Below are 56,642 nucleotides of genomic sequence, written 5' to 3'. Positions count from 1 at the left end.
GTGCCCGTCGGCCCAATGATGGGTCGACAGCTCATAGAGGCGGAGTTTCATCTCAGCTTGCTCCTGCGATCCGGACGGGGAGGTCCTGCAGCTCGGCCTGAATGCGGTCGAGGGTGCGGACGGTGTCGGTGCCGATGGCGTCCGCCTGCTGGGCGCCGGCCCGGGCGAAAGTTTCGATCTGGCCGGACAGGCGGTCGATCCGCCCGCCCACGGCCTCCACCGCCTTGACCAGCGTGGCCATGCCGTTCCCGCCGCCCAGCGCCGCCGGCAGGAAGCCGACGACGGTGGGACCGAACTCGCCACGCGCGGCGGCCATTGCGGTTGCGATCTGATCGGCGGTCCAGATGCGGGCCGGGCCGGTGGCCTCGAGTTCGGGACCATGTTCACCGACGATGCGCAACCCGCCGGCATGCCCGCCACCGGTGGCGAAGCCGGGGATCTTGCGGGTGCCGGCCAACACCTCGCCGATGCCGAAGTTCTTGAATCACCATGCCAAATTGAAGGTTGGGTCTTCGGCGCGGGCGGCGATGATGTCGGCGAAGCCGCCGAAGTTCTGCTCGATCTCGGCATTGCTGAAGGCTTCCAGCCGGGCCCGCTTGCCGGCCAAGCTGCTGTCGATGTAGGTCGGTGCCGTGCCGGCCGTGCCGCCGGTGCCGGCCGTGCCGCCGGTGCTGGCCTGGAGCGCCGACAGCTGCGCCTGCCAGAGCACGTAGGACTGCTGCATGATGCTGTTGAGGTCGGTCAGGGCACCGTATTGCTTCTGCCCCACCGCGGCGGCGTCCTTGCGCCCCTGCTGCAACTCCTTCAGCGTGTCCTGCGCCGCCTCAAGCTGCTGGTCGGCGGTGTCGACGCCCAAAGCCGTCTTGTCGCCCAACTCGCCGAACACCTGCATCACGGTGTCGTACCAAGTGCGGGAGGTGCCGGCGGAGTTGGCCTTTTCGATGCTGACCAGGGTCGGGCCGATCTGGGTCAGCACCGCCCGGGCATCGGTCTTTTCACTCTCGGTCGCGCTGTCCGACCGGACGATGGCCAGGGCATCTTTCCACTGCCGCGCCGCTTCCGCCTGCTTCTCGCCCGGGCTGATCGGCGCGTCGTCGGAGATGGCGAGGCTGTTGCGCGCCTTGATGAACTGGTCCGCCACCTTGGCCGCAGCGACCGCACCATCCTGCAGCTTGGTGATCAGGTCCTGGGTCGCGCTGACCTGCTGATCGTAGGCGGCCAGAACGTCTGCCTGCGCCAGATCGAAGGCCTTCTGGCCGCGCTCGGTCGCCTGCACTTGGATCAGCTGGCTGACATCGTACCCGGCATCCCGGGCGTCCTTCAGCTGCTTGGCCTGCTGGGCGTCCAGGGTCAGCAGCCCGGCACCGCGGCTGTTGCCCAGCGCCGTCTGCGTCCGGCTCGCCAGATCGGACTGGAAGGAGGCGAGCGCCTGCGCCACCTGCCCGCTGTCCTGCCATGCCTGCGTCAGATACCCCACCATGGTGGTGTACTGATCGGCGGTCAGGTAGCCGGCATCGAGCTGCCGATCCAGGAGCGCGAAAGCCTGCCGCTCGTCCGACAGGGTCAGCGTCCCGCGCTTGGCCGCCGCTTCGACACCGTCGATGGCGTTGGCCAGCCCGGCGATGACGGAGTTCTTGCGGTCGAGCCCCAGCCCGTCGAGCCTGTCCAGGGCGCTGGTTTTGGCGAGCGGGTCGGTCAGCCCGGCGAGGGCGGCAGCCCCCTGGCGCTGGGTCAGCGCGACGGCATCGTCCCGCGCCTTCACCAGCTTGGCGGTGTACTGGGTGGCGAGGTCGGTCACCTCCGCCGCGGTGTAGCCCAGCGACATCAGGGCCGGCCGGAAGGCCTCGAACTCAATCTCCGCCTGCTTGGTCACGGCAGCGACGCCGCGCAGCGGTTCCACCGCCGGGCCGAGCCCCATCATGGCGGTGATGCCCTTGCGGGCGGCGGCGGTCAGTTCGGTCTCGGTGGCCAGCCCCAATTCGCTGGCCTTGTCGCGCCAGTCGGTGATCGAGGTCTTGACCTGCTCGCCCAGCTCCTTGGCATTGGCCGTGTAGGTCTTGATCTGGTTAGTTACCGGATCGAGCGCCGCATTCATGGCGTCGATCTGCTGGCGGAAGTCGGCAGCGAAGCTCAGATCGGTGGCGAGATCCTCAGCCTTGGTCGCCTTGGACGTGGTCAGCGCCTTCTGCACATCCGCGTTGGCACCGGTCAGCTGCCCGGTTCCGATCAGCCCTTTCAGGCTCTCGCGCATGTAGAAGACGATGGCCTCGTCCTGCGAAGTGAACTCGCTCTTCTGCCCCGCCTTGTCCCCCACGGCCGGGGTGACATACCACTTGCCGTCCTTGGCGAACTGTTGGATCAGGCCGGTGTTCAGCCCGTCGCCGCCGGTGACCTTGGCGCCGATACCGGTCAGCACCGTGTTCATGGCACCGGCGACGGCGTTGGTCACCTGCTGCATCTGGCCGGCATCGGCGCCGTTGTCCGCCAGGGCCGTATCGGTCTTCAGGCCGCCCTTGCCGTTCAGGACGATGTTGCCGGAGCTGTTGGGGCCGACGGTCGCCTTCTGCGTCCCGATCATGCCCATGATCAGCCCGACCGCAGCACCAATGGCGGCGCCGACCGGCCCGGCCACTGATGACAGGCCGATGAGGGTCGAGAGATAGCCGGCACCGGCACCGGCGACGGCGCCGCTGATGCCGCCGACGGCCTTCGAGTTGGTTGCGGTCCCCAGGGCGCCGCCGACGATCCCGCCGCCCAGCGCACCGGCGCCGCCCGCGGCAAGGACGCCGCCAAGCGTCGCACCGCCACCGGTCGCCGCCGCCGAATTGGCGATGGCCTCCGAACCGACGACGTCGACATAGCCGGGCGCGATACCGGAGGTGCCGGCCCACAGCTGGGTGTCCATCAGGCCGCTCATGCCGCCGCTGATGCCCAGCTTGTCCATCGCCCAGCTGCCGGCCTGGGAAAGCCCCGCGTTGGTCAGCTGGCCGGTCAGACCGTTGCCGCCCTGGCCCGCCTGACCGCTGCCGCCGGCAATCTGCAGATCCCACAAAGACGGCGAATAGGAGCCCAGCCCGAGAGCATTCTTCACCGGGTTGACCAGCGCCATCTTGCCGGCGTCGACGGCCAGCGAGGTCAGGGCGGCGCGGATCAGGTTGCCCCATTTGACCGTCTCGCTCTGCCCCTTGACGATGGCGTCGACCGCGCTTTCCAGGGGCCGCACCACCGACTCGTCGATGGCGTCGCCCACGCCCTGCCACGCGGCTTCGGCGTGCTGGGTGGCGATCTGCCAGTCCGCCGTCTCCACCGCCAGCTGGCGGGTGCGCTCCACCTCCTGCAGCTGCTCGGCCGACAGCTCCTTGGTGACGTCGATGCCCTTCTGCCGGATCTGAACTTCGGCCTGATAAGCCGCCCGAGCCCGGGTGCGGTCATCGACCGACTTGCCGACCAGCGACGCTTCCTTGCGCGCCAGTTCCAACCCGTCGCGCTGCTGCTGATTGTACTGCTTCAGCGCGTCCAGCTTGGACAGTTCGGACGCCGCCTTGGAGGCCTCGTCGTAGCCGTCGGCGATGTCGCGCAGCGTCTTGGCCAGTTCGACATTGCCGGTGGCCTCCGCCGCCTGCGCCGCCGCCAGGGCCTCCGATGTCGTCTTGGTGACCTGCGCCTTGCGCTCCGCCTCCATGCGGGCGGCAACGCCCTCGTCGGTGGCGGCGACCACCTGACGCTGGGCTTCGGTCTCGAGGTCCAGCTGCTTGGTGGTCTGGGCCAGCGACACCGCCTGGTCGGCCGCCTTCTCCGCGACGATCTGCCGGGTGCGCGCCTCCACATCGATGGCCGAGGTGACGGCCTCGCTTTGCGCCTGCCGGCGGGCGTCCGCCTCGATCCCGGCAGCGAGAGAATCACGGTAGGCATCGGCGGCGGCGACCTGCCCCCTGATCGCCGCCGTGGTCTGGGCGTTCTGCTGGGCGACGGCCGCCGCCTGATTGTTGGTGACGGCGGCGCCGGCTTGGTCGACCTGGGTTTTCCGCTCGGTCGCTGAGGTGGCGGTGCCGATCAGGTCGATTTCCCGCTGGCGTTCGGCCAGGAACTTCTCGCGCGCCGGGCCGACCATGCCCGTCGACTGCTTGCTAGCCTCGTCCTGCAGACGCCGCTTGTAGGCGTCGAGACCGCCGTCCTTGCTCGCCTTGTTCAGGTCGGCCAGCTGGTTTTCCAGACCGGCCAGGGCGCGCTTGGTCTCGTCCGTCGCCCCGGCCATGTCCGGACCGAAGGCGCGCCGGAGCTTCGTCACCTTTTCCGTGACGTCAAGAATTTCGGTACCCAGCGGCCGGGCGGCGCGGGTGATCTCCGCCGCCTCCACCCCGAACCGGTCGCGGTCCTGGTTGTTCTTGCGGATCGCCGCCTGCTCGCGGGCGCGGGCCTCCGTCGCGCGGCGCTGTGGCAGTTCGGCGTCGATCTCGACCAATCGCTTGTCGCCAGCGCTGCCCATCCCAGGCGCAGCCAGTCGGCTGTCAATCGGCACGGTCTCGCTGCCCGCGGCACCGCCGGTCTCGGCCTCGATGCGGGCGCGGTCCAGCTTGCGAGCGTCAATCAGCCGCTGCCGTTCGGCCTCAAGCCGGCGGATCGCCTGGGCGTTGGTCTCCGGCGCCACGGCTTCGCCGACGGCGTTGAAGGCATTCGAGACCGCCCGGCCCACCCGCTCCCAGGCCTGGGCGAAAGTGGTGGTGTTGTCGGCCAGCCCGCGCACCCGCACGCCCAGCTTGTCGGCAACCAGCACCCGGGCCTCTTCCTCCCGACCGGTCGCCTTCAGCTGACGGACATGCTCCATCTCCTTGGCGGTCAGGATGCCGTAGGACGCCTGCAGCTTCTCCGCCGCTGCCACCGGGTCCTTGAACATGCCGGCAAGGTCGGCCGACGCATCCTCGGCGCTCTGCTTGGTGCCGGCGGCGTAATCGCGCGACAGCGCGATCAGCTTCTCCATCGACTCCGTGCCGATCTTGCCGGCGCGGATGTAGGCGATTTCCTGATCGCGGGCGGCAGACACCGAAATGCGGCCGGCATCGGCGGCGCGGGTGGCCAGCTGCTCAAGCTGGTCGGCCGTCGCCCCCACCTGCCCACCCATCATTCGATTGGCGGTGGAGACCTCCGCCAGCTTGCGCTGGTAGGACTCGCCCGCTGCCACCACCAGGGCGAAAGCGCCGGCGACGGCACCGATCCCAAGCGTCGCCAGCCCGGCCGGCGACGCCAGCAGCGACAGGGCACGGCCGACACCACCGACGGCGCCGGTCGCCTGCGGACCCTGCTGCATCATGATCAGCAGCGGGTTCTGCCCGCCGGCCAGCTGCACCGCCGCGTCCTGCAACTGGTAGGTCAGATTGGTCAGTTCATGGGCGGCGAGCTTGGTCCCCTTGGCCGCCGTCTCCCCCGCCGTCCCGGTGTCGCGCAGAGCGCGCGACAGGGTGGTGTAGCGGTCGTTGGAGATGCGGCCTTCCGCCAAGGCCTTGTCCAGCTTGGCCTGATCGTCGGCCAGCCGCCGGGTTGCTGCCCCATGGGAGTCCAGCCGATCTTCCAGAGCCTGGAAGGCAGCCGCCTCCTTTTCCGCCGCTTCCTTCAGCTTGCGGGCGGCAACCGTCACCGGATCGTAGCTGTCGGTGATCCGCTGCAACTGCTGCTCGTAGGCGGCTCCGGTGACGATGCCCGCGCGCTGGGCGGTCTGCAGATCGGCGAGTTCGGCCTCGTACCGCTTGGTCGCGGTGGTGACCGGGTCGAACTTGGCTTCCAGCCGGTCGAGTTCCTGCCCCCACGCCTCGATGTCTGCCGCGCGCGAGCGGGTGTTGGTGCCCTGCCCAATGATGCCCAGCGAGCGGTTGATCCGCTCGGCCGCGGTGCCGACACCGGCCGCGGCGGTGTCCATGTCCTTCTGGACGGTGCCGACGGCCCGCTTGACCGCCCGCGACGCCTGATCCAGGCGGTCGAAGGCCTTGTCGACCTTCGACAGCGACCGGTCGATGCGGTCGGTGGTGCCGCCGACGACCTGCGCCGCCGCCTCCATCTGCTCGCGCAGCAGGGCGGTGGACGCCTCGATGGGGATCGAAAGGCCGGCCAGATCTTCAGCCATGGGGTGCCCCTGGAAATACGAAAGGCCGCCCGGTTACGGAGGCGGCCTTCCCGCGGAACGCTGCGACAGGAACGAGACGAACTCTTCGGCGGCTTCGGCCGGATCGGCCGGCTCTTCGTCCTCATCCTCTTCGGCCGGCTTGCCGAAGGGCGAGGTTGCGACGATGAAGGCCGTCGTTCCCTTCAAAGCGATCTCGAGCAGCGGAATCGGCGTGTCGAGCACGACGTCCGGCGGCCAGTCCTTGGCCCCCAGCACGCGCTCGACCAGATCGTCGAGATAATCCTCGAAGGTCAGGAAGCGGCGGGCTCGCCGGCGTCGGCCGTCGGCGCCGCGTCGCCGTTTCCCGGCTTGGCCGCCGCTGCCGCGTCGTCGGCCGCGCGCTCTTCCGCGGTCCGGCCGCCATTCAGCAGCATCATCACATACTGGTAGAGCACCCGAGCCATCGGGGTGATGCCGAAGTCGAACAGCTCCTGTTCGGCCTCCGCCGGGGCCTTGCCGCTGCCGGCGCAGTAGATGCCGAGCACGGTCTCGTACTCGACGGCGATCAGGCTGTTCAGCGCGTTCTGCAGGCCGCCGGTGACCTTGGAGATGATGCCGGCGGCGCGCGGGGTGCAGACCAGGGGGACGTCGGCGCCGTTGACGGTGACGATGGCGACGCCGCGGGCATACTTCGGGGTGGTGCTCATGACGGGTGTCCTCGAATGTCAGGGGAAACGGGGTGTCAGGGCAGGCAGAAAAAAGGCCGGCGGCGCCCTGACACGCCGCCGGCCTCGCACGCGCGGGCCTTGGGCTTAGCTGCTGCCCTTCGGCACCGGGGTGTAGCTCTCGACCAGTTCCAGCTTCAGCGTGCGCTTCCAGGTGTCGCTGGAGCCGCCGGGCACGCGGCGGGTGGAGGTCACCAGGGCACGGAAATAGAAGCGGGTGCCGTGATGGCCGGCCAGCGGCAGGCCGGTGGTGGCGTCACGGTCGACGTCGTTCTTTTCCAGGTAGAAGTTGTAGGCGTTGGGGTCGATCATCGCCGCTTCCAGGCGCTCGCGGGCGGGATCGTCCTCGATGTCGGCGATGGTCAGCTGCATCGCGCCGGGATCGACGATGCCCTTTGCCTTGTAGACCTTGCCCTCGTCGGTGGCGTTGAACTTGATGACCTCGGCCTCGTCGCCGAACTCGCCGAAGTTCTCCACCTTGCCGACGCGCAGGTAGGTGTCGGCGGTCAGGCTGCTCGCCTTGGTGCCGACATACAGCTTCGTGCCAATCGTGGATTGGACGCTCATGGTAACCCTCATTGTGGGTGGATGACGGCAGGCGCCGCCGGGATCACGGGCGAACGGTCAGCGCCCGGAACTGGATGACCCCGTGGCGGATGACGCCGTCGGGTTGGGTGAAGGCGGTGGAACTGCGGTAGACCGGGCGCACCGGCTCGAAGCCGGCGACGGTCAGCGGGCGGTCGTGCAGGGCCGCCTTGATGGCGGCCAGCAGCGTGTTGGTCTCGGCATAGCCGCCCTGGTTGGACCAGACATGGACGGTGACCAGATGCTGTTCGGCCTCCACGTCAACCAGCGGGCCGTCGGAAGCGCTGACGTCGCCGATAGTGGCGTAGGGATAGGGCTGGCCGGCCGGGGCACCGTCGAAGACCGGCACCGGAGCCAGGGCGGCGGACAGGCGGGCATAGAGCGCCGCCTGCAAGGTGTCGGCGGCGGCGCTCATTCCGCCCCCTTCCCGGCGGCGACCACCCGCCCCAGAGCCCGATTGACCGCCACCCGCACCCGCTTGATCGCCCCGTTGCGGTTGGCCTCGTAGGCCGGGAACAGGAAGGGCTGGGCCGGGGCGCCGGGATGGTGGATCACGCCGCCGTCGGGCATCGGGATGTCGTGCGGCGCGGCGCCGAACTCGACGAGATGGATGTGGGCGGCGCGGCCCTTGCCCCACGATCCGATGCGCGCGGCCAAGCCGCCCTTGGTGAACTTCACCTGGAACTTCCGCATCAGCGTGCCGTCGGCATAGGGATGGCCGGCGCCCGGCTTGGGCATCGCGCGGTAGGCGTCGGCGAAGAGGGCGAAGGCGCTCTCGGCAACCGCCTCCTTCACCTCGCCGGTCACTTCGTCCGGCAGCTGGCGCAGGACGCGCTGAAGCTTCGCCGCGCCTTTGACGCGGCTGCGTTGACGGGCCATGGGTGGTCTCCGGTCAGGTCGGAACGCCGGCATCGCAGTCGATGACGGTCCACATGGCGCGCGATCCGCTGGCCGGCACGAAGCGGATGTTCATCGTCCTGCCCTGCCAGAGGATCCGGCAGTCGGTCGTGACGTCGGTCCGGCGGCGGATGACGACGCGATAGGTCGCCGCCGCCTCGATCTGGCCGGCGGCGGCACGCTCCCGGCCAGCGATAGGCCGGACCTTTGCCCACACGGTCGCCAGTTCGGCCCAGCCCTTCGTGACGCCGCCGCGCCCATCGGGGGTGTCGGCCGGCTGTTCGATCCGTACGCGCTGGTCCAGTTCGCCGGCGCCGATCATGCCGCCCACCATGCGGGCGACGGAGCGCCCAGCAAGGAGCGGGTCCAGCCCGACAGCGAGCGCACCCGGCCATCCATCTCCGCAACGGCATGGTGCCAAGCGATGCGGTGTCCGCCCAGGCGCCGCGGGATCGGCGAGCCGTCGGCATAGGGCTGGGCATCGTCCAGCGGCACGCCGGCCAGGATCGCCCGCCGGTAGCCCAGCTTGTGCAGGGCGATCCGGATGGCATAGAGGCTGGAGGTGCCGAAACGCTCGACGTCCGTCGTCACCCGGTCGATGCCGGGGCCCGGATCGGGCGCCCAGGTGGTGAAGCCGCCGACGAGGCCAGCGGCAGCCCGCGCGGCGGCGAAGCCGGCCAGCTGGTCGGGGTGGAGCGACACCCAATGGTCCAGCGCGCCGACCACCAGCCCGGCGCGGTTGACGGCCAGCAGATCGGCATCGATGGGCCCCAGCGCCGCCAGATCGTCGAACAGGCAGGCGGCATAGCCCAGGATCAGCAGCGGCTTCATGCGAAGGAGATCCTGCGATAGGGGGCGAGCAGCCGCTCGACCGTCGGGTTGACGGCGTGGGTGGCGCCGATGACGGCACCTTCGCGGACGGCGTAGAGGTCGCCGAGGATCAGCAGGATGGCGACCTTCACCGACGGCGGGACCGGCACCGCGGCGCCGTCGGCATCCGTCCAGGGCACCGATCGGTTGAGGTGCTGCACGGCGGCATCCTCGGCCGCCGCCAGCTTCAGCGCGATGTCGGCGTCCTCATCGGCGCCGTCGACGCGCAGATGGGCCTTCGCTTCGTCCAGGGTCACAACGGACATGCTGGGCACTCCGAAGCGAGGGGGCGATGCCGCCCCCTCTTCCCGATCAGATTTCGGTCGGGCTGGTCAGCAGATAGACCGTCTCGACCTTGGCCGTGTCGGTGTTGGCGGCGGACAGGTCCGGCTTGAACTTGAACCGGACGAAGCGCTCGGCCTCGGCGAGGTTGCAGCCCAGCACGGCCGAACCGGTCAGCGTACCGCCGACTCCGCCGTTGAGGGTCAGCATCGTCTCATCGGTGCCGATCTCGGTATAGGTCACGCCATCGGCCGAGTGTTCGAAGATGCCGGTGACGATCAGGGTCGCAGCGGCGGACAGGGCAGCGGTGGCGGCAAGCACCGCCGTCAGGCTGCCGAACCGCTTGGTGCCGAACTGGTCGCGCAGATCAAGCGCGGCGCAGGTCTGCTCCACATTGTCGGTGCCGGCACCGGCGGTCAGGTCGTATTCGGCCTTGGCATAGACCGGGGTCATCAGGGCCGCGTCGTCGCGACCGAAAGCGGGGGTGAACATCGGGGCGTCTCCCGTCAGGTTGTCCGAAAAGGTGAAAGGGCGCCCCCAGGCGCCCCTTCAATCGATGGTCAGGCGGCGCCCCACTTCACCGCGGTCAGCATGGCGAAGGCCTGCTCGTAGCGCAGGGCGAAGTCGTGGCTCATGTCCAGCTTGATGCCGAGCATGCCCTGGGCCCACAGGTTGACCTGCGCACCGCCGGCATCCACGAAGGACGCCTGATCGGAGGTCGACAGCGTCATCGTCACGCTGTCGCCGATCATCGCGTGACCGTGCGAGCCGAAGAAGATTTCCGACTCGTTGTTCCCGCCTCCCAGGTTCACGGGGATTTGGGTGGTGGTGTCCACCGGATAACCCATCAGCGTCGGGTTCTCGCCCTGCAACGTCGGGAACGCCAAGTTCTCACCGCCGGGGGTGTAGAGGTTCTGCAGGAACATCAGCGTGCGCGGCGCCATCAGCCACGCCGGGTTGATCATGGTGACGTTGGCTTCAGCCAGCTTCAGCAGAACCTTGGTCAGGTCCTTGCGCACCTCGGCCGCCGTCGGCTCCGCCTTGTTGATGGCGGCGATCTTGTTGGGTCCGGGGATGGCGTAGAGATAACCCTTCACCTTCTTGCCGGTACCGTCGGCGCGGAGGTACTGCAGGTCCTCGAACTCGCCGGCCGCGCGGCTCAGTTCATCACGGCAGTAGGCCTCCACCCCGAACGCCGTGTTGCGCAGCAGCTTCTTGCTGATCGGCAGGATGGCGGAGATGTCCTTCTCCTTCATGTCGATCAGGCCCCAGGTGACGCCGGTCGTCTGGCCCTGTTCGTTCTCGCCGACATAGCCGACCGAGGCGCCGGTCTTGCCCTTCAGATAGCTGGCGTTGCCGGGCACGACCTGGGCACGCTTGCGCACCACCGTATTCGGTCCGAAGAGGCGGATCACACCAGCCGCATAGTTCTGCGGCACGGTGAAGCCGCCCGCCGCGTTGTCGTTGAGGGTCTGGGCGCGGGTCGCGGCCTCGGTGACCGGATGGCGCTCGCCATAGAGGTCCTTGGCGATGCTGGCCGGCGGGACGAAGGTGCCGGAGTTGCGGAGCGTGAACTGCGACATGGCGAAGGAACGGACGAATCCGCCGAACTCCTCGCCGATGTCCCGCTGCGGCACCACCTGCGGCGCCACCGGGTGCTGTGCGGCCCTTTCCTCGATGAGGCCGCCGGCTTGGTTGTCCGCCGGTGCCTGGGATGCAGCGGCGGAGCGGCGGACATTCTCCATCCGCTCCGCCCGCTTGATGTCTTCGTCCAGCTTGGCCAGCTCGGTCTCCTTGGCGTCGAAGGCCGAGCGGGTTTCGTCGGTCAGCTCGCCCTTGGCCAGGGCTTCCATCTCCTCGATCAGCTTGGATCGCTTCTGCTTCAGCTCGTTCAGGGTGAAGCCGCCCAGGGCGACGATGGACAGCAGCCCGCCGGCATCGCCGAAATGGGGAAAGCTGGTGTGGGCGATGCCGCTGGCGGCAAACGCGGCGGCAGGGAGCAGGTCGATGGCGGCGACGCCGGCCAGCAGCAGGCACAGCGCAGCGAACGCCGTCGTCAGACGATGACGCTTCATGGTGATCCTCGTGGTGATATGGCGCGCGGCGCCGGTGTGGTCCGGGTCAGCCCCGCAGCTTCGCGAGGCGAAGACGGAGCGCCAGGGGATCGGCCGGAGCTTCCGACCGGGTGAACAGCGAGCGCATGGCCACGCTGGTTTTGGGATAGGCGGGCATGCTGGTGATGGTGATCTCGCGCAGCTCCACGGTCTGGAGCGCGACCGAGCGCAGCTTGCCCTTGTCGTCGTACTGAGTGCGGGTTTTCATCGGCCGGAAGCCGAAGGACATGCCTTTGTAGTTGCCGACCCGCACCTGCTCGTAGGTGTCCCGCCCGAGCTGTGTATCTGGCAAGGTCACTTCGTAGCGCAGCCCCTTGGCATCCTCGCCCAGGGTCAGGTTGCCGGCCGAGGTCCGGGCCAGCAGCGAGCGGGGATCGTGCTCGACCAGCAGGCGGACGTCGGCGCCGCTGCGCAGGGTCTCGCCGAAGGCGCCAACGTCGATCACCTCGTCGAACTCGCCGGACCAAGAGCGGATCTTCGTCGGCGTGTTGAAGGTCGCGGCATAGCCGGTCAGGCGGCGGGTCTGATCGTCCACTGCGCGAAGCTCGGCGTCGGTCGCCCAGCGCAATTCGAACTCGGCCGGCGTCTCGCCGTCCTGGTCAAGCAGTAGCGGCATCGGCGTTTTCCTTCTTGGCCGGCTGGTCGGTGGGAGGCTCCGGCTTCCCCGCCGCCGCGAGACGCAGGGGGACGGAGGCGGAGTTGATGTACAGCTCGTCGCCACCCGGCAGCGGCGGCAGATTGGTGACGGCGCGGGCCTCGTTCGGCGTCATCCGGCCGTTCTGGACGGCCTTTTCCAACACCTCGCCCAACGTTTTCTGGTCGCCCATCAGCAGGAGCGTGGGATCGTGCTCGGCATAGATCGTTCGCCGCTCTTCCGGGGTCAGAAGGTCTTTCGCCACCGTCTGGCACAGGTCGGTGAGATGCGGCGTCAGGCAGTGCTTGTAATGGGCGAGGTCCAGGTGCTCGACGTTGGAGAAGGTGCCGCGCTCCAGATCGTTGATCAGGTGCGCCGTCACGCGCAGGATGCCGGCGATCACCGAACGGTCGAACTTCCGCGACTCCAGAAGCTGCGACTTCTGGGCATCCATGCTCATGGGGAAGAACTTGGCGTCGTTGCCGAACACCCCGATCTTTCCGGCCTTCGAGGCGCCGGCATAGGTTTCCTGCACTAGCTTGCGCGCCTCGCGGCCCTGTTCGGAGTTCAGGGGGGCGTTGACGCTGATCATCCCCGACAGGCTGGCGCCGTTGGCAAAGGAGGCGTTGGCGAACTCATTGGTGGCCAGCGCCCCGCCCATCGTCTCGGCCTGATAGTGCTGCCAGACCGAGACGCCCTTCAGGCCATAGTCCGGCCCGCGCAGGATGGGCAGGTTCTGGACGTGGAACACTTCGTCTTCGAGAAACACCGCCTGCGCACCGTCCGGAGTGCCGATGCGGTAGGCCCGACGCCGTTTCTTGTCGATTGGGTCGCGGTACCAGAAAGGCTGAACGCAGCCGTTTTCGACCGGATGCAGCTCGGTCAGCACGCCATTGTCGTTCGGCACCTTCAGGCTGTAGTGGTTGCCGTAGTGCAGCTTCTCGAACAGGACCAGCTTCCAGAACGCAAAGGCGGTCATGTGGGGGCATGGGCTGGTCAGCAGCAGCTCATACAGCGGGTGATCGGTCGCCGGTTTCCGGTTTGGCCCGCGCTCGCGGTAGAGGTTGAGCGGCAGCATCGCCACGCCCTCGGCGATGACGTTGATGCAGGAGAACACCGTGTGGTGGGTGATCGGGTTCTCCGCCGTCACCGTCACGCCGGCCGAGGTCGGGCCGTAACCGAAGAACGGGATGTTCTGCCACTGGTCGAACGTCGGCTCGGAGCGGCTTTCCTTCCGGCTGAAAGGCCACATCACACCACTCCTCCGAAGATGCTGGCTGCCGTCACCGGGCCCTTGGCAGACGGGTTGGTCGCCATCAGCGCCACGGCGTTGAAGCTGCTCATCAGCGGGTCGATCTTCGCCGAGCCGCTGACCTGCTTGGTGATCGAGATGGCGTTGCCCTGCTGGACGATGCGGGCATTGCCGACGCACCACGCCATCATCGGCCGGCCGCCATGCGCCGCGGTCTTCGATGCCAGCCGGCGCTCGGCCGTCTTGATCGCGCCGTTCAGCTTCCAGCCCTGGCTGATGCCGATGATCCGCTCCAATGCAATGCCGCGTCCGGTCAGTTCGTCGACGATCTCGCCGATGCCGGCGGCGTCGACACCGATGCCCTGTTCGGCCAGCAGCTCGGCCTGCTCGACCTGCATGACGATGTCGGCCAGCTCCACCACCGCCTGGGCGGGATCGTCGACGATGGTCAGGTCGCCGTCCTTCTCGAAGTCGAGCAGGCGCGGCGCGATCTCCTTCCGGCGCTCCAGCACGATCCGGTGCGCCCACGCGCGGTGCCACATCAGCCAGCGCCGGGTTTCCCGGCAGCGCCCCAGCACGGCCAAGCCCAGCAGGTCGTCCAGCCCGCCGCCGTCGATCCCGACCACCACCACTTCGCAGCGGGCGAGGATCGCCTCGAGCGTCAGGCCCTCTTCGCCGCAGACCTCCCAGAAGTCGGCACCCGCCCAACGGTCGGAGCCCATGTTCAAGCCGACTTCGACGTTCAAGTGCTTCGACAGAAAGCCGCGGACGGAACCCTCGCCGCCCAGCTGGGCCTTGGCATACTCGTCGAGCAGGAACTCCTCGTCGACCGACGCCCCCATGTTGGGGTTGGTGACGTAGAAGTTTTCCGGCCGGAGATGCGCCTTGGCTTCCAACATCGCCTTGGGGAACTCGTAGAGCACTCCCAGCGACTTCGGCGCCCGGAGCTTGCCGTCGCGGATGTCGCGGAAGCGGGCCAGCCACTGCTTGAAGACGCCGGCCGGCGGCTCCTCCCCCTGGGTGGACAGGGCGATGACGAAGCCCTCTTTCCTGGAGGTCAATCCGCCGCGGGCCTCGCGCAGCATCGCCTCGGCGTTCGCCCGCGTGCCGAAGACGTGCAACTCGTCGATCAGCACCCCGGTGGCCTTGTTGCCGGTGACGACGTCGCTGTCGGCCGCGAGGATCCTGAGCGTCGCCCCGGTCGTCCGGTGCTCGATGGTCTTGAGATGCGGGATCGGCTTGAGGATCTCGAACAGCTCCGGATCGGCGCCGATCATGGCCATGGCCGGATCGGCGGAGTTCTGGGCGATCTTGATGGTGGGCGCGATGATGATGAACTCGGCATTCTGCCGCCAGTTGCGCAGCAGCGCCGTGACCATGATCCCGGCGGCGATGGTCGACTTGCTGTTCTTCTTGCTGATCAGCAGCAGGAACTCGTTGATCAGCCGCCGGCCGGTGTCCGCGTCGTAGGCGCCGAACACCGCACCGACGAAGTCGAACACGAATTGCCGGCACGCCTCCTCCATCGTCGGGCTGCCGGGAACGTCGACGAGCTTCAACGCGCGGAAGATCTTCAGCGCCGCCTCGGCCTCGGCCGCGAACAGCGGCGGGCACGGGATCAACGACTCGCCAGCGACGATGCGCCGTTCCCAGTCGGGGCATGCGGTGGTCCACTGCATGCGTCAGCCCTTCGTGTTGTCGACGGCGAGGCGCGGCGGCGCCGGGGGAGCGAACTTGTTGCCGGGCTTGGCGGCTTCCTGCGCCTTGGCCTTGGCCTCTTCCTTCTTGCCGCCGCCGATCCCGACGCCGGCAACCTCCTTGGCCACCGCCAGGGCCTGCACGATGGTCTTCAGCGTCATGGATCGGGCCGGCAGAGAGATGGCCTTCAGCATCGCGGCACGGCGCCGGCCGTTCTCGTCGTCGGCAGTCTCGACCTCGATCAGCTGCTCCAGCTCGCCGACATGCGCCGTGACGGCGTCGAGTTCGTCCAGCATCCGGCCGGCGATATCGCGGGCGTGTTCGACGTGTTCCCGGCACTCGGCGGGGTGCAACGGCCGCGCCATCTGGTCGTTGGGCGGCAGGATTTCCTGCACCGGCAAGTGCGCACTTTGATGCGCACTTTCGTGCGCAGTGCGCACCCATTTTTCCTTGTTCGCGCGGCTCCGGATAGCGCTTTCCGATACCTCGAAACGCTCTGCAATCTGGCGATTTGACAGCTTTCCGGCCCGAAAAGCGGCCTCAATCGCTGCCCAATCGATGTTTTTGCGTTTCGCCATGGCGGGTCGTGCGCACCGCAAAGTGCGCACCTCAAATTCATTTGGAGGGGAAAAAACTCTGAATGGGGGGAGGCGCGGTCCCCCGGTCGGCCGCCCCCCAGACTTTCGACACCCCCTACCCCTCAATGCAAGGGGCGTGCCAGTCGGGGTGGTGGGTCAGCCACGCGCGAACCCCTGATCCCTGGCCGTCCGCCCCGAGTGGCAGGGCTTGCACAGCACCCGCAGGTTCGAGCGTTCCAGACGCAGGTCGGGCCGGTCGATGATGCTCTCGACATGGTCGACCTCAGCCACGGGGGTGGTGGCTGTGGCCTCCCGCTTGCGCAGCACCACGATGGTGCCGCACGCCTCGCATCGGCACCCGCGTTCGATCACCACCGCATCCCGCAGCTTCTCCCAGTCACGGTCATAGCCACGCTGACGGGCCGACCCGCGGGTCTCGTCGTGGCGGCGCTTGCGGTCCTGCTCCGACACCACGGGTGCCAGGGCCTTGCCGGTGCGGGTATCCAGAATGGCCAACGGTGAGCGAAGGGAGCGGAGACGAGCCATGGGGTCAGCCCACCTGCAAGCGGGCGAGGATCGCAGCATTTTGCTCCACCACCCGCTCGACCTGCTCGGCCAGGGCATTTGTGGCCTTCGCCTGCTCGGTCATGCTGGTGATGACGAGTTGGAAGGTCTCGTTTCCGGGGCCGGGTTGCGGCCGGCGGGTCCAGATCCATGCTACCGCGATGCAGCCAAGCGTGACGACCGCAGCGACCTGAGCAGTTGGCGACAGGATGGCGATGCGGGCGAGCGTGTCGCCGACGTCAGGGAGCGGAATGTTGTCCATCGCGGCGAAGCTCCAGAAAACGACGATGCCCACCGCAGCAAAGCTGCGTGGGTAGGGGGTGGCAGCGCGGCCCGGTGTCCTGCCTCGCCGCCTCCCCGCCGGGCCGGTCCGCGGTACTGCCCGCCGGAGCGCAGATGCCCTCATTACCGAAAACAGGTGAAGCGCAACGATTTCTGCGTTGAGGCGATACATTCAGGAAAAACCCGCCACAGTCCGATGACCGGGCGGGTTTGGCTGGAGCGTACCTTCCTGAAACCATAACCGCTGAGCGGCGCAGTTTTCCGGCGCTCTTGTTGACGGTCCGCAAGCAGATGCCAAGCAAGCTGTTCAATGTAAAAAGGCAGCCTCCGCGGTTATCCTGCATGCCGTCAGGTTGAAGATTAGGTGGTATGCAAAGCAAGGTTCTCGGTCCGCATGTTGGAAATGGTCTAAAGCAGCCGCCAAGATCCAAAAGCAGAAGGCACTCTTACCTAACTCATGCACACAATCAGTTAAGGTTGACAGACAACGTAACCGGCAGCCCCTACTTCAGCGCATGCAGAGAAGAATGAACTTAATAGCCAATATAGTTGAACGAAATGTGCGCTTGGGCGTCCGCCATTCTTAATGCTAGTGAATGCGTCCTCAACATCCTTTTTGCTCAAGGAAGACGTAACAATCGATACGCGTCGTACCAGTTCTGGAGAGTTGCGCAGTTTCTCGATTTTTTGCTCGATATCAACTCTCTGACCACCACGAATCAGGCGCGCAATTGATGTTACTTTCTTATCATTCGCATAAGGCCTCGCCATCCACCCAGCAAACTTGGCGATCATGGCCGCGGGTGAAGAAGCTAGACGGCCGAGGTTCTTCTCCGCTTGACTTACACTGATGTGAAATGCAGACGCTCCCAATGATAGGTCCCCGTGCTTAGCATGATAGAATGTAATCATCGGTGGTGCACTTTTCGTGTTCACACCTATGAAATCTGCCCATTCATCTCCAAGATCATCACAGATAATAATGTCGTCATTTGCAGAAATCGTATTTACTAATTGTCCAAAAACAGAGTTTGGGGAAAATTTTTTCTGGTTAGCTCGGAAATTTCCCTTTTCGCTTGACGCGGTTTGCAAGCAATTCTCTGGAATGAGGTGGCTAAGAAATAAAGCGCCACCATCGTGCATTGCTTTATCTTGAAACAATTCGCCATTCAAATAGGCTATGCTCACGTCGTCAAATAGGACAATGTACAAGTTTTCGCGATCAAGGTACATTTTGAGGGCAGTTGGTTGAGTTTCATCAATATTTTGGTCTCCCTTAGCTACATAGATGCTCTCAGTTTTATTTGTCGCGAATGTTGAAAGCCCAATTCGATTTTTCCCCCAGTTTAGACTTCCAATCTTGGCGCCGCCGGGAGCATCAAGGATTTGGAGATTATCGCGAGGACCTTCAATCCAAAATTCCTGATCAATCGTCTTGAGGAATTCGTAGCGCTCTTCAACTGTAAGTTCGCGGAATTCTTTAGGCTTTACCTTTGCCATTAGTTTTATAAGAGGAGGATCTGAGAATACGCGGTCAGCGATTTCCGGGATGTTGATTGATAGATTCGTCGGATTTACGGTGTTTGCTAGCGAAGAAAGATCCGTGGGGCGGGCAAAACTCTCGATAAATTGAGCAACTGTGCCAGTGCCATTAGTGAGTTCAGCCATTACTTCAACAGACCAGTTAATTGCGGCAATGTATCCAGCGCGATCTGAGTTCTGACTGATGCGACCAGTGGTCGGCGATGCCGTGTAACGGGTGCTTCCGCGTCTGACCCTATAGCGCTGCCCCACATACCGGCTTGCGCTACCCATTGGCATTGCATTTTCAAGATCGTCAGCTTCTAACGTCTTCATGCGGACCGCTTGCTTAGAGATCGACATCGAACGCATTCGCATGGACTCGAATTTGGCATCGGCTTTTGCAATCGCACGCTCCACAGCGCTGCTTCCTACTTGCCTCAACCATTCATTCTTAAAAGTCGGGGTATTTCCAGTCCAGATCTGTGAATTGCGATGAGATCCTCATGCTCAACAATCAGCATGTATCCATGAACACGGTCTACTAACTCCGCTTCCTCAGAAAGAAACGTAGGTAGGCGATCATAGGAGAAGCATATTGCCGAATATGTTCGCCCATCCTGATCTTTGCGCACGTCTCGAATAATGCAGTCCCCTGCATTTTGAACGGTTTTGGGAAGTTCGGAGAATAGACTCTCAATGGTATCGTTGCTGAACTGTTTCGTTCTCACATAAAAATATGCTGACCAGCCGATATGTATATGTCTAATCATAAATGCACGCCTCCGCATAGAATGCCAGTGGTATGGATTACCTATTATAGCATAGGCCGTCCGTTTATGAAACTATGGCGGCGCTCGCGTTTTCCCCGCCTCAATTGAGATATTATGAGGTATTGGTGAGCCAGACTCCTCCGATGTCCGGGTGACACGGCGCTGCTGTCCGTTGCGTTTGACCTATCGCACGATCTCCGCCAAAGCGGACGCCACCAGTTCCGTACTGAACTGGCGGCAGGCCGGGCGGGCGTACTTGCTCAGAAGTATAGATAGCGTAAAGCCCGCCACAGCACTGTCAGGGCGATGTTGCGGAAAGTGAACTTGCTTTTGGGCACGACAGTGACACCATTGGATCCAACTGTGTATGTACTCCAGCGTCACGCAATCGCCGAACAGGCATAGTTCGCATTGCGGGCAAAAATGCTACCGGCCATTCTTTCGGGCATGAGAACCAGAAACCCGCCGCGGACTCCTCCAGGCGGGCGGACAATGATAGCTTGGCATCCAATTTCCGGATTTGTAGCGGATTTCTTCGGGACCAAAATCCGAAGAAAATCGGCGTCGCAAACCGTTGTAGTATATAGGTTTTTTATAAACTCTCTTATTTTCTTCTTTTCTTCCGGTATCCCCCTTCCCCTCTCCACCCCGCCCCCGCCCCCGCCCCCGCCCCCAGAGACGGCGCCCCACCCCATGGACCATCCGAAAAAAATGAAGAAAATCGCCACACCGCAAAACCCCAGCAATCACTCGCGAATCTGGCCTAATTTTTGATCCGAAGATAATGGGGGTGGAAAATGGAAATGGGTCGTCGTTCAGCTCAGGCTACGCCACAGCCCTCAAGACCGTCTTTGGCCGTCCTTTCCCCCCACTGCGCGTGATGGTCTCCGCGACATCTCCGGCCGCTACGAGATCGTCTAAGATCCCGCGACGAACCCGCGGGTCAACATCACACATCCGCTTTGTAAATTCCGACATGGAAAGCCCGTCCGAACCAGCGCTCTCGATCAGGCGTCGCACCTTTTTAACAAGCGCCTCACGAGGCCCGTCGGCAACGCGCTGCTTGACGTGTTCCGCAAGCCGCTCGGCGGAGTGCCCCACCAGCGCCAGACCGTAGGCCGCATCCTCCGCCGTGATGCGCGGCGCGGCTGGATCGCGGCTGATGGCGCGAATGGCCGCCACCTTGTTCGCATTCTCACGCAGACGGCCGAACAGGTCCCGAGCCGGATCCGCCCCGGACAGATGTTCATCCTGCCAATCTTCGGCGTCGTCGAGCATCTCGGCTGCGGCTGGGTCGGTGGTCACCACGACGTATCGCGGCGCGATGTCGGCCCGCGTCGTCATGACGCCAGACAGATTGCCGCCTCCCTCCGGCCTCACGTCGGCGTGGCGCTTCATCTCATCCACAAGCCAATCGGGTGGCGTTGAATCCGCGATCTTGACTTGTCGCGCCGCGCGGCGGGCCGTAACCACGATAAAGCGGTTAAGGAATCCATCGACCACGGATTTGCTGGACAGGGTGTTGAACACGCCGTCAGGTGTGGCGGTGCAATACAGATTGAGATGCGGCTCCATCACGTCGACGCGCGCGATTTTGGCATCGGCATACTCCGCCCCCAGCATGGCACCGCTGGACGAACTGTATGCGGTTAAGAGCTTCTTCTTGATGCCGCTGCTTTGCTTTTCCGTGGCGACCCGCTGCAACAACTCGTCAAATTCGTCCCACTGCGCAAGGCAGCTTGGGCGCTCCACCAGCACGCGATGCAGCCCGCTACCGCTGAAGACATCGTCTCCGGCTAACAGTCGACTCAGCCCGGCGGACATGAACAGCTTGGTAATCAGCTTTCGGCTGTGGTCTTTGCCGGCGCCCGTCTGCACCATGCCCAGCGTGAACAGGTTGGTGCGGATCTCGGTGTCCGTCTTGTACCGCCGGCCGTACACCGCGCCGAGAGCCGCCAGCACGTTCAGGATGGCAAGTTCGGGCTGGGGCTTGCGCGCCGTACGGTTGATCCAATCCACCATCAGGCCGCCGATGCCGCCCAGGTCGTAGCACACCGGCGGCAAGACGGGATCGCCCTCCTCCGCCTCGGCTGGTGGCGGGCTGAGCGGCGGAGCGCCGGCCGGCGGCATGGATGCGTCATTCGCCGGCGGCACCCAAGCCGACGGCGCTGGATCCTCCATCGTCCAATCTTCGTCATCCGCCGCACCGGCACCAGCCGGCACGGTGATCAGTGCCGCGCCCCGGTTCCGGTCGGCGCGGTTCAGCGCGTTCACGCGGATCGCACCGAGATCGAAGATGTGGTCGAAGCTGTAGCCGTGATCGCGCGCCATCAGGTACAGCGCCAGCGGCGAGCCCCCACCCTGCAGGCTGCGGTATTTGCGGCGCGCCACGTCGTCGTCGTTCTTCCGGGACCGGGCCGACCACTCCGCGAAAGCATCCTCGCCGGCGTCACCCACCGCGGCCTTCACCTTGGCCCCGACCGACAGCCACTCGTCATAGCCCAGATCATCGTTCGGGATGGCGTTGAGATAGTCGACCACCTCGTGCAGCGCGACCTCCGTGCCGCCGTCGGCCGCCAGCTGGCGCGTCCACTCACGGGCCGCCATCTCCTCGCGCTCCGGCAGGCGCAGCGAAACGGCGTCCGTCTCGCCGCGATAGACGCCCGACCGGCGGGGCAACGGATCGCGCACGCCCGGACCCAGGATCGGTGCCGCGATGTAGTGGGGCTCGGCCGCGTTGTAGAGCGCCGCGTCGATGTGATCCTGCTCACGCGCCCAGGTGCGCAGCTGGACGTCGTTCAGCGGCCGGTCCAGCCAGAACCAGAGCCGCGAGTTCAGCGTGTCGCCCTTGAAGCCCTGGCCACTGGTGAACTGCCACCAGCAACTGGCCTCCTGGAACTCGTCGGGCAGCTGGCCGCGCAGGTATTCGATGGCGTCGTCCGGATCGCTGACCGGATCGGTCCCGGCCGGCATGGGCACCTTGTCCATATCGATAGCCAGCCAGCGGCGCGGTTGGGCACGAAACGCCGCCGGCTGCATGGGCTTGCTGATGCTGGTGCGCCGCACCGGGAACTCCAGGCTCCACGCGCCGCTCGACGCCCCGCGGATCACGAAGGCCTTCGGGTTGGCGCTGTGCTCCTGCAGCAGCGCGGCCAGATCGTCGAAGTTGCTGACCGGCACCTCGCGAGCCATGAACCACGTCCCGGCATCGTAGCCGTCGATCACCGTGCCGGTGGCGCCCGGCCCAAGCCGGATGCGCTTGGTGGCCCGATGGTCTTCCGTGCATTCGAGGATGGTGATGGTGTCGACGGGTTGGGTCGGAGGGACGGACATGCTTGATCCCTGGTGCTGATGCGGTTGAATCATCGCTCGATGAGCGCGGCGAGCGCCCCGATCCCACGCGAGATGATGTGGATGCCGAAATCGGCATCGTCCTGGCGCATGATGGGGTGGATCGGATCGGCAGAAATGGCGCTGATCATGGCCAACTTCAGCGCGTTTGTTTCGGCGTGATCCCACAGCGCTCCGGCACCACGCCAAGCCTGCCGCGCGTCGGAAAAGGCGTCTGACGCGTTGGTGCCGGAGCGCACCACTCCGCCGCGCGCCTGTCGGTCGTGATCTCGTAGCAGGCGCGCGATATCCGGCGGCATAGCGGCGGGAGCAAAGTGTGCGCGCTTCGCGCGGTCGCAGGTGGCGGGGACGAAGACAAATCGCCCCAGCAAGTCGCGTACCATTACGCCGTGCATGGTGTCCTGCCGGGCGTAGGCCACGAGAGATTGCATATTGCCGTCATCCGCCAGACACAGCACTGAATCACGCCCGTGGATCGGCGACCACTCGACGAATGCCCGTGCGCAGGTGCGACCGCAGAGAAGCCAGTCTTTCCAGGCATCTTGATCCAGGTGTCGACACACCTCCAGATTGGCGCGGTCCGGCCAGCGGCTGGGGATCGCCGCGTTGATGCTGTGCGTCGCTGTCGCGATGTGGCTCAGGACCATGCTGTCGCGCGCAGAACCCATTACGTAGATCTGCGTGCTGATGCGGCCATCGCTGACGTAGCGGCCGGCGTACAGCGCGCCAAGCGCTGACACAGCGGCCAGCATGGACAGATCGGGCGCCCAGGCCACCGGTGCGGTTGCCGTCATCCAGTCCGCCAGCACCCCGCCGATGCCGTCCAGGGAGGGGACCTCTAAAGCTGTCTGAGCAGAAGCCTGCATGTTGTTCTCCTCTAGGCAAGTATCGGGCGTTCACGCCGAAATGGCGTGTTGGCAGATCCGCAGATTTTTGAGTTTTATGGTCGCTCAGGACTTCGGTTTTACGAAAAGCGCTTCAATGTCTTGGCGATGCCAGAAACGCTTTTTGCCGACTTTGGTACCGAATGGAAACTTGTTCTGCTTGATGAGCCGATAAAGCGTCGGAATGGAAGAAACCAATCCTTGCTTCACGATCTCTTCCTTGGTGAAGAGATCTTTCCGTAAGCTGGCTGACATCCCTTTCCCCTGACATCGTCGGTGAAACTGAAGTGAAGATGCGTGAGAATTATCCATACAGCAAGTACCCACAATTTTGGTAACGTCGCAGTTCCCTATCAAAATGGATGGACCAACTCTTTTTCGCAGAGCTAGAAACGCCTGTGTTTACACAGGGTTTTTGATGTTTTGTTTATTTACCAATAGTGGTAGAAAGATCCCAAAAATTACTACTTTATTTCCAAGGATATCCGCCCGTCGCCATCCTTCTCAGGTCGTCGAGTGCCGAGCGCGCCAGCGGCACAGACTTGCCAAACCCATCGGCAACCGCGAATTCGAGCTTGGCTATGGCTCCAGCCAGCCCGACAGCGGGCGTGCGCTCCAGGGTGTGGATATGATCGCTAACAGCCGTGTCCGCCCCATCGGATGCGGCAATCTCGTGGAGCCACTCAGGATCCCCCTGCTCCGCCCCATCGGCAGCCCCGGCAACCTCCAGGGCGAGCCGGCGGACCTCGGCACGGGCCTGTGCGGCGCTTGACTGGCCGCGTAGCTCGGCTATCGCCTGATCGCTTCGAGTCTCCTGGGCAGTAGACGGGGCGGGTATCAGCGGCAGGACCGCGGCGGTCAATACGGTCCTGCGATTCGGCATGAGGGTGGCGTCGCGTGAATCGGTCATGATTCGGCGTCCTTCGGCGGCAATGTCGATTCGGTTGGCCGGTGCGGCTCACGTGGTGGCGTGCCCTGGCACCGTCTTCATGTGTCAACGATATTCGTTGACATTGGCTCTGGTCAACGAAAAAAGTTGACGCCTTCCGACGATCATTCGATCATCGACCCATGATTACGCCAGAACAAAGCCGCGCCGCTCGCGGGCTTCTCGATTTGAGCCAGCAGCAGCTTGCCGACGCCGCCGGCGTCGGCTTGAGCACTGTTCGGGACTTCGAGAAGGGTCGACGGACGCCAATTGCTGCCAACCTGCAGGCGATTCAGGCCGCCATGGAAGCGGCCGGCGTGCTGTTCATCGCGGAGAACGGCGAAGGGGCCGGGGTAAGGCTCCGGAAATGACGGATGCTAAGCGCGGCATCCAACAACGCAACAGGCTGGAACTATGCGCCCGGCCCTGTTCACTTGTTCATGCGCACCGCACCTTACTCCGGGCCCAACGCCCCGCGCATGCTGGCCCACCACCGCTTTCCATTCCCCCGATGCCGCAGGTAGTAGCAGCGTACCCCGACATCGGCGCCCGGCGGCCCGAACCCAAAGAACGCGTTACGCCCACCGCACATCGGGCACAGGCGGTCATACACACTAGGGTTGGAGATTATTGGATATGGCGTCCTTCTCTACAGCATCGGCGGAAGAAAGAGACACGGACTTCTGCCACAACGCAAATCTAGCAAATATCTCTACACACCCTCCGATCGCGGAATAATATAAATCCTACTTCATTATATCTCCACCGCTCTATTCCGGCCGTTTTTGCTTGGAGTCCGCATAACCAAAAACGGTGCGAAGTATTTCTATAGTGGCCTCATCGCCTCCTCTTGCAACTATCTCAGCAAGAATGTCATGTGATTCGGCAATACTAACCACTATAGGAACGTCAATTTCGACGACGTCAGCGTTACGCGCTTCAGCACGTGCGATAAAGCGCCCAATTTCTTGACCACTGGTCAAATCTCCAATTTTGATTTCCGGGATCAGCCACAAATACGTCCGATCCTTTTTTCCCGCCCGGAAGTCTTCGCACTCAAGTTCCGCCGACTTACCATCTCCATCGGTTAGGCTCTGACGCCAATAAAATGCCAACGGATCACGTTGATCCCGGCCCATTCTCCCAGGGAGCACGAATGGTGATTCAAAGCTCCGAGCCAACGACGAAAACCCTAATGGTACCCCGACATTCCTTGCCTCAGGTTTGGGGGGCGACGGCGGACTTGGCAGTGGAAATAATCCATTATTAATATAAATATCTTTATTCTCATTTTCATAAAGTGAAATCGAAACATCTCCAGTAACCTCAAAGCTCAACAACACACCATCAGCAGGAGCATTTCCTTGATTATCCAAGGCTAACGTTACTTTATGAGCAAAACAATCAATTGCCAATCTATCATTCGCAACCATAAAATATTTCTCGATATCCTTCAAATATGCAGGATATTCTACTTCTTGATAATGCTTAATTCTTTCCGGCGTAACATCAGCAGGCGCTTGCGGATAATGACTATCAAATAGTCTGTGAAATTTGTTCAACCTATCAATATGAGATTGAATTTCGTTTCTTTTATTTAAGCCAATATCATCTTTCATACGAAAATCATGCATTGGATAGCGTTCTGATACCAGAGCAACCAGATCCCTTAGTTCCTCTTCTGTAAATCGACGAATTCGGCGTAATGGAAGGATCAACTGGCTGACGCTAGCCTCCTCATGGTCGAGAACTGACAGAGCCAACCTTGGCTCACGCACGTTTTTACGACGAGGCGGATTTGACAGGTATGCTTTCAAAATGTCTTTAAACTCCTTCGCCAATTGTTTTCTTTGCCCTTTAATCGCTTCACTGTCCGCATCTGGAGGCAAATCGTATATTACCGCCCCGGCTTTATGCCTAAGATCAAACGGAAGCGATTCGTGTTTAAATTCCTTCTTTCCTCCGGCGTAATGAGCATTAACGACCATCACTAGACATTCGTCTCCGTGCTTTCCCAGCGCGAAGCCAACCTCAATTGCTACATTTGAGTTGATCATCGACTTTGGTTTCGGCGGTTTTTCGGCTTGATCGTCGCCCGGCTTTGCGATTGCAAAACCAACAGGTGTGACATCTGCAACCACCACAGTCGACTCGGCAATCTTCTCCATAATAAGAGCGGCGAGATCTGGACTGCCCAAGACATTCTGGCGGTCATGGTCGAGGTGCATCTCATCACGATTGTCTTGCTGCGTTGGTTCGGTGATCTCCGTGTCCGACTTCAGCAGTTCAATGGCGTCCTTGAGCGCGCCTTTGATGAGAAATCGCCCCGTAGGACCGGGGGTATCGGATTGCCATGTCCAGAAAATCTTCACGACCGGGCCATCCTATGTTCATAATTTTTCAAATGCCTAAAATTTTGACTCGCGCACTTTATGGCGTCAAGGCTTGTTCGCTGATCCCGCCGCTGGCGGCGTCGCTCTCTGGCTTGACTAGCCCGGATCATTCATCAGAGCACTGGAACGGCATTCCGAAGGCGCGTGGATGGGTGGCGCCAAACGGCGCGGCATGAGGAGGCTGGAAAGTTACGGGAACAGTTTCATTTGGGGCACGTTGCCCCAGCGTTCATGGCGGCAGCTTGACTATTTGCGCCAGCGTGATAAGCACTTGCTGGCTCAGTAAGTCCCCGGCCAGCGTCTTTTCGGAGTCAAGCCGCGTGCACCGCGGTCGCCCTGGGGCAGGGTCAATCAATTTGGCGGTGAAGCCCCTCTGCCGCAAGGTACGCGCCCACCGCACTAGAGAGCCCCAGGACAGGCTGCCGTGCCTCTCCTGGGGTTTCGCTTTACTGGGCAGATGAGACGGAGGCCGCTGGGAACCGCAGCTTCGCCACCGCATCGGCCAGGACGCGGAGCGGCGGGCGCCCGCCATACCGCCGGCCGATTCCTCCGCCGCTGTGTCCGGTCAGGGCGTCGTGGATTTCTTCGGCTATCCCGGCTTCTCGGCATCGGTCCTTGAAGCTATGACGAAGAGAGTGGAAGCACAGGCCCTTTTCATTGAATCCAATATTCTTCCGCCAGTGATTCCACCGCTTAGAAATTAAATCAGAAATATTATCGTTAGCGCTTGGCTGAATATCTGGGAAGATTCGATCTTTTCTCTTTTTGATGAAATCGATGAAGCTCTGCTTAATATCAGGATGCAAAGGCACTCGACGAACTGACGACGCGGTTTTAATCGACTTTCCGTCGGCGGCATTGATAGACAGAAACGTCACTCCATCCTCAGACTGAACGTCATTGACCGTCAGCTGTGCGATCTCTCCAAGCCGACAACCTGTCGTAATACCCAAGATAGTCACCCATCGGAAAGTGTCATCCTTTTCAGCCAACCTGCGAACGATCAACTCCAGCTCAGCATAAGTAAATGCTCGACGAGCTTGGTCAGGTTTGGCGCCATCGTCCTTGATTTTCACGCCGTCTGCTGGGCTTTCTTCGATGATGCCAGCGTCTACAGCAGTGGTAAGCAGGGTCTTCAGAAAGCTTAGCCGTTTACGCGCTGACGCAACAGACGACCGATCCACGTCCTTACCGTGGTACTTTTCAAGCAACTTAGGCAACGACATTGCCGATTCTTCATTATTAATTCTGGTTGGTACTTCCAGCATGGCATCACGGAATTGCCTAACCATTGGCTTGGTTATGGAATTAATCTCGACATTGCTGAACATCTCACGAAAGCGACGTACTGAATATTCGCATTCGCGTACAGAGTTCGGTGTGGGTCGCGCCTCTCTTTTCCAGCGATCAAAAAGATCATCCATGGCCGACTTGATGCGTGGCTTCGCCGGCGGGTTCTCACCGGTCACCAATGCAACCGCCTCGCGGATCTGGGATAGCCTACCCTCTTGCTCGGCACGGAGTGGACGGAGCGCGCCATCGACGTCGACTTCAATTCCCAGAGATCGAAGCTTGCCAGCCTGTATCTTGAATCGCCAATGCGCCTCGTGTTCCACCACTCGGGCGAAACATCGGACGTTCTCCTCCGTCAGAGATTCGTTGAAACCCAACTTCTGCAGAAGGGGGGCGGCTTCAGCCAATGCCATCTCCCGGCCCCGGATGCGGTCAAACTCGTGATGCCAATGATCAATTAGCGGGCGCGCGCGTTGCGCAGCGATTCGGCGGTCGCCAGTCTTGAGTGACTTTCGAACGAGCTTCTTCCCAACCACCGTTTGGCAGTCTGCCGGAACGCTCATTTGAAACAAAAAGGTATTGTGTGAGCGAGTGATATAGCGGTCGCCAGCCAAGCCCCACCCCTCCAATTCAAGCGTAAAACTATCGCTCGAATTATCGCGAAATGCCTTGCTCCACAACAAAACTTAGGGATACCAAGGCTTCCACAAGAGGATGGCGGACCCGACGAGATTCGAACTCATGACCTCTGCCTTCGGAGGGCAGCGCTCTATCCAGCTGAGCTACGGGTCCATCGCTGGTGGAGGCGCAACATAGCCCAAGCCATTCGGGGACGCAAACACAAAAATCGCAGATTTTTCGACGGCTTGCAGACGCTTGCGTCAGCCCCTCGACCACTGCCTTCACAGCGCACCGCTTCTGCCGATCCGCAGCGATGGAAACGTTTCCATTCTTCACGAAACCGTTTTCACGGCGTCATGCGATTGCAACACAGCGCCGCCACTCTGCACCCGCGCCGGATCGGCCGGCGCCGGAAACAACAGCCGGGAATACGGGTGGCGGATGGTGCGGGGCGGGATGCGGGCGGGCGATGGACGGATGGCGGATGGGCGCGCGATGGACCGCGTGGCGACGATCCGCGACGTGGCGGCGCGCGCCGGGGTGTCCATCGCCACCGTGTCGCGCGTCCTCAACGGCAGCGGCAACGCCACGCCGGCAACCATGGAGAAGGTGCGCGCCGCCGCCTCCGACCTGTCCTTCCGCCCCAGCACCATCGGCCGCAACCTGAAGGCGGCGCGCACCCGCACCGTCGGCGTGCTGGTGCCGTCGCTGACCAATCCCGTCTTCGCCGAAAGCGTCGCCGGCATCCAGGACGCGGCGGCGGAGGCCGGTTACAGCGTGCTGATCGCCTCCACCGACTACGATCCGGGGCGGGAGGTGCGCGCCATCGAGGGGCTGCTGTCCAACCGGGTGGAAGGGCTGGTGCTGACAGTCGCCGATGCCGACCGCAGCGGGTCGCTCGACACGCTGGACGAGGTGCGGCTGCCCTATGTGCTGGCCTACAACCAGCCGGAACGGGTGCCGCGCGCCCATGTGTCGGTCGACAATGTCGCGGCCGCCCGCGCGGTGGTGGAGCGGATGGCGGCACTCGGCCACCGGCGCATCGGCATGATCGCCGGGCGCTTCCGCCAGTCCGACCGCTCGCGCCGGCGCCATGCCGGCTGGCTGGCGGCGCTCGACGATGCCGGGCTGCCGCCGGGGCCGGTGGTTGAGGTCGATTTCAACGAGCTGCGGCTGGCCCACCGGCTGGCCCCCCATCTGGAGGGGCCGGAACGGCCGACGGCCTTCTTCGCCTCCAACGACATGCTGGCGCTCGCCACCATCCGGGCGCTGCGCGACCTCGGCCAGTCGGTGCCGGACGACGTGTCGGTCTGCGGCTTCGACGGCATCGAGGTCGGGCGGTTGATGGCGCCAAGCCTCGCCACCCTGGTGCAACCGGCCCGCGCCATGGGCGCCACCGCCTTCGAATGCCTGCGCACCGGCTTTTCCGGCGAGTTGCAGGGCCGCGCCGTGATGCTGCCCTTCACCCTGCGGCCGGGCGAATCGCTCGGCCCGGCGCCATCGACATCCTCCTAAGCGCTTTCCGAACGGAGACACACGCAATCATGTTGAAGCCGCTCCTTCTCGGCGCTGCCGCGCTGGCCGCCGCCCTGACCACAGTGGTGACGCCCGCCGCAGCCGCGGAGCCGGTCGCAATCTGCTACAACTGCCCGCCGGAATGGGCGGACTGGGCGTCGCAGCTGAAGGCGATCAAGGCCGATCTCGGCATCGCCGTGCCGTTCGACAACAAGAACTCGGGCCAGGCGATGGCCGCCATGCTGGCGGAAAAGGACAAGCCGGTGGCCGACGTCGCCTATCTCGGCGGGCCGGTCGGCATCCAGGCCAAGGATGCTGGCATCGTCACCCCCTACAAGCCGGCGGGCTGGGCCGACATCCCCGACGGGATGAAGGACGCCGACGGCAACTGGTTCGCCATCCACAGCGGCACGCTGGGTTTCTTCGTCAACACCGAGGCGCTGGGCGGCAAGCCGGTGCCGCAGAGCTGGGCCGATCTGCTGAAGCCCGATTATGCGGGCATGGTCGGCTATCTCGACCCGACCAGTGCCGCCGTCGGCTATGTCGGCGCGGTGGCGGTCAATCTGGCGCTGGGCGGCGATTACGGCAGCTTCGACAAGGCGGTCGGCTGGTTCAGGGATTTGCAGAAGAACCAGCCCATCGTGCCGAAGCAGACCTCCTACGCCCGCGTGCTGTCGGGCGAGATTCCGATCCTGATCGACTACGACTTCAACGCCTACCGCGCCAAATACACCGACAAGGCGCCGGTCGCCTTCGTCATCCCGACGGAAGGCACGGTGTCGGTTCCCTATGTGATGGCGCTGGTCAAGAACGGCCCGAACCCGGAGAACGGGAAGAAGGTGCTGGACTATGTGCTGTCCGACAAGGGCCAGACCCTGTGGGCCAACGCCTTCATGCGCCCGGTGCGCGCCGAGGCCATGTCGGCGGAAACCGCGGCCAAGTTCCTGCCGGCCGCCGATTATGCCCGCGCCCGTCCGGTCGATCTGGTGCGCATGGCCGAGGCGCAGAAGGGCTTCATGGACCGCTATCAGGCGGAGGTGAAGTGAGCGCCTGCGTGCAGGATACCCCCCTTCCCCACCGGCCGGCGGCGCGTCCGCCGGCCCGGCCGGGGTGGGTGGGCGAACCGCTGCGGCTGGCGGCCCTGCTGGCGCCGGCGGCGGCGGTGTTCGCCGCCTTCTTCCTGCTGCCGCTGGTCCGGCTGATCCTGATCGGTGCCGGCGGGACGGCGGGGTGGTCGGCCTACCTGACCACGCTGGCCGATCCCAGCCATCTCGACAGCCTGATCTCCACGCTGGCGCTGTCGGCCGGGGTGACTTTGGTGACGCTGGCGGTGTCGACCGTCGCCGGGCTGTTCCTGGTGCGAAACCGCTTTCCCGGCCATGCCCTGCTGGTGGCGCTGATGACCTTCCCGCTGGCCTTTCCTGGCGTGGTCATCGGCTTCATGGTCATCATGCTGGCCGGGCGGCAGGGGCTGATCGGCACAATCACCCAGGCGCTGGGGGTGGGCAAGCTGGTCTTCGCCTATTCGATGGCCGGTCTGTTCCTCGGCTACGTCTATTTCTCGATCCCGCGCGTCATCCTGACGGTGATGGCGGCGGCGGAGAAGCTGGACCCGCGGCTGGAGGAGGCGGCGCGCTCGCTGGGCGCATCCTCCTGGCGCGTGGTGGCCGACGTCATCCTGCCGGCGCTGAAACCGGCGCTGATCTCGGCCGGTGCGCTGTGCTTCGCCACCTCGATGGGCGCGTTCGGCACCGCCTTCACGCTCGCCACCCGGATCAATGTGCTGCCGATGACGATCTACACCGAATTCACGCTTCAGGCGAACATCGCCGCGGCGGCGGCGCTCAGCGTCCTGCTCGGCCTCATCACCTGGGCCGCGCTGGCGGTGGCGCGCAGCGTCGCCGGCACCTCCGTCGCCGCGGCGGGGTGAGGCGATGCACAGTCTTTCCAACCGCCGCGGCTGGGGATTCTGGCTGCAACTGGGCTTCACCCAGCTGGTCTGCGCCCTGCTGACCGTGCCGATGGCGATGTCGATGCTGGCCGGGCTGACCGCCAACTACTTCGTCGGCCTGAAGAGCGGCCTGACCCTGCGCTGGGTCGAGGAGGTTCTGCGGGTCTATTCCGGCACGATCCTGCTGTCCCTGCAGATCGCCTTCGCCTGTCTGGCCTGCACGCTGGTCCTGGGCGTTCCGGCGGCTTATGCGCTGGCACGGCGCCCCGGCCGGATCGCCCGGCTGGTGGAGGAGATGCTGATGATGCCGGTCGCCATCCCCGGTCTCGCCACCGCGCTGGCGCTGATCGTCACCTATGGCGGCGTGGGGGACCTGCGCAGCAGCTGGCTGTTCATCCTGATCGGCCATGTGCTGTTCACCCTGCCCTTCATGGTGCGCGCCGTGCTGGCGGTGATGGGCTCCATCGACCTGACGACGCTGGAGGAGGGGGCGGCCAGCCTCGGCGCCGGCTTCCTGCGCCGCTTCGCCACGGTGGTGCTGCCCAACTGCCGATCCGGCATCCTGGCCGGGTCGCTGATGGTGCTGACCCTGTCGGTTGGGGAATTCAACCTGACCTGGCTGCTGCACACACCGCTGACCAAGACCCTGCCGGTCGGGCTGGCCGACAGCTATGCCTCGCTGCGGATCGAGATCGGCAGCGCCTACACCCTCGTCTTCTTCCTGATGATTGTGCCGAGCCTGATCCTGATGCAGGGTCTGTCCAGGCGCGGCCGTCCGTCCGTTTGAGGTCTTTTCCACAATGCCAGACAGCGTGATGCAGAACAGCTTCCATCTCGACGCCGTGCCGATCCGCCTGGAGCGCTGCGGCAAGACCTTCGCCGGCGGCGCCCGCGCGCTGGAGCCGCTGGATCTGACCATCCGCGGCGGCGAGACCATCGTCTTCCTCGGCCCCTCCGGCTGCGGCAAGACCACGACGCTGCGCATCATCGCCGGGCTGGAAAGCCCCGATCCGGGGGGCCGCGTGCTGTTCGGCGAGGAGGACGTCACAGCGCTTCCCATCGAGCGGCGCAATGTCGGCATGGTGTTCCAGAGCTACGCCCTGTTCCCCAACATGACGGTGGCGGAGAATGTCGCCTACGGGCTGAAGGTGCGCAAAGTTGCCCGCGCCGACCGCGGGCGCCGGGTGGAGGAGATGCTGGATCTGATGCATCTCGGCGAGTTCGCCGGGCGGCGGATCGACCAGCTGTCGGGGGGGCAGCGGCAGCGGGTGGCGCTGGCCCGCGCCCTGGTGGTGCGGCCGCGCGTGCTTCTGCTGGACGAGCCGCTGACGGCGCTGGACGCCAAGCTGCGCGACAGTCTGCGGCTGGAGATCGACCGGCTGCTGCGCGGGCTGGGCATCACCGCCGTCTATGTCACCCACGACCAGGGCGAGGCGATGGCGCTGGGCGACCGCATCGTCGTGATGGCCAAGGGACGGGTGGCGCAGGTGGGCACGCCGCGCGAGATCTACTACCAGCCGGCGGACGGCTTCGTCGCCGACTTCATCGGCACGATGAACCGGCTGGGCGGCACGGTGCGTGGCGGGACGCTGTCCATCGGATCGGCGACGCTGCCCTGGAGCGGGCCGGAGGGCGCGGTTGAGCTGCTGGTCCGGCCGGAGGATCTGGCGCTGGCCGGCGAGGCCGACGGGCATCTGGGCGGCACCGTCGCCGCCGCGGTGTTCCTGGGCGACCGCACCCGGCTGGTGGTGGAGCCGGCGGACGGGCCGGCGCTGACGGTGGATGCCGCCGGGCGCAGCGAACTGGGACGCGGCGACCGGGTGTGGCTGCGCGTCGATCCGGCACGGGTGCTGGCGGTTCCGTAACGCCCCCGAACGAACACTCAAGCCCCCCGAGAGGCTCCCCATGATCATCGTCCAGATCACCGATACCCACATCAAGCCGCTAGGCCGCCTCGCCTACCGGCGCGTCGACACCGCCCCCTTCCTGGAGCGCGCCGTCGCCGCCGTCCTGGCGCTCACCCCGCGCCCCGACTTCATCCTCGCCACCGGCGACCTTGTCGATGCCGGCGATGCGGAGGAGTATGAGCGGCTGCTTGACCTGCTGCGGCCGCTCGACATTCCGCTCTTCGCAGTGCCCGGCAACCATGACGAGCGCGCCGGTCTCGCCAAAGCCTTTCCCGACCTGGCGGCGCGGGTGGGCGGCAGCCCGTTCTTCCATTACACGGTGGAGGAGTGGCCAGTGCGGCTGATCGCGATGGACACCGTCCTGCCGGGATCCGGCGCCGGCGAGGTCTGCGCCGAGCGGCTCGGCTGGCTCGACTCGCGGCTGGCCGAACAGCCCGACCGGCCGACCATTATCTTCCAGCACCACCCGCCCTTCGATACCGGCATCGGCCATATGGACCGGCTGGGACTGAGCGGGGCGGCGGACATGGCCACGGTGGTGCGCCGCCATAGCCAAGTCGAGCGGGTGCTGTGCGGCCATCTGCACCGGCCGATCCAGGTGCGCTGGGCCGGCACCATCGCCTCGACCGCCCCCTCCACCGCGCATCAGGTGGCGCTCGACCTGCGCGACGACGCGCCGTCGGCCTTCGTGATGGAGCCGCCGGGCTATCAGATCCACATGTGGCGCGCCGACACCGGGGTGGTCAGCCACACCGCCGCGATCGGCGACTATGACGGCCCCTATCCCTTCTTCAAGGACGGAAAGCTGATCGACTAGCCCCTATTGCCAGCCCCTATTGATTGATTTGGGCCTTTCCGTCCATTGTCACGCGCCTGTCATCGGTATCGCGTAGGACAAGGCTCCCGATCCAACGGAGACGACAGAGATGAAGGCGTTTCTCGCCACCTTCGCCGCGGTCCTGACGCTGGCGCTCGGTCATGGCGCCATTTCCCAGGCGGCGCTGGCTGACGGCGCCACCGGCAAGCTGGTGCTCTACACCTCGCAGCTGGAGCCGGACGCCCGCCAGACGGTGGAGGCCTTCAAGGCGAAGAACCCCGGCGTCGAGGTGGAGTGGATCCGCAACGGCACCACGGAACTGATGAACAAGCTGCGCGCCGAGTTCACCGCCGGGGCGCCGCAGCCGGACCTGCTGCTGATCGCCGACGCGGTAACGATGGAATCGCTGAAGGCGGAGAAGCGGCTGCAACCCTATGAGGGCGCCCCGGTCGCCGGCTTCCGCCCCGGCACGCACGATGCGCAGGGCTATTGGTTCGGCACCAAGCTGATCACCACCGGCATCGTCTACAACACCGCCGCCCCGATGAAGCCGACCTCCTGGCAGGATCTGCTGAAGCCGGAGGCCAAGGGCACCACGGTGATGCCGAGCCCGCTCTATTCGGGCGCCGCCGCCATCCACATGGCGTCGATCAAGGCGCAGCCGGCGCTGGGCATGGCCTATTACGAGGCGTTGCAGCGCAACGGCGTCACCGCGGCCAAGGGCAACGGCGGCATCCTGAAGGACGTGGCCGGCGGGGCGAAGCTCTATGGCATGATCGTCGATTACCTGCCGATCCGTGAACATTTGAAGGGCGCACCCGTCGCCTTCGTCTTCCCCAAGGAAGGCGTCAGCGCGGTCAGCGAGCCGGTGGCGATCCTCAGCACCGCGAAGAACCCGGCGGCGGCGAAGGCGTTCATCGACTTCCTGCTGAGCCGCGAGGGGCAGGAGCTGGCCTCGGCCCAGGGCTTCCTGCCGGCGCTGCCGGGGGTGAACCCGCCGCCGGGCTTCCCCGACCCGGCCGGCATCACGCTGCTGCCCTACGACCCCGCCAAGGCGTTGGCCGAGGACGAGACCAACAAGCGCGCCTTCGCCGATCTGTTCGGCGGGTGAGTGGGTTGATGCGAAATGGGAAGGTTCCCCTCTCCCCCCCGCTCACGCGCAAACTTCGTTTGCGCTGACGCGACAGGCGGACCTATGGTCCGCCGAAAGCGGGGAGAGGGTTAGGGTGAGGGGGGCGCGTTGCGAGGAGCTTCAAGAATCGCGTACTCCGATCCGTCTGTGAAAATCCACGCTGTGCATCCCCCTCACCCCGACCCTCTCCCCGGGGGGGAGAGGGGGATTGCCCCGGTTGGTCGAAGAGTGGGGAAAGGCGCTTTCCACACCTTCCCCGGCTGGCCCTTGCTCGTCGGGCTGCTGGTGCTGCTGCCGGTCCTGCGCCTGCTGTGGGAGGCCGGTGACGCCACGGTGCTGGGCCGCGTACTAAACTCCCCCACCACGTGGCGGGCCACCACCAACAGCATCGCCATCGCCGCCGGTGCCACGCTGGCGGCGGCGCTGATCGGCGGGCCGTTCGCCCTGCTGATCGGGCTGACCAACCTGCGCGCCCGCACGGCGATGAGCTTCGCCCTGATCCTGCCGCTGATGATCCCGCCACAGATCGTGGCGATGGCCTGGACCCATCTCGCCGGCTCTGGCAGCCCGATCCTGAAGCCGCTGGGGCTGGCTCCCCCGGTCGGCACGGCGAACCCGGTGCAGTCGTCCGCCGGCATGATTCTGGTGATGGGGATCGAGCATGCGCCGCTGGTCTTCCTCGCCCTGCGCGCGGCGCTGCGCGCCATCCCCGGCGACGTACTGGAAGCGGCGCGGGCGTCCGGGGCCGGACCGTGGCGGGCGGTGCGCGGCGTGGTGCTGCCGCTCTGCCTGCCGGGGCTGGTCGCCGGGCTCGCCATGGCCTTCGTCGCGGCGCTGGGAAATTTCGGGGTGCCGGCGCTGCTCGGCGTACCGGCCGGCATTCCGATGCTGCCGACGTTGATCTATCGGCGGCTGGCCGGCTTCGGACCGTCGGCCCTGCCGGAGGTGGCGGTGCTGGCGGCGCTGATCGGCATTGTTGCCTGCCTGGGCATCGCCCTCCAGACCATCCTGCAGGCGCGCATCGCCAGCCGCCTGCCCGGCGGCGCCCGGCCGTTGGCCGAGCTGCCGCTCGGGACGGCCCGCGCGCCGGTGGAACTGTTGGCCTGGGGCGTGCTGGCTCTGCTGGTCGCGGCACCGCTGACGGCATTGCTGGCGACCAGCCTCGTCAGCGTCTATGGGCTGCCCATCGGTTTTAGCACGCTGACGCTGGCCCATTACCGCGAGGTGCTGGCGCTCGATCAGGTCGGGCGGGCCTTCGCCAATTCGCTGCTGCTGTCGGGATCGGCGGCGGCGCTGCTCGCCCTGCTGGCGGTGCCGCTGGCCCATGCCATGGCGCTGTCCGGCGGCAGCGGGCGGATCGCGCGGGCGGTCGGCGTGCTGGTGGAACTGCCGCACGCCGTGCCGGGGGTGGTGCTGGGCATCGGCTGCATCCTGCTGTTCCTGAAACCGCTGCCGGGACTGGGCGTCAGCCTGTACGGCACGCTGTGGATCATCCTGGCGGCCTATCTGGTCCGCTTCCTGCCGCTGGCGCTGCGGCCAGTGCAGGCGGCCTGCGCCGCGCTCGACCCGACGGTGGAGGAGGCGGCCCGCGCGCTGGGCGCCGGGCCGCTGCGGCGGCTGGTGACGGTGGTGGCGCCGCTGGTCGCCCCGGCGGCGGCGGCCGGCGGGCTGCTGGTCTTCCTGACCGCCTTCAACGAGCTGACCGTCTCCATCCTGCTGTGGTCGCAGGGGCGCGAGACGCTGGGCGTCGTCGTCTATGCGCTGGAGGAAGGCGGCAGCCCGACGCTGGGCGCCGCCCTTGGCGTCATCGCCATCCTGGTGGTGCTGGCCGCGATGCTCGCCGCCGGCAGGTTCGGCCGCCGCCTGCCGCCGGGCGTGGTGCCCTGGCGGAGTTGAGGGGGCGGAGTTAGGGCCGGAGTTGGAGGTCCATCAAGCCGGCAGTCCCGCCGCCTTGCGCACCGCCTCCAGCACGCTCAGCACGTCGCGCGCCTGCCCGGCGGTCACCGGCGGCGGAGCGTTGTCGAGGATGGCGGCGGCAACACCACGGTAGAAGGCAGGGTAGTCGCCGCGCAACGTCTCCACCCGGCGTTCCGTCCCGTCGGCCCGGACCAGCAGGGCGTGGTTCTCGGGATCGTCCAGGCCCCAGCCGGCTTCGGTCGGCAGGCGGCCGTCGCGGAGCGCCGCCTCCTGCCCGTCCATGCCGTGCTTGAGGAAGCTGCCGCCGTCGCCATGCAGCTGGAAGCGCGGACCCGGCCGGCAGACCACCGTTCCGCAATGCAGGATCGCCCGCATCGGCCCATAGCCCAGCACGATGTGGAACCAGTCGTCGACCTCAGCGTCCGGCCGCTGGGCGCCAACATCGGCGAGGATGCGGTCGGGCATGCCGAACAGGGTCACCGCCTGATCGATCAGGTGGGCGCCGAGGTCGAACAGCACGCCCGAGCCGGGCAGCGTCCGTTCGCGCCAGCCCTGCTTGATCTGCGGACGGAAGCGGTCGTAATGCGCCTCGTAGTGATAGGGGCGGCCGACCTCGCCCGCCTCCAGGCAGGCACGCAGGGTCAGGAAGTCGTTGTCCCAGCGCCGGTTGTGGAAGACGGTCAGCAGCCGTCCCTGCCGCTTGGCCAGATCGATCAGTTCGCCGGCCTCCGCCGCGGTGGTCGCCATCGGCTTGTCGATCACCACATGCTTGCCGGCCAGCAGGGCCTCGCGGGCCAGGGGAGCGTGGCTGGTGTTGGGGGTGGCGATCACCACGAGGTCGATGCCTGGGTCGGCGATCACCGCCTCGGCCGTCGTCGCCATAGCCCCCGGTGCGCTGCGGCGGATGTCGTCGATGCGCGAGCTGGCGACCGCCGTCAGGCGCAGGCGCGGTTCGCTCCGGATCAGCGGGGCGTGGAACACCGACCCGGCAAGGCCGAATCCCAGCAGACCGACCGACAGGCTGTTCATCGTCTTGGGTCCTCTTCGCAAAAGGCTTATCCGACAGACCATGGCGTCCGCCTGGCCCCGGCGCAACAGCGCCCGCATCGGCATAGCATCGTCCCTACCCGGCCGGCGGGCCTCTGTGTAACAGCCACGTAACAACACGGGCGCCGGGAAAGCGCCGCGTTACCAAATTGTCCGCCCCGCCCATCATCGGCAGCGTACAGTGACCGCCAAGCGAACGACCGTCTTGCAACGGTCCAACAGCACCGCGTCACGGGAGGGAACCGACATGCGCGACCTGCATCCGTGTGCGAGGCCGGCCCGAAAGCCGGCCCAGAAGCCGACGAGGCTCGCACCATGACCTTGCAGACCCCATCCTACCGGCCGGCAGCCGGAGAAGAGGTGGCCCCCGGCAGCGCCACCCCGCCCAAGGCGGGCGGGCTGCGCGCGCTGGCGCAGCGGCATCTGTCGAAGCTGGTGGTCGCCCCGTCCTTCGCGGCGATCCTGCTGTTCGTCTACGGCTTCATCGCCTGGACGGTCTATATCAGCTTCACCAATTCGAAGATGCTGCCGTCCTACGAACTGGTCGGCGCCGACGCCTTCTCCAAGCTGTGGCGGATCGAGCGCTGGTACGTCGCCATCGAGAATCTACTGATCTTCGGCGGGCTGTTCATCGGCATCAGCCTGATCGTCGGTATCCTGCTGGCGGTGCTGCTCGACCAGCGCATCCGCGGCGAAGGGGCCTTACGCACCATCTATCTCTACCCGATGGCGCTCAGCTTCATCGTCACCGGCACCGCCTGGAAATGGATCCTCAATCCGGGCATCGGCGTGCAGCAGTTCGTCCGCGACCTCGGCTTTCCCGGCTTCACCTTCGACTGGATCGTCCAGCAGGACACCGCCGTCTACACGCTGGTGATCGCCGCGGTCTGGCAAAGCTCCGGCTTCGTCATGGCACTGTTCCTGGCGGCGCTGCGGGGCGTCGATCAGGAGATCATCAAGGCCGCCTATCTCGACGGCGCCAGCCTGCCGCGCATCTATTGGGGCATCGTCCTGCCGTCGGTCCGGCCGGTGTTCATGAGCGCCTTCGTCATCCTCGCCCACCTCGCGGTCAAGAGCTACGACCTCGTGGTGGCGCTGACCGGCGGCGGTCCCGGCTATGCGTCCGACCTGCCGGCGACCTTCATGTACGAGATGACCTTCCGCCGCAACCAGATCGCCATCGGGTCGGCCAGCGCGCTGATGATGCTGGCGACCGTGGTGGCGATCATCGTGCCCTACCTCTATTCCGAACTGAAGGGAGGCAAGCGTGTCTAGCCTGACCTCCGCCCTGCCGCCGGCGCAGGGCACCGGCGCCCGCATCGCCCGCTGGGGCCTGTACCTGATCCTCCTGCTGTTCGCGGCCTATTACCTGCTGCCGCTGCTGCTGATGATCGCCACCTCCTTCAAGAGCCCGGAGGAAATCCGCACCGGGTCGCTCCTGTCGCTGCCGCGCGACTTCAGCCTGGATGCCTGGAGCTATGCCTGGAACCGCGCCTGCATCGGCGCCGACTGCCGCGGCATGGCGCCCTATTTCCTCAACTCCCTGGTCATCGTCGGGCCGGCGGTGATCATCTCGACCTTCTTCGGAGCGCTGAACGGCTATGCCCTGACCAAGTGGCGGTTCCGCGGCGCCAACGTCGTCTTCGGCATGATCCTGTTCGGCAGCTTCCTGCCGTCGCAGGTGATCCTGCTGCCGATGGCGCAGACGCTGGGCTTCCTCGGGCTGGCCGGCAGCGCCGGCGGGCTGATTCTGGTCCATGTGGTGTTCGGGCTCGCCTTCACCACTTTGTTCTTCCGCAATTACTACGTCAGCATCCCCGACGATCTGGTGAAGGCCGCGACCATCGACGGCGCCGGCTTCTTCCAGATCTTCACCAAGATCATGCTGCCGCTGTCGCTGCCGATCCTGGTGGTGACGATCATCTGGCAGTTCACCCAGATCTGGAACGACTTCCTGTTCGGGGCGTCCTTCGCGGCGGGCGGCGCCCAGCCGGTGACGGTCGCGCTGAACAACCTCGTCAACACCACCACCGGCGTGAAGCAGTACAACGTCGACATGGCGGCGGCGATGATCGCCGGCCTGCCCACCCTCGTCGTCTATGTGCTCGCCGGGAAATACTTCATCCGCGGTCTGACCGCTGGCTCCGTCAAGGGGTGATCTTCCGATGGCGACTCTCAGCATCAACAATGTCCGCAAGCAGTATGGCAGCGTCGAGGTCCTGAAGGGCATCGACCTGGACCTGACGGACGGCGAATTCCTCGTCCTGCTCGGCCCCTCGGGCTGCGGGAAATCCACCCTGCTCAACATGATCGCCGGCCTGGAGACGATCAGCGCCGGCGAGATCCGCATCGACCAGCGCGTGGTCAACGAGGTCCACCCAAAGGACCGCGACATCGCCATGGTGTTCCAGTCCTACGCGCTCTATCCCAACATGACGGTGGCGCGGAACATCGGCTTCTCGCTGGAGATGCGCGGGCAGGCCAAGCCGGAGCGCGAGGGCGCCGTCCGCCGTGTCGCCAAGCTGCTTCAGATCGAGCATCTGCTCGACCGCAAGCCGGCGCAGCTGTCGGGCGGCCAGCGCCAGCGCGTCGCCATGGGCCGCGCCCTGGTCCGCGACCCCAAGGTGTTTCTGTTCGACGAGCCGCTGTCCAACCTGGACGCCAAGCTGCGCGTCGACATGCGCACCGAGATCAAGAAGCTGCACCAGCGGCTCGGCACCACGGTGGTCTACGTCACCCACGACCAGATCGAGGCGATGACGCTGGCCAGCCGCATCGCCATCATGAAGGAGGGCGTCGTCCAGCAGTTCGCCCCGCCGCAGGAGGTCTATGAGCGGCCGGCCAACATGTATGTGGCGAGCTTCATCGGCTCCCCCACCATGAACTTCGTGCGCGGCACCCTGTCGGCCGAGGGCGACCGGCTGGGCGTCAGCGTCGGGCGCGAGCGCAGCGGCTTCCTGCCGCTGTTCCAGGCGCCGGAACAGGCCGGTCACTGGCTGGGACAGGAGGTGATCCTGGGCATCCGTCCGGAGGCCATCACCTGCTACGACCCGGCGACCGCCGCCGGCAACCCGGCGCTGGTGAAGGTCGCCTGCGGCGTCAACGTGCTGGAGCCGACCGGGGCCGACACCATCACCTATGTCGAGCTGAACGGCCATGAGGTGGTCGCCCGCATCAAGCCGAGCGACCGGGTGGCCGAGGGCGAAACCGCCGACTTCATGATCGACATGGCGCGGGCGAACCTGTTCGACCCGAAGTCCGAACAGCGGATCTGAACGGCTATAGGTTCCCTCTCCCCGGGGGGAGAGAAGGGATTTTTCCCCGACCAGCGTGATTTCCAGCGCCGTTGACGGTTAACAGGCCGGCTCAATCCGCCCGCAAGGCGGGGGGGCCGGCCGTGGTCTGCCGTCGGGCAGGACCCGTTCCGACATGGGGAATGCGCTGATGAACTTTACCATCAATGGGCAAAGCGTCGAGGTCGAGGCGGACATCCGCAGCTCGCTGCTCGACCTCCTCCGCAACAGTCTGGGTTTCACCGGCACCAAGAAGGGATGCGACCAGGGCGCCTGCGGCGCCTGTACCGTGCTGGTCGACGGCGAACGCATCAATTCCTGTCTGGCGCTGGCGGTCCAGTACCAGGGCCGCAGCATCACCACCGTCGAAGGGCTGGGCAGCGACGGCGCCCTGCATCCGTTGCAGCAGGCCTTCGTCGAGCATGACGGCTTCCAGTGCGGCTATTGCACGCCGGGCCAGCTCTGTTCCGCCGTCGGCATGGCAAGCGAGATCGAACGCAACATCCCGAGCGTCGTCACCGCCGACCTGTCGGCGGACAGCGTCGCCATCGACGAGAGGGAACTGCGTGAACGCATGAGCGGCAACCTCTGCCGCTGCGGCGCCTACAACGGCATCATCGAGGCCATTTCCGAAACGCTGGTCAAGACGCCGGCCTCCCGGGCACAGGCCAAACCTCAGGAGGGGGCACGGCCATGAACCCCTTCACCTATGAACGGGCCTCGGACGCGCCGGCCGCCATCGGACTGGCGAAGGGCAACGCCGCGGCACGCTATCTCGGCGGCGGCACCAATCTGGTCGATCTGATGCGTGAGACGGTCGAGCGGCCGGAGATACTGGTCGACGTCACCGGCCTGCCGAACGACATCGAGCCGCGCGCCGGCGGCGGCCTGCTGATCGGGGCGGCGGCGACCAACACCGCGCTGGCCGCGGATGCGCATGTCCGCACGCAGTATCCGCTGCTGGCCCGCGCGATCCTCGCCGGGGCCAGCGCCCAGATCCGCAACATGGCGACGGTCGGCGGCAACATCCTGCAACGCACGCGCTGCCGCTATTTCTACGATACGGCGGCGGCCTGCAACAAACGCCAGCCGGGGGCCGGCTGCGACGCGCGCGACGGCTTCAACCGCTACCACGCCATCCTCGGCGCCTCGCCGGCCTGCGTCGCCACCCATCCGTCCGACATGTGCGTGGCGCTGGCAGCCCTCGACGCGATGGTGCATCTGGACGGGCCGGCGGGACCGCGCAGCATCGCGCTTCTCGATTTGCACCGCCTGCCCGGCGATCGGCCGGACATCGAGACGGAGCTGAAGCCGGGAGAGCTGATCACCGCGGTCGAACTCCCGGCCCTGCCCTTCGCCCGCCGCTCGACCTACCGCAAGGTGCGCGACCGCGCGAGCTATGCCTTCGCGCTGGTCTCGGTCGCCGCCGCCCTCGATCTCGCCGAGGACGGGACGGTGCGCGACGTGCGGCTGGCGCTCGGCGGTGTCGCCCACAAGCCGTGGCGGGCTTTGGCGGCCGAAGCCGCGCTGAAGGGCCGGCCGGCCACGCCGGAAAGCTTCCGCGCCGCCGCGGAGGCGGAACTCGCCGCCGCGACCGGGCTTCGCGACAATGCCTTCAAGATCGAGCTGGCGAAACGGACCATCGTCGCCGTCCTCGGCGACCTGACAGGAGACGAGGCATGAGCGCGCAATCCGACGCCGCCGCTTCCCGGCCCGGCCGCTGGCAGCCGGCGGTCACGCAGGATCCGTTGCTCCGCAAGCATGGGGCGCAGGGGGAAGGCGCGCTAGGCCAGCCGGTCTCGCGCATCGAAGGGCCGCTGAAGGTCCAGGGCAAGGCGCGCTTCGCCGCCGAGTTCCCCTATGAGGGGCTCTGCTACGCCGCACTCGCCTTCAGCACCGTCGCGCGCGGGCGGATCGTGGCGCTCGACACCGCGGCGGCCGAAGCGGCGCCCGGCGTCGTGCTGGTCATGACCCACCGCAACGCGCCGCGGATGAAGGCGCCGTCGCTGATGATGTCGTCGCCAACCGCCGCCGGGGCGAGCGACCTGCCGGTCATGCAGGACGACGAGATCCATTGGAACGGCCAGCCCATCGCCGTCGTCCTCGCCGAGACGCAGGAGCAGGCCGACCATGCCGCCTCGCTGGTGACGGCCGACTATGCGCCGCTGCCGGCGGTGACCTCGTTCGACGAGGCCAGGAAGACGCCGCGCCAGCTCGACAACCTCCTGGGCCAGCCGCCGGTGGTCGAGATCGGCAATGCCGAGGCGGCGCTGAAAGGTGCGGCGGTGCAGGTGGACCAAATCTACCGGACGCCGCGTCACAACCACAACGCCATCGAACTGCACGCCGCGACCGTCGCCTGGACCGGCGACGAACTGCGGGTGCATGACGCCAGCCAGTTGCTCGACCTGACCGCCGGGCAGCTGGCCGACATCTTCGGGCTGGAGGCGGACAAGGTTCGCGTCTCCTCCCCCTATGTCGGCGGCGGTTTCGGCGGCAAATGCCTGTGGGACCACCAGATCCTCGCCTGCGCCGCCGCCAAGCTCGCCGGCCGGCCGGTGCGCATCATGCTGTCGCGAGAGGGGGTGTTCCGCATCGTCGGCGGCCGCACGCTGACGGAACAGCGGGTGGCGCTCGGCGCCGGCGCCGACGGCAGGCTCGACGCGCTGATCCACACCGGCATCGCCGCGATGACCGCGCATAACTCCTGCCCCGAGCAGTTCACCTTCCCGGCCCGCCACCTCTATGCCGCCAAGACCATCCGGCTGGCCCAGGAGGTCGCCGACATGGACATGCTGGCGAACACCTTCATGCGGGCACCCGGCGAGTCCGTCGGCACCTTCGCGCTGGAATGCGCCATCGACGAGCTGGCCGAAAAACTCGGCCTCGATCCCATCGAGCTGCGCCGGCGCATCGAGCCGGAGAAAGATCCGACCAGCGGCAAGCCCTTTTCCGCCCGCCACCTGATCGACGCCTACGACAAGGGCGCGGAACGGTTCGGTTGGAACCGCCGCAGCGCGACGCCGCGCCGGCAGCGGGACGGCGAATGGCTGATCGGCATGGGCTGCGCCACGGCGACCTACCCCTACCACCGCTTCCCCGGCGGTGCGGCGCGGATCAGGCTGACGGCCGGCGGTCAGGTCACCGTCTCGACCGCGGTGCACGACATGGGGATGGGCACGGCGACGGCGCAGGTCCAGCACATCGCCGCCCGGCTCGGCGTGCCGCTTGCCCAGGTCAGTTTCGAGTATGGCGACACGACCCTGCCGCGCGGGGTGATCGCCGGCGGCTCGACGCAGACCGCCTCCATCGGCGGTGCCGTCATCGCCGCGACGGAAGTCTTCGTCGAGGAACTGCTGAAGCTCGCCGGCAACGATTCGCCGCTGGCCGGCCTGTCGCTGGCCGATGTCGAGACGCGGGACGGCGGCATCGGCCACCGTGACGATGCCGCACGCTTCGAAAGCTACGAGTCGATCCTGCGCCGGTCGGGACGCGGCGAGCTGGTCTGCGAGGCCGAAGCGCCGCCGCCGGCGGAGATGGAAGCCTTCTCGATGCATTCCTACGGCGCGCAGTTCTGCGAGGTCCGGGTCAGCGAGATCACCGGCGAGGTCCGCGTCTCGCGCTTCCTCGGCTCCTTCGACGCCGGCCGCATCCTGAACGCCAAGACGGCGACCAGCCAGTTCAAGGGCGGCATCATCATGGGGATCGGGCTGGTGCTGACCGAGGAGACCAACTTCGACCCGCGCACCGGCCGCATCGTCAACGCCTCGCTCGCCGACTATCACGTGCCGGTGCAGATGGACATTCCCGCCATCGAAATCCTCTACACCGACATCCCCGACCCGCAGGCGCCGATGGGCGCCCGCGGCATCGGCGAAATCGGCATCACCGGCGTCGGCGCCGCGGTCGCCAACGCCGTCTACAACGCCACCGGCAAGCGCATCCGCGACCTGCCGATCACGCTCGACAAGCTGATGTGACGCTTCGTTGACCTCGATTTGGGAATTCGGTTCACAGGTGATTGGGCGGGAGAGGCGGTTTGCGGACGGCCTCTCCCGCCCTATGTCTCGTTCCCAAGCGAAGTGACGCGCTACGGCGCCGGTTAGGAGAGAGAACAGGATGCAGACCGTGAAAGCGAATGGCGCCGAGATTCCCGCGCTGGGCTTCGGCGTTTTCCGCATGTCGGACGAGGAGGTCGAGCGGGTGGTGCCGGCGGCGCTCGAAGCCGGTTTCCGCCATTTCGACACCGCGCAGATCTACCGCAACGAAGGCGCCCTCGGCCGTGCCCTGCAAGCCGCAGGCGCCCGCCGCGACGAGCTGTTCCTGACCACCAAGGTCTGGGTCGACAAATACAGCCCCGATCTGTTCGCCGCGTCGGTCGATGAAAGCCTGGAGAAGCTGAAGGTCGACCGGGTCGATCTGCTGCTGCTGCACTGGCCGGCCGATCAGGTCGCCATCGCCGACCAGATCGAGATGCTGAACGCGGTGCAGGCCGCCGGCAAGACCCGCTTTATCGGCGTCAGCAACCAGAACATCGCCCAGCTGCGGGAGTCGGTCGAGCGCAGCCAGGCCCCCATCGTCACCAACCAGATCGAGGTCCATCCCTATCTCGACCAGAGCGCGATGGCGGCGGCGGCCAGGGATCTCGGCGTGGCGATCACCGCCTATTACGCCATGGCCGACGGTAAAGTGCCGCGCGATGCGGAGTTGCAGCGGATCGGCGCCAAACACGGCAAGACGGCGGCCCAGGTGACGCTGCGCTGGCTGATCCAGCTGGGCCACATCGTGCTGTCGAAGACTGCCAAGCCGGAGCGGGTGCCGGAGAATTTCGCAGTGTTCGACTTCGCGCTGGACGATGGGGACATGGCCGCGATTGCGACGCTGGCGCAACCGAACGGGCGGATCGTCAGCCCGGCGGGGCTGGCGCCGGCTTGGGACAAGTGAGTTGGGGGTGGTCGGTTTGTAATCAGTAAAGCCGATTCTTTGCCAACGGGAGGCCGTAGACTTCGACATAGCTGTTGGACGAGCGGATGGCCTCCCGGTTCTGTGCCAGCCATTGCAGGGTATGCGGATTCTCTTCTTCGTTCCCCGCCATTTCCGGCACCGGTACAGAGGCATCTACTGCGTGGACGGGCTCGGCCATGTGCTTTCCCCTATCCGCTTAAATATTATGGTGCCGGTGATTGCGATACTGATCAAGAAGCACCGCACTTCATTCCCTCTCCCGGGGCGGGAGAGGGCGATGGTCGGCATCCCCTCACAACATCCGAGGCAGGGTCACCCGCACCCGCAAGCCGCCGCTGGCGCGGTTGCTCAGCTCGATGCGGCCCTGGTGGGCCTCGACGATGGACTTCACGATGGACAGGCCGAGACCGCTGCCGCCGGTCTTGCGGTTGCGGGAGCCTTCCAGCCGGACGAAGGGCTTGAAGACGTTGGCGATCTCCGCCTCCGGGATGCCCGGCCCCTCGTCGCAGACGTCGACGACGATCTCGACCGCGTCGGCATCGACGGAGACGGTGGCGCGCTCGCCGTACTTGATGGCATTGTCGATCAGGTTGGCGAAGGCGCGGCGCAGGCTGGACGGGCGGCCGGCAAGGCGAAGCTGGCGGGCCTGCTCGAAACGGTCGCTGCGCTCCATCCCGCCGCCGAAGATGGTGCGGACGGCGGCGAACTGGAGCGGCGGCGGCTCGTGGTAGGTCACCGGCGAGCCGGTGTCGGCATAGTCGTCGCACAGGCTCTGCAACAGGCTGGCGAAGGCAACCACCTCGACCTCCTCGCGCAGCACGTCGTCGCCGAGGAACTCCAGCGTCGCGGTGACCATCGCCGCCATCTCGTCGATGTCGGCCATCATCTTGGCACGCAGCGCATCGTCATCGACATATTCGGCGCGCAGCCGCAGCCGCGTCGCCGGGGTGCGCAGATCGTGGCTGATCGCCGCCAGCAGATGGGTGCGCCCCTCCATCAGGTCGCGGAGCGCATTGCGCGCCTGGTTGAAGGCGCGGGCGAGCGAGGCGACCTCCTCCGGCCCGTCCTCCGGCAGCGGGCGGGGATGCAGGCGGTCGTGCGGGCGGGTCGCCTGCTCGGCCAGCGATTCCAGCGGGCGGACCAGCCGGCCGGGCAGCCACAGCAGCAGTCCCAGCGCCAGACCGAAGGCCGCCAGACCGGCCAGCACCATCTCGAACGGCGTGGTCCGCGGCCGCCAGAAGCGCTGGCTGGCGAACTCCAGCCAGCCGCCGCCGGCAAGCTGGACATAGACACGGGCGTCGCGCAGCTGGGCCGCCGTGTCCTCCGCCACCAGGGACAGGGATTCCGCCAGCGTCTGGGCGCGGGCGGAATGGACGGACAGCAGGGCGCGCTGGACGGCGACGAACACCGGGCGCGGCGCGTCGACCACCCCCTCCAGCACCCAGCCGGCGGGCACGGCCGGCGTGCCGGGACCCTGCCAGGACACCGACAGGTCGGGCAGCCCGCTCAGCGCCAGCGCCGGCCCGGCGGCGATGCCGTCCAACAGCGCGCGGTCGGCCGCCTCCACCGCCGCTGCCATCGCTGGTCCCAGCCGGTGGGCGGTCAGCAGCTCCCGCGCACGGTCGTCGACCAGCTGCATGCCGACCAGCGCCCCGCCATGGGTCAGCACCAGCAGCGCCACCATCGCCGCCAGGATGCGGTGGCGGAGCCGGGCGGCGCGCAGGTGAACCGGCAGCAGGCGCTCAAGCGCCACGGCTCAGTCCGGAAGAGGCGGCTTCGCCCTGGTCCACCACCGTCGCGGTGAACTGATAGCCGATGCCGCGCACCGTCTTGATCAACCCGGAACCGCCCGGCCCCTCCTCCAGCTTGCGGCGCAGGCGGCTGATCTGGATGTCGATGCTGCGGTCGAAGGGGATCGAGGTGTCGCCGCGGTGCTTCTCCAGCAGCTCGGTGCGCTCCACCACCTGGGGGGCGCGTTCCAGCAGCGTGCCGAGCAGGGCGTATTCACCCTGGCTGAGATGGACCACAACCCGGTCCGGCGTGCGCAGCTCCCGCCGCCCCTGGTCGAGCGACCAGCCGGCGAAGCCCAGCACGCGCGGCCGTTCACGCACCGGCTCCGGCCCGCCGCAGCGGCGCAGGATGGCGCGGATGCGGGCCAGCAGTTCGCGCGCGCTGAAGGGCTTGACCAGATAATCGTCGGCGCCGACCTCCAGCCCGACGATGCGGTCGACCTCGCTGCCCATGGCGGTCAGCATGATGACCGGGGTTTCGGATTTGGCGCGCAGCGAGCGGCACAGGCTTGTCCCGTCCTCCCCCGGCAGCATGACGTCGAGCACGATGAGATCGACCGGCCATTGCGCCAGCACCCGCGCCATCTCGCGCCCGTCGCCGGCGGTGGAGACGCGGAAGCCGCTCTTCACCAGGAAATCATGCAGCATGTCCCGGATCTCGGGATCGTCGTCCACGACCAGGAGATGGCGCGCGCGCTCCATGGCGTCCCTTCCCTCTTCCGTTCCCTGCCCCGCGGAGGGGGGCTTTCTTGTTCGTTGGGCCCGAGTGTAGCCTCCCCCGCCGGTCCGGGTACAGTGCGCCGCGCGGGCCGTTTTGTAACGGTTGCGTAACAGCGGCGCGGCCGTGATAAGGCGTTGTTACCAAATAATCCGGGCGCCGAATTGCACGCGGGATAGAGTTCCTCCAGCGGCCGGACGGTGGACAGCCGGGGCCGGCAGGAAAACCGAACGAAGACAGGGAACAGGGGGAAATGTCCAAAATGCCGTCTCTCAGCAAATCCATCCTCGGCATGACCGCGACCAGCATGATTGCCCTGGCGACCATCATGGCCGGCGCCCTCATGGCCGCGCCCGCCAAGGCCGAGCCGGCGGTGGAGGTTCTGCATTACTGGACGTCCGGCGGCGAATCGAAGGCGGCGGGCGCGCTGCGCCAGGATTTCGAGGCGGCAGGCGGCAAGTGGATCGACGCGCCGGTGGCGGGCGGCGGCGGCGACGCGGCCAGCACCGTGCTGCGCTCCCGCGTGCTGGCCGGCGACCCGCCGAATGCCGTGCAGCTGAAGGGTCCGAACATCAAGGACTGGGCGGCGCAGGGCAAGCTGGCGACGCTGGACGAGGTCGCCAAGGCGGAGAACTGGGACGCCATCCTGCCGCCGCAGATCCGCGACGTGGTGACCTACAAGGGCCATTACTACGCCGTGCCGGTGAACATCCACCGCGTCAACTGGATGTGGGTGAACCCGCAGGTCATGCAGAAGGCCGGCGTCGTCATCCCGAAGACCTGGGACGAGTTCAACGCCGCCGCCGACAAGCTGAAGGCCGCCGGCATCATCCCGCTGGCCCATGGCGGGCAGCCTTGGCAGGAAGGCGCCCTGTTCGAGGACGTCACCCTCGGCCTCGGCGGTCCAGACTTCTACCGCAAGGCGCTGGTGGAGCTGGACGCCAAGGCGCTGACCAGCGACACCATGGTCAAGGTGTTCGACCAGATGCGCAGGCTGCGCGGCTATGTCGATGACGGCTTCCCCGGCCGCGAATGGAACCTTGCAGCCGGCCTGCTGATGAACGGCCAGGCCGCCATGCAGATCATGGGCGACTGGGAAAAGGGCGAGCTGACCGCTGCCGGCAAGGTGGCGGGCAAGGACTTCGTCTGCGCCCATGTGCCGGGGCAGTTCGGCTACATCGTCAATTCCGACAGCTTCGTCATGTTCAGCTCGGCCAACGCCGACCGCACCGCCGGCCAGAAGCTGCTAGCCAAGCTGATCCTGGGCAAGAAGTTCCAGGAGACCTTCAACGTGCTGAAGGGCTCCATTCCCGCCCGCCAGGACATGGCGCGCGACAGCTTCGACGAATGCGCCGTCAAGTCGATGGACGATCTGAAGACCGCCATCGACACCAACAGCGCCGTGCCCTCGATGGCCCACGAGATGGCGGTCCCCGGTGCCGTGCGCGGCGCCTTCCTCGACGTGGTGACGGCCCACTTCAACTCCACCATGACCTCGCAGGAGGCGGTGAAGCGTCTGGCCGAAGCCGTCGATCTGGCGAAGTAAGCCTCTGCTTTCCTCGCGTGTCGTCTCTCCTTCTCTGGTGTTGCGCGTGACCTTGGAAAGCCCCTCTTCCGCATGGGAGGGGGGCTTCTTTTCATGTGCGCATCGGGGCGGGCATCAGGGCGTGATCGCCACCTTCAGCACGCCGTCGCGCTGGTGGCCGAACAGATCGTAGGCGTCCTCGATCCGCTCCAGCGGGAAGCGGTGGGTGACCAGCGGCTTGAGGTCGACACGGCCGGAGGCGACGACGCCCATCAGCCGGCGCATCCGCTCCTTGCCGCCGGGGCAGAGCGAGGTGACGATGGTGTGGTCGCCGAGACCGGCGGCGAACGGCCCCAGCGGCAGGCGCAGGTCGCTGGAATAGACGCCGAGGCTGGACAGGGTGCCGCCCGGCCGCAGCACGCGCAGCGCCGCCTCGAAGGTCGCCTGGGTGCCCAGCGCCTCGATGGCGACATCGACGCCGCGGCCGTCGGTCAGCCGCATTATCTCTTCCACCGGATCGGCTTGGCGGAAATCCACCGCATGGTCGGCCCCCATCCGCCGCGCCATCTCCAGCCGCACCGGCACGGTGTCGACGGCGATGATGGTGGTGGCGCCCTTCAGCCTGGCGCCTGCGGTGGCGCACAGGCCGATGGGGCCTTGCGCGAACACCACCACCGTGTCGCCGATGCGGATGTTGCCGCGCTCCGCCCCGGCGAAGCCGGTGGACATGATGTCGGGGCACATCAGCACCTCCTCGTCCGTCAGCCCGTCGGGCACGGGAGCGAGGTTGACCATCGCGTCCGGGACCAGCAGGTATTCGGCCTGGGAGCCGTCGATGCTGTTGCCGAAGCGCCAGCCACCCAGCGGCTTCCAGCCATGCCGGGTGCCGGCGCCGTCCTGGGAATGGCAGCCGCACAGGCAGGCGTTGCTGTGGCCGCTGGGGGTGATGGCCCCGGCGATCACCCGCTGCCCCTCCCGGTAGCCGGTGACGGCGGAGCCCAGCCTCTCGATGATGCCGACCGGCTCATGGCCGATGGTCAGGCCGCGGGCAACCGGATATTCGCCCTTCAGGATGTGGATGTCGGTGCCGCAGATCGTCGTCGTGGTGATGCGGATCAGCGCGTCGAGCGGCCCGACGTCGGGGACCGGCTTGTCGTCCAGCACGATGCGGCCCGGTTCGACGAACACCGCCGCTTTCATCATGACCATGGCGTCCTCCCATTATGGTGGCCGCCGGTCCCGGACCGGTTTGGCGCGAACATCGCAAACGGCCCGCGGCCGGCGCTGTGCTTCACGCCGGCCAGTCTAACGCGACGGGGAGGACGTTTGCGTTGATGCAGATTAACCGGTCGCGGGAAATCACCCTTCCCCGCGCCGGCGCCGCTTGTTTTTTCATGAGGCGGCGGGGCCGTCGCCCGGAAGAGCCGTCACCTGGCAGCAGGGAAAGCGCAGGGTCGTCTTCACGCCGCGCTCCGGCCGCGGCTCGATGTCGAGGCTGCCGCGCAGTTGCAGGGCAAGCTGCTGGATGATCCGGCCGCCCAGCCCGGTTCCCTGCGGCCGGTCGGACAGGATGCCGACCCCGTCGTCGCAGACACACAGCACGCACCCGGTCGCCTCCTTGCGGAAGCTCAGCTCGATGCGGCCGGCCCGGCCGTCGGGGAAGGCGTATTTCAGCGCGTTGGTGACCAGTTCGTTGGCGATGGTGCCGACCGCCACCGCGACCCCCATGTCGAGATCGGCATCGTCCACCTCGGCGCTGATCGCCACCGGCTGCACCCCGACGACGCCGAGCTGGATGTCCTCGACCAGACTTTCCAGGAAATCCTTCGAACTGACGATGTTGACGCCTTCCACCCGGCGCAGCCGGACATAAACGCGGGCCAGCACGCCGATCCGCTCGATGGTGCCGCTGACGATGTCCTGCCCCGCCCCCGCCTTGTGGGCGGCGAGCGTCAGCTGGGCGCAGATCTGTTGCAGGTCGTTGCGGATCCGGTGGTGGATCTCATGCAGCATCAGATCCTTTTCCGCATTGGCGGCGGCCAGCCGGTCCGAATACTCGCGCAGCCGCTCGTTCGCCCGGCGCAGGGCATGGGCGCCGCCGGCAATGCCGAAACCAAGGATCATATAGATGAGGAAGGCCAGCCGGTCGCCCGGCTCGGCGATCCACAGCATCCCCTCCGGCTTCATGAAGAGCCAGGCCGAACACAGACCCGACAGCGCAACCGCCAGATAGCCCGACCCGCGGTCGAACAGCAGGGCGACGACGAAGATGGTCGGGATGAAGAGCAGGAACGGGTATTTGAACAGCAGCGGATCGAGCGCATGGCGCACCAGCGCCGTCAGCCCGACCAGCAGCAGCGTGATCCCATATTGTGCCCAAGCGGCGCGTGGGAGGCTGGACGACAGCCGGCGAAAAAAGTCTTCCATACCCCGTTCCCTGCTCCGAACGCCGCAACGGAACGGTAACAACCGGCATGTGAAATCGGATGACCCGGGTATGCACACAATCATGTGACGAATTGCGTCCAGGCTCCGGTCGGCCATACCGGCGGGGGAGTCTTTCGGGGGAGCCGGCCTTGGCCGCCGGCCCCGCACCCCCATCTGCAAGGCCAATCCCGAAAAACCGGAGGATCGTGATGCGCCGCACCCTGACCCTGTCGGACACCGCTCCAATCGCCGCCCTGATTGCCGTCCTCGCCATTCCGCTCGCCCCGGCGCAGGCACAACAGGCGGGCAATGCCCAGACGGTGAAGACCGTCCGCACCAGCGCCGGGCCGGTGGCGGTCAGCCGCGTCGCCGGCGGGCTGGAACGGCCCTGGGGCATCGATTTCCTCCCCGACGGCCGGGCGCTGGTGACGGAAAAGCCGGGGCGGCTGCGCATCATGGCGCGCGACGGCTCGCTCTCCTCCCCGCTGGCCGGGACGCCGAAAGTCTTCAACCAGGGCCAGGGCGGATTGATGGACGTGGCCGTCGATCCCGACTTCGCCCGCAACCGCGTCATCTACCTCGCCTATGCCGAGCCGGGAGACGGCGGCACCGCAGGCACGGCGCTCGCGCGTGGCACGCTGGGCGAACGCGGCATCGAGGACTTGCACGTCATCTTCCGCCAGTCGCCCAAGGTGGACGGCGGCAACCATTTCGGCACCCGCATCGCCTTCGCGCCCGACGGCCACCTCTTCCTGACGCTGGGCGAGCGCTACAAGTTCGATCCGGCGCAGGCCCGCGACAACACGCTGGGCAAGGTGGTCCGGCTGAACCGCGACGGCTCGCTGCCGAAGGACAATCCGTTCGCCGGTGAGGGGACGACGGCGGGCGCCGTCTGGTCCTACGGCCATCGCAACATCGAGGCGGCGGCCATCGACCCGCGCAGCGGAGCGCTGTGGATCGCCGAGATGGGTCCGATGGGCGGCGACGAACTGAACCGGCCGGAAGCCGGCAGGAATTACGGCTGGCCGCTGGTCAGCTGGGGCAAGCATTACGACGGCCGCGACATCCCCGACCCGCCGACCCGCAAGGAATTCACCGACGCGGTGATCCACTGGACGCCTGTGATCTCGCCGTCGGGCATGGCCTTCTACACCGGCGGGCTGTTCCGCGACTGGCAGGGCAGCGCCCTGATCGGCGGCCTCAGCGCCAAGGGGCTGGTGCGCGTCGCCATCGATGGGACCGGTGCGAAGGAAGTCGAGCGCATTCCGCTCGACGCGCGCATCCGCGATGTGGCACAGGGTCCCGACGACGCCCTCTATGTCATCACCGATGCCGCGGACGGCGCGGTCTTGCGGCTGGCGCCAGTGAAATGACCGCCTGAAGAACGGGCCGAAAGATGGGCCAGGAAATGGAACAGATGAGGATCAGGGATTATCGGCCGTCGGACGCCCCCGTCCTGGCGCAGCTTTATGCCCGCTCCGTCCGCGGCATCGGCCCGCGCTTCTACAGCGCCGAGCAGGTGGAGGCCTGGGCCGCCCGGGCGCCGACGGTGGAGCGGGTTCGGGAAGCCTATGGCGACGGCCGCGTCGCCCTGGTCGCGGTGGACGGGGACGACCGGCCGGTGGCCTTCAGCGACGTCGAGACCGACGGCCACATCAACTTCCTCTATTGCGCGCCGGAGGCGGCCGGCCGCGGCGTGATGTCGGCGCTGGTCGACGTGCTGGAGGCGCGCGCCCTGGCGCTCGGCCACCCCCGCCTGCATGTGGAGGCGAGCGAGGCCGCCCGTCCCTTCCTGCTGCGCCGCGGCTTCACCCTGCTGGCCCGCCGGGATCTCAGGATCGGCGATGTGCCGATCCACAATTACGCCATGGAGAAGTGGCTGGTCCCGGCGGCGCGACTCAATCGGGCGTAAGGACCAGGGTGCCGCTGGTGTCCCGCCCCTCCAGCGCGCGATGGGCCTCCGCCGCGGCATCGAGCGGCAGGCAGGTCACCGGACCGGCGGTCAGGCCTGCGGCGACACGGGCCAGCACCTCCCCGGCGGCGGCGCGGTAGGTGGCTGGATCGGCCATGTAGGCGAACACGCTGGGCCGGGCGAGGCAGAGCGAGCGGCGCGGTCCCAGTTCGGCCAGTTCGAGCGGGGCGACCGGCCCGCCGGCCTGACCGACGCTGGCCACGGTGCCGAACAGCCGCACCGCGTCGAAGGTCCGGCGCAGCGTGTCGCCGCCGATGCCGTCCACCGCGACATCGGCGCCGTGCCCGCCGGTCAGGTCACGCACGGCGGCGACGAAATCCTCGTCCCGATACAGGATCGCATGGTCGAGCCCATGGGCGCGGGCGGTTTCCGCCTTGGCGGCGCTGCCGACCGTGCCGATGACGGTGGCGCCCAGGCTCTTCGCCCATTGGGTCAGCAGAAGGCCAAGCCCGCCGGCGGCGGCATGCACCAGGATCGTGCTGCCCGGCCCAACCGGGCAGACCCGGTTGAGCAGCATGTGAACAGTGATGCCGCGCAGCAGCAGCGACGAGGCGGCCACCGGCTCCACCCCATTGGGCAGACGCACCGCACGGTCGGCGGTCAGCAGGCGTGCCTCGGCGTAACCGCCGGCCGGCAGCCCGGCCCAGGCGACGCGGTCGCCGACGGCAAGCCCCTCTACCCCCGGTCCGACCGCCTCCACCATGCCGGCGCCCTCGACCCCGAGCGTCGCGGGATAGGCCGGCAGCGGATAGAGGCCGGTGCGGTGGTAGATGTCGACGAAATTGACCCCGGCGGCGGCATGGCGCAGGCGGATCTCGCCCTCGCGCGGGGCCGGCAGGTCGATGAGGGTGGGCTGCATCACCTCGGCGCCGCCCGGCCCGGCCATCTGGATTGAGCGGATCATATCGGCTGTCTCCGTTGATCGTTGCGATGGAGCGGAGGCTAATCTGTGGCGAAGCGCACTGAAATTCGGCAAAGTCGCCCAAGTCCTGGGTGTTTTTGCGCAGAGATGCGGTGACCGATGGAATGGGCCGATGAACTGGGATGACCTGCGCGTCTTCCTCGCGCTGGCGGACAGCGGCAGCCTGTCGGCAACGGCGCGGAAGCTGGGGGTGGACCACTCCACCGTCGCCCGCCGGGTGGCGGCGCTGGAAGCCGACCTTGGCGTGCGCCTGTTCGACCGGCTGCCGCGCGGCTATGCCCCGACCGCGGAAGCAGAGGAGTTCGCAGTCCTGGCCCGCCGGGTGGAGGACGGGGTGCTGGCGGTGGAGCGCCATGCCCGCGGCCAGCCGGGCGAGCCGGCCGGTGTGGTGCGCCTGTCGGCCCC

The 56,642-nt window shown here is 66.1% G+C and carries 53 protein-coding genes and 1 tRNA gene (2 of these 54 cut by a window edge); 21 read left to right on the top strand and 33 right to left on the bottom strand.

The features are described 5' to 3' along the window. The 22 genes from ABNQ38_RS33750 to ABNQ38_RS33645 all read right to left on the bottom strand — a co-directional run. Nucleotides 1-51 carry the 5' portion of a hypothetical protein gene (locus tag ABNQ38_RS33750; protein ID WP_377810628.1) on the bottom strand. 1,515 nt of this gene lie to the left of the window's left edge, so only the first 51 of its 1,566 coding nucleotides appear in the window; its start codon is at nt 49-51; its stop codon lies beyond the left edge, outside the window. Between the two features lies 1 nt (nt 52). Next, nucleotides 53-457, bottom strand: a complete 405-nt coding sequence (locus tag ABNQ38_RS33745) for a hypothetical protein (protein WP_377810627.1) — start codon at nt 455-457, stop codon at nt 53-55. Between the two features lie 27 nt (nt 458-484). Next, the gene (locus ABNQ38_RS33740; RefSeq protein WP_377810626.1) at nt 485-6,115 is read right to left on the bottom strand and encodes a phage tail length tape measure family protein; all 5,631 of its coding nucleotides are present in this window, start codon (nt 6,113-6,115) and stop codon (nt 485-487) included. A 33-nt stretch (nt 6,116-6,148) separates the two neighbouring features. Then, nucleotides 6,149-6,370, bottom strand: coding sequence for a hypothetical protein (locus tag ABNQ38_RS33735; protein WP_377810625.1), 222 nt, complete (start codon nt 6,368-6,370; stop codon nt 6,149-6,151). A gap of 35 nt (nt 6,371-6,405) precedes the next feature. Further along, complete coding sequence (locus tag ABNQ38_RS33730) at nt 6,406-6,801, bottom strand: hypothetical protein (protein WP_377810624.1); 396 nt, start codon at nt 6,799-6,801, stop codon at nt 6,406-6,408. 105 nt (nt 6,802-6,906) lie between these two features. After that, a complete protein-coding gene (locus tag ABNQ38_RS33725; RefSeq protein ID WP_377810623.1) occupies nt 6,907-7,386 on the bottom strand; it encodes a hypothetical protein in 480 nt (159 codons plus the stop codon). Nucleotides 7,387-7,429: 43 nt separating this feature from the next. Then, nucleotides 7,430-7,819, bottom strand: a complete 390-nt coding sequence (locus ABNQ38_RS33720; protein ID WP_377810622.1) for a DUF3168 domain-containing protein — start codon at nt 7,817-7,819, stop codon at nt 7,430-7,432. Beyond that, on the bottom strand, nt 7,816-8,283 hold the full coding sequence (locus ABNQ38_RS33715) for a hypothetical protein (RefSeq protein ID WP_377810621.1): 468 nt from the start codon (nt 8,281-8,283) through the stop codon (nt 7,816-7,818). Before ABNQ38_RS33715 ends, ABNQ38_RS33720 begins: the two co-directional genes overlap by 4 nt. A gap of 13 nt (nt 8,284-8,296) precedes the next feature. Then, entirely contained in the window at nt 8,297-8,623 is a 327-nt protein-coding gene (locus ABNQ38_RS33710) for a phage head closure protein (RefSeq protein WP_377810620.1), read from the bottom strand. Further along, on the bottom strand, nt 8,620-9,132 hold the full coding sequence (locus ABNQ38_RS33705) for a hypothetical protein (protein ID WP_377810619.1): 513 nt from the start codon (nt 9,130-9,132) through the stop codon (nt 8,620-8,622). Before ABNQ38_RS33705 ends, ABNQ38_RS33710 begins: the two co-directional genes overlap by 4 nt. Further along, complete coding sequence (locus ABNQ38_RS33700) at nt 9,129-9,437, bottom strand: head-tail connector protein (protein ID WP_377810618.1); 309 nt, start codon at nt 9,435-9,437, stop codon at nt 9,129-9,131. Before ABNQ38_RS33700 ends, ABNQ38_RS33705 begins: the two co-directional genes overlap by 4 nt. 46 nt (nt 9,438-9,483) lie before the next feature. Next, complete coding sequence (locus ABNQ38_RS33695) at nt 9,484-9,945, bottom strand: hypothetical protein (RefSeq protein WP_377810617.1); 462 nt, start codon at nt 9,943-9,945, stop codon at nt 9,484-9,486. Between the two features lie 68 nt (nt 9,946-10,013). Next, nucleotides 10,014-11,528: a phage major capsid protein gene (locus ABNQ38_RS33690; protein WP_377810616.1), complete on the bottom strand. Its 1,515-nt coding sequence runs from the start codon at nt 11,526-11,528 to the stop codon at nt 10,014-10,016. Nucleotides 11,529-11,574: 46 nt separating this feature from the next. Beyond that, nucleotides 11,575-12,183 carry an HK97 family phage prohead protease gene (locus ABNQ38_RS33685; protein ID WP_377810615.1) on the bottom strand — a complete coding sequence of 203 codons (609 nt, stop codon included), beginning with the start codon at nt 12,181-12,183 and terminating at the stop codon, nt 11,575-11,577. Continuing rightward, nucleotides 12,167-13,453 carry a phage portal protein gene (locus tag ABNQ38_RS33680; protein WP_377810614.1) on the bottom strand — a complete coding sequence of 429 codons (1,287 nt, stop codon included), beginning with the start codon at nt 13,451-13,453 and terminating at the stop codon, nt 12,167-12,169. Before ABNQ38_RS33680 ends, ABNQ38_RS33685 begins: the two co-directional genes overlap by 17 nt. Next, nucleotides 13,453-15,132, bottom strand: a complete 1,680-nt coding sequence (locus ABNQ38_RS33675; RefSeq protein WP_377810613.1) for a terminase large subunit — start codon at nt 15,130-15,132, stop codon at nt 13,453-13,455. Before ABNQ38_RS33675 ends, ABNQ38_RS33680 begins: the two co-directional genes overlap by 1 nt. 3 nt (nt 15,133-15,135) lie before the next feature. Continuing rightward, on the bottom strand, nt 15,136-15,729 hold the full coding sequence (locus tag ABNQ38_RS33670; RefSeq protein WP_377810612.1) for a terminase: 594 nt from the start codon (nt 15,727-15,729) through the stop codon (nt 15,136-15,138). Between the two features lie 156 nt (nt 15,730-15,885). Then, nucleotides 15,886-16,245 carry an HNH endonuclease gene (locus ABNQ38_RS33665; protein ID WP_377810611.1) on the bottom strand — a complete coding sequence of 120 codons (360 nt, stop codon included), beginning with the start codon at nt 16,243-16,245 and terminating at the stop codon, nt 15,886-15,888. Between the two features lie 34 nt (nt 16,246-16,279). Then, nucleotides 16,280-16,588 carry a hypothetical protein gene (locus tag ABNQ38_RS33660; RefSeq protein WP_377810610.1) on the bottom strand — a complete coding sequence of 103 codons (309 nt, stop codon included), beginning with the start codon at nt 16,586-16,588 and terminating at the stop codon, nt 16,280-16,282. A 458-nt stretch (nt 16,589-17,046) separates the two neighbouring features. Then, on the bottom strand, nt 17,047-18,516 hold the full coding sequence (locus tag ABNQ38_RS33655; RefSeq protein ID WP_377810609.1) for a hypothetical protein: 1,470 nt from the start codon (nt 18,514-18,516) through the stop codon (nt 17,047-17,049). A gap of 1,178 nt (nt 18,517-19,694) precedes the next feature. After that, nucleotides 19,695-22,202 (bottom strand): PriCT-2 domain-containing protein, encoded by a 2,508-nt coding sequence (locus ABNQ38_RS33650; protein WP_377810608.1) that lies wholly within the window; start codon nt 22,200-22,202, stop codon nt 19,695-19,697. Nucleotides 22,203-22,231: 29 nt separating this feature from the next. Next, nucleotides 22,232-23,086 (bottom strand): hypothetical protein, encoded by an 855-nt coding sequence (locus ABNQ38_RS33645; protein WP_377810607.1) that lies wholly within the window; start codon nt 23,084-23,086, stop codon nt 22,232-22,234. Nucleotides 23,087-23,134: 48 nt separating this feature from the next. Between ABNQ38_RS33645 and ABNQ38_RS33640 the strand changes: the two genes are divergently transcribed. Next, on the top strand, nt 23,135-23,347 hold the full coding sequence (locus tag ABNQ38_RS33640) for a hypothetical protein (RefSeq protein ID WP_377810606.1): 213 nt from the start codon (nt 23,135-23,137) through the stop codon (nt 23,345-23,347). A 226-nt stretch (nt 23,348-23,573) separates the two neighbouring features. On the opposite strand, the gene ABNQ38_RS33635 is transcribed toward ABNQ38_RS33640, so the two are convergent. Next, complete coding sequence (locus ABNQ38_RS33635) at nt 23,574-24,014, bottom strand: hypothetical protein (RefSeq protein ID WP_377810605.1); 441 nt, start codon at nt 24,012-24,014, stop codon at nt 23,574-23,576. Between the two features lie 161 nt (nt 24,015-24,175). On the opposite strand from ABNQ38_RS33635, the gene ABNQ38_RS33630 reads away from it, so the two are divergent. Continuing rightward, the gene (locus ABNQ38_RS33630; RefSeq protein WP_377810604.1) at nt 24,176-24,403 is read left to right on the top strand and encodes a helix-turn-helix domain-containing protein; all 228 of its coding nucleotides are present in this window, start codon (nt 24,176-24,178) and stop codon (nt 24,401-24,403) included. A gap of 399 nt (nt 24,404-24,802) precedes the next feature. On the opposite strand, the gene ABNQ38_RS33625 is transcribed toward ABNQ38_RS33630, so the two are convergent. From ABNQ38_RS33625 to ABNQ38_RS33615, 3 genes are all read right to left on the bottom strand, one after another. Further along, a complete protein-coding gene (locus ABNQ38_RS33625; RefSeq protein ID WP_377810603.1) occupies nt 24,803-26,404 on the bottom strand; it encodes a hypothetical protein in 1,602 nt (533 codons plus the stop codon). A 467-nt stretch (nt 26,405-26,871) separates the two neighbouring features. After that, nucleotides 26,872-28,332, bottom strand: a complete 1,461-nt coding sequence (locus ABNQ38_RS33620) for a DUF6538 domain-containing protein (protein WP_377810602.1) — start codon at nt 28,330-28,332, stop codon at nt 26,872-26,874. 101 nt (nt 28,333-28,433) lie between these two features. Further along, a tRNA-Arg gene (locus tag ABNQ38_RS33615) sits at nt 28,434-28,510 on the bottom strand. Between the two features lie 306 nt (nt 28,511-28,816). Here ABNQ38_RS33615 and ABNQ38_RS33610 point away from each other — a divergent pair. From ABNQ38_RS33610 to ABNQ38_RS33575, 8 genes are all read left to right on the top strand, one after another. Next, a complete protein-coding gene (locus tag ABNQ38_RS33610; RefSeq protein WP_377810601.1) occupies nt 28,817-29,854 on the top strand; it encodes a LacI family DNA-binding transcriptional regulator in 1,038 nt (345 codons plus the stop codon). A gap of 29 nt (nt 29,855-29,883) precedes the next feature. After that, entirely contained in the window at nt 29,884-30,900 is a 1,017-nt protein-coding gene (locus ABNQ38_RS33605) for an ABC transporter substrate-binding protein (RefSeq protein WP_377810600.1), read from the top strand. Between the two features lie 8 nt (nt 30,901-30,908). Beyond that, the gene (locus ABNQ38_RS33600) at nt 30,909-31,784 is read left to right on the top strand and encodes an ABC transporter permease (protein WP_377810599.1); all 876 of its coding nucleotides are present in this window, start codon (nt 30,909-30,911) and stop codon (nt 31,782-31,784) included. 4 nt (nt 31,785-31,788) lie between these two features. Continuing rightward, the gene (locus tag ABNQ38_RS33595) at nt 31,789-32,592 is read left to right on the top strand and encodes an ABC transporter permease (protein ID WP_377810598.1); all 804 of its coding nucleotides are present in this window, start codon (nt 31,789-31,791) and stop codon (nt 32,590-32,592) included. Nucleotides 32,593-32,620: 28 nt separating this feature from the next. Further along, nucleotides 32,621-33,670, top strand: a complete 1,050-nt coding sequence (locus ABNQ38_RS33590; RefSeq protein ID WP_377811135.1) for an ABC transporter ATP-binding protein — start codon at nt 32,621-32,623, stop codon at nt 33,668-33,670. A gap of 40 nt (nt 33,671-33,710) precedes the next feature. Further along, nucleotides 33,711-34,529, top strand: a complete 819-nt coding sequence (locus ABNQ38_RS33585; protein WP_377810597.1) for a phosphodiesterase — start codon at nt 33,711-33,713, stop codon at nt 34,527-34,529. Nucleotides 34,530-34,638: 109 nt separating this feature from the next. Continuing rightward, nucleotides 34,639-35,640 (top strand): ABC transporter substrate-binding protein, encoded by a 1,002-nt coding sequence (locus ABNQ38_RS33580; protein WP_377810596.1) that lies wholly within the window; start codon nt 34,639-34,641, stop codon nt 35,638-35,640. A gap of 249 nt (nt 35,641-35,889) precedes the next feature. Beyond that, nucleotides 35,890-37,557, top strand: coding sequence for an ABC transporter permease (locus tag ABNQ38_RS33575; RefSeq protein ID WP_377810595.1), 1,668 nt, complete (start codon nt 35,890-35,892; stop codon nt 37,555-37,557). Between the two features lie 33 nt (nt 37,558-37,590). Here the strand turns inward: ABNQ38_RS33575 and ABNQ38_RS33570 are convergent, their stop codons facing one another. Next, nucleotides 37,591-38,607 carry an oxidoreductase gene (locus ABNQ38_RS33570; protein ID WP_377810594.1) on the bottom strand — a complete coding sequence of 339 codons (1,017 nt, stop codon included), beginning with the start codon at nt 38,605-38,607 and terminating at the stop codon, nt 37,591-37,593. Between the two features lie 333 nt (nt 38,608-38,940). Here ABNQ38_RS33570 and ABNQ38_RS33565 point away from each other — a divergent pair, with 333 nt between their 5' ends. The 7 genes from ABNQ38_RS33565 to ABNQ38_RS33535 all read left to right on the top strand — a co-directional run bounded on the left by ABNQ38_RS33565 (nt 38,941) and on the right by ABNQ38_RS33535 (nt 46,862). Next, complete coding sequence (locus ABNQ38_RS33565; RefSeq protein WP_377810593.1) at nt 38,941-39,900, top strand: carbohydrate ABC transporter permease; 960 nt, start codon at nt 38,941-38,943, stop codon at nt 39,898-39,900. Beyond that, the gene (locus ABNQ38_RS33560) at nt 39,893-40,783 is read left to right on the top strand and encodes a carbohydrate ABC transporter permease (protein ID WP_377810592.1); all 891 of its coding nucleotides are present in this window, start codon (nt 39,893-39,895) and stop codon (nt 40,781-40,783) included. Before ABNQ38_RS33565 ends, ABNQ38_RS33560 begins: the two co-directional genes overlap by 8 nt. A gap of 7 nt (nt 40,784-40,790) precedes the next feature. Beyond that, nucleotides 40,791-41,900, top strand: coding sequence for an ABC transporter ATP-binding protein (locus ABNQ38_RS33555; RefSeq protein ID WP_377810591.1), 1,110 nt, complete (start codon nt 40,791-40,793; stop codon nt 41,898-41,900). 169 nt (nt 41,901-42,069) lie between these two features. Then, a complete protein-coding gene (locus ABNQ38_RS33550) occupies nt 42,070-42,615 on the top strand; it encodes a 2Fe-2S iron-sulfur cluster-binding protein (protein ID WP_377810590.1) in 546 nt (181 codons plus the stop codon). After that, a complete protein-coding gene (locus ABNQ38_RS33545; protein ID WP_377810589.1) occupies nt 42,612-43,601 on the top strand; it encodes an FAD binding domain-containing protein in 990 nt (329 codons plus the stop codon). Before ABNQ38_RS33550 ends, ABNQ38_RS33545 begins: the two co-directional genes overlap by 4 nt. Continuing rightward, entirely contained in the window at nt 43,598-45,898 is a 2,301-nt protein-coding gene (locus ABNQ38_RS33540; RefSeq protein WP_377810588.1) for a xanthine dehydrogenase family protein molybdopterin-binding subunit, read from the top strand. The genes ABNQ38_RS33545 and ABNQ38_RS33540 overlap by 4 nt, the downstream gene beginning before the upstream one ends. A 139-nt stretch (nt 45,899-46,037) precedes the next feature. Beyond that, nucleotides 46,038-46,862: an aldo/keto reductase gene (locus ABNQ38_RS33535; protein ID WP_377810587.1), complete on the top strand. Its 825-nt coding sequence runs from the start codon at nt 46,038-46,040 to the stop codon at nt 46,860-46,862. 22 nt (nt 46,863-46,884) lie between these two features. On the opposite strand, the gene ABNQ38_RS33530 is transcribed toward ABNQ38_RS33535, so the two are convergent. The 3 genes from ABNQ38_RS33530 to ABNQ38_RS33520 all read right to left on the bottom strand — a co-directional run bounded on the left by ABNQ38_RS33530 (nt 46,885) and on the right by ABNQ38_RS33520 (nt 49,375). Then, on the bottom strand, nt 46,885-47,061 hold the full coding sequence (locus tag ABNQ38_RS33530) for a type II toxin-antitoxin system CcdA family antitoxin (RefSeq protein WP_377810586.1): 177 nt from the start codon (nt 47,059-47,061) through the stop codon (nt 46,885-46,887). A 114-nt stretch (nt 47,062-47,175) separates the two neighbouring features. After that, nucleotides 47,176-48,636 carry an ATP-binding protein gene (locus ABNQ38_RS33525; RefSeq protein WP_377810585.1) on the bottom strand — a complete coding sequence of 487 codons (1,461 nt, stop codon included), beginning with the start codon at nt 48,634-48,636 and terminating at the stop codon, nt 47,176-47,178. Further along, nucleotides 48,626-49,375, bottom strand: a complete 750-nt coding sequence (locus ABNQ38_RS33520) for a response regulator (protein ID WP_098737837.1) — start codon at nt 49,373-49,375, stop codon at nt 48,626-48,628. The genes ABNQ38_RS33525 and ABNQ38_RS33520 overlap by 11 nt, the downstream gene beginning before the upstream one ends. 278 nt (nt 49,376-49,653) lie before the next feature. On the opposite strand from ABNQ38_RS33520, the gene ABNQ38_RS33515 reads away from it, so the two are divergent. Further along, complete coding sequence (locus tag ABNQ38_RS33515) at nt 49,654-50,937, top strand: ABC transporter substrate-binding protein (protein WP_377810584.1); 1,284 nt, start codon at nt 49,654-49,656, stop codon at nt 50,935-50,937. Nucleotides 50,938-51,051: 114 nt separating this feature from the next. Here the strand turns inward: ABNQ38_RS33515 and ABNQ38_RS33510 are convergent, their stop codons facing one another. Then, the gene (locus ABNQ38_RS33510) at nt 51,052-52,125 is read right to left on the bottom strand and encodes an NAD(P)-dependent alcohol dehydrogenase (protein WP_377810583.1); all 1,074 of its coding nucleotides are present in this window, start codon (nt 52,123-52,125) and stop codon (nt 51,052-51,054) included. Nucleotides 52,126-52,308: 183 nt separating this feature from the next. Next, a complete protein-coding gene (locus tag ABNQ38_RS33505) occupies nt 52,309-53,343 on the bottom strand; it encodes a sensor histidine kinase (RefSeq protein WP_377810582.1) in 1,035 nt (344 codons plus the stop codon). 209 nt (nt 53,344-53,552) lie between these two features. On the opposite strand from ABNQ38_RS33505, the gene ABNQ38_RS33500 reads away from it, so the two are divergent. Together ABNQ38_RS33500 and ABNQ38_RS33495 are read left to right on the top strand one after the other, a co-directional pair. Beyond that, nucleotides 53,553-54,716, top strand: a complete 1,164-nt coding sequence (locus tag ABNQ38_RS33500; RefSeq protein ID WP_377810581.1) for a PQQ-dependent sugar dehydrogenase — start codon at nt 53,553-53,555, stop codon at nt 54,714-54,716. A gap of 44 nt (nt 54,717-54,760) precedes the next feature. Continuing rightward, nucleotides 54,761-55,255 (top strand): GNAT family N-acetyltransferase, encoded by a 495-nt coding sequence (locus tag ABNQ38_RS33495; RefSeq protein WP_377810580.1) that lies wholly within the window; start codon nt 54,761-54,763, stop codon nt 55,253-55,255. Here ABNQ38_RS33495 and ABNQ38_RS33490 read toward each other — a convergent pair. Then, nucleotides 55,242-56,219 carry a quinone oxidoreductase family protein gene (locus ABNQ38_RS33490; RefSeq protein WP_377810579.1) on the bottom strand — a complete coding sequence of 326 codons (978 nt, stop codon included), beginning with the start codon at nt 56,217-56,219 and terminating at the stop codon, nt 55,242-55,244. The two genes, ABNQ38_RS33495 and ABNQ38_RS33490, sit on opposite strands and share 14 nt — an antisense overlap. 130 nt (nt 56,220-56,349) lie before the next feature. Here ABNQ38_RS33490 and ABNQ38_RS33485 point away from each other — a divergent pair, with 130 nt between their 5' ends. Then, nucleotides 56,350-56,642, top strand: the start of a protein-coding gene (locus ABNQ38_RS33485; RefSeq protein ID WP_377810578.1) for a LysR family transcriptional regulator. It continues 583 nt past the right edge of the window; 293 of the gene's 876 nt are visible here — the first part of the coding sequence; its start codon is at nt 56,350-56,352; its stop codon lies beyond the right edge, outside the window.

Origin of the sequence: Azospirillum sp. A29, from assembly GCF_042604625.1 — a bacterium.
GTDB lineage: Bacteria > Pseudomonadota > Alphaproteobacteria > Azospirillales > Azospirillaceae > Azospirillum > Azospirillum palustre.
The sequence above is the reverse complement of the archived record's forward strand: the minus strand, read 5'-3'. Positions and strand labels throughout refer to the sequence as shown.

What these genes read in the sequence shown, in the direction of transcription:
- ABNQ38_RS33740 (WP_377810626.1), bottom strand. Translation starts at nt 6,115, where the DNA reads ATGGCTGAAGATCTGGCCGGCCTTTCGATCCCCATCGAGGCGTCCACC.
- ABNQ38_RS33730 (WP_377810624.1), bottom strand. Translation starts at nt 6,801, where the DNA reads ATGAGCACCACCCCGAAGTATGCCCGCGGCGTCGCCATCGTCACCGTC.
- ABNQ38_RS33725 (WP_377810623.1), bottom strand. Translation starts at nt 7,386, where the DNA reads ATGAGCGTCCAATCCACGATTGGCACGAAGCTGTATGTCGGCACCAAG.
- ABNQ38_RS33720 (WP_377810622.1), bottom strand. Translation starts at nt 7,819, where the DNA reads ATGAGCGCCGCCGCCGACACCTTGCAGGCGGCGCTCTATGCCCGCCTG.
- ABNQ38_RS33715 (WP_377810621.1), bottom strand. Translation starts at nt 8,283, where the DNA reads ATGGCCCGTCAACGCAGCCGCGTCAAAGGCGCGGCGAAGCTTCAGCGC.
- ABNQ38_RS33710 (WP_377810620.1), bottom strand. Translation starts at nt 8,623, where the DNA reads ATGATCGGCGCCGGCGAACTGGACCAGCGCGTACGGATCGAACAGCCG.
- ABNQ38_RS33705 (WP_377810619.1), bottom strand. Translation starts at nt 9,132, where the DNA reads ATGAAGCCGCTGCTGATCCTGGGCTATGCCGCCTGCCTGTTCGACGAT.
- ABNQ38_RS33700 (WP_377810618.1), bottom strand. Translation starts at nt 9,437, where the DNA reads ATGTCCGTTGTGACCCTGGACGAAGCGAAGGCCCATCTGCGCGTCGAC.
- ABNQ38_RS33695 (WP_377810617.1), bottom strand. Translation starts at nt 9,945, where the DNA reads ATGTTCACCCCCGCTTTCGGTCGCGACGACGCGGCCCTGATGACCCCG.
- ABNQ38_RS33690 (WP_377810616.1), bottom strand. Translation starts at nt 11,528, where the DNA reads ATGAAGCGTCATCGTCTGACGACGGCGTTCGCTGCGCTGTGCCTGCTG.
- ABNQ38_RS33685 (WP_377810615.1), bottom strand. Translation starts at nt 12,183, where the DNA reads ATGCCGCTACTGCTTGACCAGGACGGCGAGACGCCGGCCGAGTTCGAA.
- ABNQ38_RS33680 (WP_377810614.1), bottom strand. Translation starts at nt 13,453, where the DNA reads ATGTGGCCTTTCAGCCGGAAGGAAAGCCGCTCCGAGCCGACGTTCGAC.
- ABNQ38_RS33675 (WP_377810613.1), bottom strand. Translation starts at nt 15,132, where the DNA reads ATGCAGTGGACCACCGCATGCCCCGACTGGGAACGGCGCATCGTCGCT.
- ABNQ38_RS33670 (WP_377810612.1), bottom strand. Translation starts at nt 15,729, where the DNA reads ATGGCGAAACGCAAAAACATCGATTGGGCAGCGATTGAGGCCGCTTTT.
- ABNQ38_RS33650 (WP_377810608.1), bottom strand. Translation starts at nt 22,202, where the DNA reads ATGTCCGTCCCTCCGACCCAACCCGTCGACACCATCACCATCCTCGAA.
- ABNQ38_RS33645 (WP_377810607.1), bottom strand. Translation starts at nt 23,086, where the DNA reads ATGCAGGCTTCTGCTCAGACAGCTTTAGAGGTCCCCTCCCTGGACGGC.
- ABNQ38_RS33635 (WP_377810605.1), bottom strand. Translation starts at nt 24,014, where the DNA reads ATGACCGATTCACGCGACGCCACCCTCATGCCGAATCGCAGGACCGTA.
- ABNQ38_RS33630 (WP_377810604.1), top strand. Translation starts at nt 24,176, where the DNA reads ATGATTACGCCAGAACAAAGCCGCGCCGCTCGCGGGCTTCTCGATTTG.
- ABNQ38_RS33610 (WP_377810601.1), top strand. Translation starts at nt 28,817, where the DNA reads ATGGCGGATGGGCGCGCGATGGACCGCGTGGCGACGATCCGCGACGTG.
- ABNQ38_RS33605 (WP_377810600.1), top strand. Translation starts at nt 29,884, where the DNA reads ATGTTGAAGCCGCTCCTTCTCGGCGCTGCCGCGCTGGCCGCCGCCCTG.
- ABNQ38_RS33595 (WP_377810598.1), top strand. Translation starts at nt 31,789, where the DNA reads ATGCACAGTCTTTCCAACCGCCGCGGCTGGGGATTCTGGCTGCAACTG.
- ABNQ38_RS33590 (WP_377811135.1), top strand. Translation starts at nt 32,621, where the DNA reads ATGCAGAACAGCTTCCATCTCGACGCCGTGCCGATCCGCCTGGAGCGC.
- ABNQ38_RS33585 (WP_377810597.1), top strand. Translation starts at nt 33,711, where the DNA reads ATGATCATCGTCCAGATCACCGATACCCACATCAAGCCGCTAGGCCGC.
- ABNQ38_RS33580 (WP_377810596.1), top strand. Translation starts at nt 34,639, where the DNA reads ATGAAGGCGTTTCTCGCCACCTTCGCCGCGGTCCTGACGCTGGCGCTC.
- ABNQ38_RS33570 (WP_377810594.1), bottom strand. Translation starts at nt 38,607, where the DNA reads ATGAACAGCCTGTCGGTCGGTCTGCTGGGATTCGGCCTTGCCGGGTCG.
- ABNQ38_RS33565 (WP_377810593.1), top strand. Translation starts at nt 38,941, where the DNA reads ATGACCTTGCAGACCCCATCCTACCGGCCGGCAGCCGGAGAAGAGGTG.
- ABNQ38_RS33555 (WP_377810591.1), top strand. Translation starts at nt 40,791, where the DNA reads ATGGCGACTCTCAGCATCAACAATGTCCGCAAGCAGTATGGCAGCGTC.
- ABNQ38_RS33550 (WP_377810590.1), top strand. Translation starts at nt 42,070, where the DNA reads ATGAACTTTACCATCAATGGGCAAAGCGTCGAGGTCGAGGCGGACATC.
- ABNQ38_RS33545 (WP_377810589.1), top strand. Translation starts at nt 42,612, where the DNA reads ATGAACCCCTTCACCTATGAACGGGCCTCGGACGCGCCGGCCGCCATC.
- ABNQ38_RS33540 (WP_377810588.1), top strand. Translation starts at nt 43,598, where the DNA reads ATGAGCGCGCAATCCGACGCCGCCGCTTCCCGGCCCGGCCGCTGGCAG.
- ABNQ38_RS33535 (WP_377810587.1), top strand. Translation starts at nt 46,038, where the DNA reads ATGCAGACCGTGAAAGCGAATGGCGCCGAGATTCCCGCGCTGGGCTTC.
- ABNQ38_RS33530 (WP_377810586.1), bottom strand. Translation starts at nt 47,061, where the DNA reads ATGGCCGAGCCCGTCCACGCAGTAGATGCCTCTGTACCGGTGCCGGAA.
- ABNQ38_RS33520 (WP_098737837.1), bottom strand. Translation starts at nt 49,375, where the DNA reads ATGGAGCGCGCGCGCCATCTCCTGGTCGTGGACGACGATCCCGAGATC.
- ABNQ38_RS33515 (WP_377810584.1), top strand. Translation starts at nt 49,654, where the DNA reads ATGCCGTCTCTCAGCAAATCCATCCTCGGCATGACCGCGACCAGCATG.
- ABNQ38_RS33510 (WP_377810583.1), bottom strand. Translation starts at nt 52,125, where the DNA reads ATGGTCATGATGAAAGCGGCGGTGTTCGTCGAACCGGGCCGCATCGTG.
- ABNQ38_RS33505 (WP_377810582.1), bottom strand. Translation starts at nt 53,343, where the DNA reads ATGGAAGACTTTTTTCGCCGGCTGTCGTCCAGCCTCCCACGCGCCGCT.
- ABNQ38_RS33500 (WP_377810581.1), top strand. Translation starts at nt 53,553, where the DNA reads ATGCGCCGCACCCTGACCCTGTCGGACACCGCTCCAATCGCCGCCCTG.
- ABNQ38_RS33495 (WP_377810580.1), top strand. Translation starts at nt 54,761, where the DNA reads ATGAGGATCAGGGATTATCGGCCGTCGGACGCCCCCGTCCTGGCGCAG.
- ABNQ38_RS33490 (WP_377810579.1), bottom strand. Translation starts at nt 56,219, where the DNA reads ATGATCCGCTCAATCCAGATGGCCGGGCCGGGCGGCGCCGAGGTGATG.